At 70.4% G+C, this 57671-nt stretch carries 48 protein-coding genes and 1 tRNA gene (2 of these 49 cut by a window edge); 24 read left to right on the top strand and 25 right to left on the bottom strand.

What is annotated here, in order from left to right; all coding sequences use genetic code 11:
* The 5 genes from HB662_RS25475 to HB662_RS25495 form a co-directional block, all read left to right on the top strand.
* On the top strand, window positions 1–41 hold the 3' portion of the coding sequence (locus HB662_RS25475; RefSeq protein WP_168054255.1) for a MaoC/PaaZ C-terminal domain-containing protein. 397 nt of this gene lie to the left of the window's left edge; 41 of the gene's 438 nt are visible here — the last part of the coding sequence; its start codon lies off the left edge, out of view; the stop codon is at window positions 39–41.
* Window positions 42–125: 84 nt separating this feature from the next.
* Window positions 126–1124, top strand: a complete 999-nt coding sequence (locus HB662_RS25480; RefSeq protein WP_168054257.1) for a TRAP transporter substrate-binding protein — start codon at window positions 126–128, stop codon at window positions 1122–1124.
* An 86-nt stretch (window positions 1125–1210) separates the two neighbouring features.
* On the top strand, window positions 1211–1726 hold the full coding sequence (locus HB662_RS25485) for a TRAP transporter small permease (RefSeq protein ID WP_168054259.1): 516 nt from the start codon (window positions 1211–1213) through the stop codon (window positions 1724–1726).
* On the top strand, window positions 1726–3045 hold the full coding sequence (locus HB662_RS25490) for a TRAP transporter large permease (protein ID WP_168054261.1): 1320 nt from the start codon (window positions 1726–1728) through the stop codon (window positions 3043–3045). Before HB662_RS25485 ends, HB662_RS25490 begins: the two co-directional genes overlap by 1 nt.
* 72 nt (window positions 3046–3117) lie before the next feature.
* Window positions 3118–4893, top strand: coding sequence for an ABC transporter transmembrane domain-containing protein (locus HB662_RS25495; protein WP_342449585.1), 1776 nt, complete (start codon window positions 3118–3120; stop codon window positions 4891–4893).
* Window positions 4894–4954: 61 nt separating this feature from the next.
* Here the strand turns inward: HB662_RS25495 and cysK are convergent, their stop codons facing one another.
* Window positions 4955–5929: a cysteine synthase A gene (cysK, locus tag HB662_RS25500; protein WP_168054263.1), complete on the bottom strand. Its 975-nt coding sequence runs from the start codon at window positions 5927–5929 to the stop codon at window positions 4955–4957.
* Between the two features lie 143 nt (window positions 5930–6072).
* On the opposite strand from cysK, the gene HB662_RS25505 reads away from it, so the two are divergent.
* Window positions 6073–6516 carry an RrF2 family transcriptional regulator gene (locus tag HB662_RS25505; protein ID WP_168054265.1) on the top strand — a complete coding sequence of 148 codons (444 nt, stop codon included), beginning with the start codon at window positions 6073–6075 and terminating at the stop codon, window positions 6514–6516.
* A 39-nt stretch (window positions 6517–6555) separates the two neighbouring features.
* Here HB662_RS25505 and HB662_RS25510 read toward each other — a convergent pair whose 3' ends face one another.
* The 6 genes from HB662_RS25510 to HB662_RS25535 all read right to left on the bottom strand — a co-directional run bounded on the left by HB662_RS25510 (window position 6556) and on the right by HB662_RS25535 (window position 15840).
* On the bottom strand, window positions 6556–7674 hold the full coding sequence (locus tag HB662_RS25510; protein ID WP_168054267.1) for an OpgC domain-containing protein: 1119 nt from the start codon (window positions 7672–7674) through the stop codon (window positions 6556–6558).
* 3 nt (window positions 7675–7677) lie between these two features.
* Window positions 7678–8142, bottom strand: coding sequence for a DoxX family protein (locus HB662_RS25515; protein WP_168054269.1), 465 nt, complete (start codon window positions 8140–8142; stop codon window positions 7678–7680).
* A gap of 68 nt (window positions 8143–8210) precedes the next feature.
* Entirely contained in the window at window positions 8211–9089 is an 879-nt protein-coding gene (locus HB662_RS25520; RefSeq protein WP_168054271.1) for an endonuclease/exonuclease/phosphatase family protein, read from the bottom strand.
* Window positions 9090–9172: 83 nt separating this feature from the next.
* On the bottom strand, window positions 9173–10042 hold the full coding sequence (locus tag HB662_RS25525; RefSeq protein ID WP_168054273.1) for a transglutaminase family protein: 870 nt from the start codon (window positions 10040–10042) through the stop codon (window positions 9173–9175).
* The gene (locus HB662_RS25530; RefSeq protein WP_168054275.1) at window positions 10043–12505 is read right to left on the bottom strand and encodes a circularly permuted type 2 ATP-grasp protein; all 2463 of its coding nucleotides are present in this window, start codon (window positions 12503–12505) and stop codon (window positions 10043–10045) included. It abuts the gene before it with no gap.
* Window positions 12506–12552: 47 nt separating this feature from the next.
* Window positions 12553–15840: a transglutaminase family protein gene (locus tag HB662_RS25535; protein ID WP_168054277.1), complete on the bottom strand. Its 3288-nt coding sequence runs from the start codon at window positions 15838–15840 to the stop codon at window positions 12553–12555.
* 143 nt (window positions 15841–15983) lie between these two features.
* Between HB662_RS25535 and HB662_RS25540 the strand changes: the two genes are divergently transcribed.
* The 11 genes from HB662_RS25540 to HB662_RS25590 all read left to right on the top strand — a co-directional run bounded on the left by HB662_RS25540 (window position 15984) and on the right by HB662_RS25590 (window position 34370).
* Window positions 15984–16730, top strand: coding sequence for an SDR family oxidoreductase (locus tag HB662_RS25540; protein ID WP_168054279.1), 747 nt, complete (start codon window positions 15984–15986; stop codon window positions 16728–16730).
* Window positions 16731–16817: 87 nt separating this feature from the next.
* Window positions 16818–17570: an SDR family NAD(P)-dependent oxidoreductase gene (locus tag HB662_RS25545; protein WP_168054281.1), complete on the top strand. Its 753-nt coding sequence runs from the start codon at window positions 16818–16820 to the stop codon at window positions 17568–17570.
* Window positions 17567–18511, top strand: coding sequence for a glucokinase (locus tag HB662_RS25550; protein WP_168054283.1), 945 nt, complete (start codon window positions 17567–17569; stop codon window positions 18509–18511). Before HB662_RS25545 ends, HB662_RS25550 begins: the two co-directional genes overlap by 4 nt.
* Window positions 18512–18651: 140 nt before the next feature.
* On the top strand, window positions 18652–21144 hold the full coding sequence (locus HB662_RS25555) for a glycogen/starch/alpha-glucan phosphorylase (protein WP_168054285.1): 2493 nt from the start codon (window positions 18652–18654) through the stop codon (window positions 21142–21144).
* Window positions 21145–21157: 13 nt separating this feature from the next.
* On the top strand, window positions 21158–23395 hold the full coding sequence (gene glgB / locus HB662_RS25560) for a 1,4-alpha-glucan branching protein GlgB (protein ID WP_209443476.1): 2238 nt from the start codon (window positions 21158–21160) through the stop codon (window positions 23393–23395).
* A complete protein-coding gene (glgC, locus tag HB662_RS25565) occupies window positions 23379–24650 on the top strand; it encodes a glucose-1-phosphate adenylyltransferase (protein ID WP_168054287.1) in 1272 nt (423 codons plus the stop codon). Before glgB ends, glgC begins: the two co-directional genes overlap by 17 nt.
* A gap of 2 nt (window positions 24651–24652) precedes the next feature.
* A complete protein-coding gene (gene glgA, locus HB662_RS25570; protein ID WP_209443486.1) occupies window positions 24653–26095 on the top strand; it encodes a glycogen synthase GlgA in 1443 nt (480 codons plus the stop codon).
* On the top strand, window positions 26085–30167 hold the full coding sequence (gene glgX, locus HB662_RS25575) for a glycogen debranching protein GlgX (RefSeq protein ID WP_168054290.1): 4083 nt from the start codon (window positions 26085–26087) through the stop codon (window positions 30165–30167). The genes glgA and glgX overlap by 11 nt, the downstream gene beginning before the upstream one ends.
* Before the next feature lie 52 nt (window positions 30168–30219).
* Window positions 30220–31320, top strand: a complete 1101-nt coding sequence (locus HB662_RS25580; protein WP_168054292.1) for an alpha-hydroxy acid oxidase — start codon at window positions 30220–30222, stop codon at window positions 31318–31320.
* 127 nt (window positions 31321–31447) lie between these two features.
* Complete coding sequence (locus tag HB662_RS25585) at window positions 31448–33472, top strand: hypothetical protein (RefSeq protein ID WP_168054294.1); 2025 nt, start codon at window positions 31448–31450, stop codon at window positions 33470–33472.
* A 187-nt stretch (window positions 33473–33659) separates the two neighbouring features.
* On the top strand, window positions 33660–34370 hold the full coding sequence (locus tag HB662_RS25590; protein ID WP_168054296.1) for a hypothetical protein: 711 nt from the start codon (window positions 33660–33662) through the stop codon (window positions 34368–34370).
* Window positions 34371–34477: 107 nt separating this feature from the next.
* Here HB662_RS25590 and HB662_RS25595 read toward each other — a convergent pair.
* From HB662_RS25595 to thrS, 12 genes are all read right to left on the bottom strand, one after another.
* Window positions 34478–34554: transfer RNA gene (locus tag HB662_RS25595), tRNA-Arg, on the bottom strand.
* Window positions 34555–34613: 59 nt separating this feature from the next.
* Complete coding sequence (leuB, locus tag HB662_RS25600; protein ID WP_168054298.1) at window positions 34614–35726, bottom strand: 3-isopropylmalate dehydrogenase; 1113 nt, start codon at window positions 35724–35726, stop codon at window positions 34614–34616.
* A 135-nt stretch (window positions 35727–35861) separates the two neighbouring features.
* The gene (leuD, locus tag HB662_RS25605) at window positions 35862–36479 is read right to left on the bottom strand and encodes a 3-isopropylmalate dehydratase small subunit (protein ID WP_168054300.1); all 618 of its coding nucleotides are present in this window, start codon (window positions 36477–36479) and stop codon (window positions 35862–35864) included.
* 1 nt (window position 36480) lies between these two features.
* Window positions 36481–37899: a 3-isopropylmalate dehydratase large subunit gene (gene leuC / locus HB662_RS25610; RefSeq protein WP_168054302.1), complete on the bottom strand. Its 1419-nt coding sequence runs from the start codon at window positions 37897–37899 to the stop codon at window positions 36481–36483.
* Between the two features lie 68 nt (window positions 37900–37967).
* A complete protein-coding gene (gene rplS / locus HB662_RS25615) occupies window positions 37968–38354 on the bottom strand; it encodes a 50S ribosomal protein L19 (protein ID WP_168054304.1) in 387 nt (128 codons plus the stop codon).
* A 26-nt stretch (window positions 38355–38380) separates the two neighbouring features.
* On the bottom strand, window positions 38381–39139 hold the full coding sequence (gene trmD, locus HB662_RS25620) for a tRNA (guanosine(37)-N1)-methyltransferase TrmD (RefSeq protein WP_168054306.1): 759 nt from the start codon (window positions 39137–39139) through the stop codon (window positions 38381–38383).
* Window positions 39136–39651, bottom strand: coding sequence for a ribosome maturation factor RimM (rimM, locus tag HB662_RS25625; protein ID WP_168054518.1), 516 nt, complete (start codon window positions 39649–39651; stop codon window positions 39136–39138). The genes trmD and rimM overlap by 4 nt, the downstream gene beginning before the upstream one ends.
* A 26-nt stretch (window positions 39652–39677) precedes the next feature.
* Window positions 39678–40010, bottom strand: coding sequence for a 30S ribosomal protein S16 (rpsP, locus tag HB662_RS25630; protein WP_168054308.1), 333 nt, complete (start codon window positions 40008–40010; stop codon window positions 39678–39680).
* 14 nt (window positions 40011–40024) lie between these two features.
* Window positions 40025–41410 carry a signal recognition particle protein gene (gene ffh / locus HB662_RS25635; RefSeq protein WP_168054310.1) on the bottom strand — a complete coding sequence of 462 codons (1386 nt, stop codon included), beginning with the start codon at window positions 41408–41410 and terminating at the stop codon, window positions 40025–40027.
* Between the two features lie 163 nt (window positions 41411–41573).
* Window positions 41574–42497: a methyltransferase domain-containing protein gene (locus HB662_RS25640; protein ID WP_168054312.1), complete on the bottom strand. Its 924-nt coding sequence runs from the start codon at window positions 42495–42497 to the stop codon at window positions 41574–41576.
* 41 nt (window positions 42498–42538) lie between these two features.
* A complete protein-coding gene (gene infC, locus HB662_RS25645) occupies window positions 42539–43063 on the bottom strand; it encodes a translation initiation factor IF-3 (protein WP_168054314.1) in 525 nt (174 codons plus the stop codon).
* 126 nt (window positions 43064–43189) lie between these two features.
* The gene (thrS, locus tag HB662_RS25650; protein WP_168054316.1) at window positions 43190–45157 is read right to left on the bottom strand and encodes a threonine--tRNA ligase; all 1968 of its coding nucleotides are present in this window, start codon (window positions 45155–45157) and stop codon (window positions 43190–43192) included.
* Window positions 45158–45295: 138 nt separating this feature from the next.
* On the opposite strand from thrS, the gene HB662_RS25655 reads away from it, so the two are divergent.
* Window positions 45296–46888: an NYN domain-containing protein gene (locus HB662_RS25655; RefSeq protein ID WP_168054318.1), complete on the top strand. Its 1593-nt coding sequence runs from the start codon at window positions 45296–45298 to the stop codon at window positions 46886–46888.
* Window positions 46889–46890: 2 nt separating this feature from the next.
* Here HB662_RS25655 and HB662_RS25660 read toward each other — a convergent pair whose 3' ends face one another.
* Together HB662_RS25660 and HB662_RS25665 are read right to left on the bottom strand one after the other, a co-directional pair.
* Complete coding sequence (locus HB662_RS25660; protein WP_171970285.1) at window positions 46891–47814, bottom strand: glycosyltransferase family 9 protein; 924 nt, start codon at window positions 47812–47814, stop codon at window positions 46891–46893.
* The gene (locus tag HB662_RS25665) at window positions 47811–48935 is read right to left on the bottom strand and encodes a glycosyltransferase family 4 protein (protein ID WP_245185911.1); all 1125 of its coding nucleotides are present in this window, start codon (window positions 48933–48935) and stop codon (window positions 47811–47813) included. The genes HB662_RS25660 and HB662_RS25665 overlap by 4 nt, the downstream gene beginning before the upstream one ends.
* Window positions 48936–49057: 122 nt before the next feature.
* On the opposite strand from HB662_RS25665, the gene HB662_RS25670 reads away from it, so the two are divergent.
* Together HB662_RS25670 and HB662_RS25675 are read left to right on the top strand one after the other, a co-directional pair.
* Window positions 49058–50242 carry a fumarylacetoacetate hydrolase family protein gene (locus HB662_RS25670; protein ID WP_168054320.1) on the top strand — a complete coding sequence of 395 codons (1185 nt, stop codon included), beginning with the start codon at window positions 49058–49060 and terminating at the stop codon, window positions 50240–50242.
* Entirely contained in the window at window positions 50239–50982 is a 744-nt protein-coding gene (locus HB662_RS25675) for an alpha/beta hydrolase (RefSeq protein ID WP_168054322.1), read from the top strand. Before HB662_RS25670 ends, HB662_RS25675 begins: the two co-directional genes overlap by 4 nt.
* Here the strand turns inward: HB662_RS25675 and HB662_RS25680 are convergent.
* Window positions 50966–51805: a Rossmann-fold NAD(P)-binding domain-containing protein gene (locus HB662_RS25680; protein WP_342449589.1), complete on the bottom strand. Its 840-nt coding sequence runs from the start codon at window positions 51803–51805 to the stop codon at window positions 50966–50968. The two genes, HB662_RS25675 and HB662_RS25680, sit on opposite strands and share 17 nt — an antisense overlap.
* A gap of 65 nt (window positions 51806–51870) precedes the next feature.
* Between HB662_RS25680 and HB662_RS25685 the strand changes: the two genes are divergently transcribed.
* The 4 genes from HB662_RS25685 to HB662_RS25705 all read left to right on the top strand — a co-directional run bounded on the left by HB662_RS25685 (window position 51871) and on the right by HB662_RS25705 (window position 55441).
* The gene (locus tag HB662_RS25685; RefSeq protein WP_168054326.1) at window positions 51871–52704 is read left to right on the top strand and encodes a tetratricopeptide repeat protein; all 834 of its coding nucleotides are present in this window, start codon (window positions 51871–51873) and stop codon (window positions 52702–52704) included.
* Window positions 52705–52991: 287 nt separating this feature from the next.
* Window positions 52992–53981, top strand: coding sequence for a tripartite tricarboxylate transporter substrate-binding protein (locus HB662_RS25695; RefSeq protein ID WP_168054328.1), 990 nt, complete (start codon window positions 52992–52994; stop codon window positions 53979–53981).
* A gap of 12 nt (window positions 53982–53993) precedes the next feature.
* Window positions 53994–54668 (top strand): cyclase family protein, encoded by a 675-nt coding sequence (locus HB662_RS25700; protein WP_168054330.1) that lies wholly within the window; start codon window positions 53994–53996, stop codon window positions 54666–54668.
* The gene (locus tag HB662_RS25705; protein ID WP_168054332.1) at window positions 54665–55441 is read left to right on the top strand and encodes an SDR family NAD(P)-dependent oxidoreductase; all 777 of its coding nucleotides are present in this window, start codon (window positions 54665–54667) and stop codon (window positions 55439–55441) included. The genes HB662_RS25700 and HB662_RS25705 overlap by 4 nt, the downstream gene beginning before the upstream one ends.
* Here the strand turns inward: HB662_RS25705 and HB662_RS25710 are convergent.
* From HB662_RS25710 to gltB, 3 genes are all read right to left on the bottom strand, one after another.
* On the bottom strand, window positions 55438–56106 hold the full coding sequence (locus HB662_RS25710) for a glutathione S-transferase family protein (RefSeq protein ID WP_168054334.1): 669 nt from the start codon (window positions 56104–56106) through the stop codon (window positions 55438–55440). The two genes, HB662_RS25705 and HB662_RS25710, sit on opposite strands and share 4 nt — an antisense overlap.
* A gap of 79 nt (window positions 56107–56185) precedes the next feature.
* Window positions 56186–57298, bottom strand: a complete 1113-nt coding sequence (locus tag HB662_RS25715) for an endo-1,4-beta-xylanase (RefSeq protein ID WP_168054336.1) — start codon at window positions 57296–57298, stop codon at window positions 56186–56188.
* Window positions 57295–57671, bottom strand: partial view of a glutamate synthase large subunit gene (gene gltB, locus HB662_RS25720; RefSeq protein ID WP_168054338.1) — the 3' end only. 4147 nt of this gene lie beyond the right edge of the window; 377 of the gene's 4524 nt are visible here — the last part of the coding sequence; the start codon falls outside the window, past its right edge; it ends in the stop codon at window positions 57295–57297. Before gltB ends, HB662_RS25715 begins: the two co-directional genes overlap by 4 nt.

The raw sequence follows: 57671 nt of genomic DNA on the forward strand, positions 1-57671 counted from the left end.
TCGCCCGGCACATCATGAGATGGGTCACCACAACCAGGTAACTGGGCGGTTTCCAGCGCGGCGGGACCGGGTTAAACTGGGCGGGCAACCGGGCAAATGACCCGCAACCAAAGGGGAAGCTATCCATGGAACGTCGCGCACTGCTCGGCGGCATTGCCGCAGCAACCGGCCTTCTCGCCACGCCGCATGTGGTGCGGGCGCAGGCGCCGATCACGCTGAACGGCGCGAGCCAGTTCAACGAGGAACACGTCTTCACCCGCTCCATGAAGCACTTCGCGACCAAGGTGCAGGAATATTACGGGCGCCCGGTGAACTTCGTCTGGCACCTCAACAGCTCGCTCGGGCTTGAGAAGCAGTATTTCGAGTACATGTCGGCCGGCCGCGCCGTCGATTTCGGCATCGTCAGCCCGGCGCATATGTCCACCTTCAGCCGCGCCGCGCCGTTCATCGACGCGCCCTTCCTGTTCCGCGACATCGCGCATTGGAACAAGGTGCTGGACGGCGACATGCTGAAGCCCGTCTCGGACGAGGTGGAGCGCCGCGCCCGCGTCGCGCTGATCGGCTATGCAGGCGGCGGCACGCGCAACATCTTCGCCAACCGCCCGGCCACCAACATGGCGGAACTGCGCGGCCTGCGCGTGCGCGTCCAGGGCGCTCCGATCTGGTCGCGTACCTTCCAGGCGATCGGCATGGCGCCGCAGGTGATCGCCTACAACGAAGTGTACAACGCGATCCAGAACAACGTCATCGAGGCGGGCGAGAACGAGGCCGCGGGCGTCGAGCAGATGCGCTTCTACGAGGTCGGGCCGAACCTGATCATGACGCAGCACGCCATCACCGTTCGGCCGCTTTGCTTCTCCGCCCAGACCCTGTCCCGCCTGCCGCGTGAGCTGCAGGAAGCGGTCCGTCGCGCGGGCCGCGAGGCCGGCGTGTTCGGACGCAACGCCGAAAGCAGCGAGGACGCGCAGAAGATCACGGCGCTGGAGCAGGCAGGCCGCCTGAAGAAGATCACCTTCACGCAGCGCGCCGAGATGAACGCCGCGGTGAAGCCGGTGATGGAAGCCTATGCGAAGGAAATCGACGCCGATCGCATCTTCACCGCGATCAACGCGCTGACTTCGTAATCCGTCGGTTCTGATACCCGGCGGGGCGCCATGCGCGCCCCGCCACCCCTCACCAAACAGCCCACAGGCGAAGGATACCCACCCGCATGCCGCCCGAAGGCGCGCGCGGATTGTTCCGCCGCATCACCGCGATCTATGCGCGAATGCTTGACATACTGCTGGTCGCGACCGTGGTTGGCATCATCCTGCCCGTCACCATGCAGATCTTCGCCCGCTTCGTGGAATGGATCCCGCGATACATCTGGACCGAGGAACTGGCGCGCTTCCTGTTGGTCTGGATGATCATGATCGGCGCCATGCTCGGCGTGCGGGAAGCCACGCATTTCAACGTGGACCTGTTCAACAACCTGCGTGGCCGCACCAAGGCGGCAATGGACATCCTGTCCTCGCTCTTCGTGCTCGGCTTCGCCTATGTCTTCATCGTCTATGGCTGGGAATTCACCGATACCGCCTGGTTCCGGATCAGTGAGCTTGCCGAACTGCCGCTCTGGACCATCCACATCGCCTGGCCGATCGCCGGCGTCACCTGGGTGATCTTCGCCGGTGAACGTATCTGGGACGACCTGCAGATCCTGCTGCATGGCGAGAAGGCGGAATCCTGATGGGCGGCAACGTGTTGGCCACCGGCGATGCCGCGTGGATCATGTTCGGCATCTTCTTCACCCTGCTGGCGCTGCGCGTGCCGGTGGCGGTGTCGCTCGGCATCGCCTGCCTGCCGGCCTTCATCCTGGAAGACCGCCTCTGGCCGATGATCCTGGTGCAGGAGACCTTCAACTCCTACAACTCCTTCATCCTGCTGGCGGTGCCCTTCTTCCTGCTGGCGGCCAATCTGATGACCGCCGGCGGCATCACCGATAGGCTGGTCACGCTCTCGCGCTCCATGGTCGGGCACCTGCCGGGCGGGCTGGCGCAGATCAACGTGGTGCTGTCGGTGTTCTTCGCCGGCATCTCCGGCAGTTCCACCGCGGATGCCGCGAGCCAGGGCCGCGTCTTCATCGATGCGCAGATCAAGGAAGGCTACTCGCCGAGCTTCTCGGTCGCCATCACGGCGGTGTCCTCCGTGCTCGCCGTGGTCATCCCGCCCTCGATCCTGATGATCGTCTGGGGTGGCGTGCTCACCACCTCGATCGGCGCGCTGTTCCTGGCCGGCATCCTGCCCGGGCTGTTCCTGGCGCTGTCGCAGATGGGCACGGTCCACGTCTATTCGAAGATCCGCAACTACCCGACCTACCCCAAGGCGACCTGGGGTGAGCTGGCCTACGCGCTGTTCATCTCGATCCCGGCGCTGATGACGCCCTTCATCATCATCGGCGGCAAGATCTTCGGCTGGTTCACGCCCACCGAGGCCGCCTGCATCGCGGTGCTCTACGCGCTGGCACTGTCGCTGCTGGTCTATCGCAAGATGGACATGCGCGGGCTGTATGACGCCTTCAGCCGCACCGGCCGCTTCGCCGCCATCACGCTGTTCGCCGTCGGCACCGCCAGCGTGTTCGGCTGGCTGATGGCCTTCTACCAGATCCCGCAGGCGCTGCTGGCCAATGTCTCCTCCTGGGAGATGGGGCCGATCGCGGCGGGGTTCTTCATCGCCGCCACCTTCCTGGTGGTGGGCTGCTTCCTGGATGCGATCCCGGCCATCATCATCGTCGGCACCATCCTGCAGCCGATCGCGGCGGCGGCCGGCATCCACCCGGTCCACTTTGCCATGATCAGCATCGTCTCCCTCGCCTTCGGGCTGGTGACGCCACCCTATGGGCTGTGCCTGCTGATCTGCTGTTCCATCGCAAATCTGCGGCTGATCGACGTGCTGAAGGACGTGATGATCATGCTGGTGCCGATGTTCCTGGTGCTGGTGCTGCTCATCCTGTGGCCGGACATGGCGCTGCTTATCCCGCGCTTCCTTGAGCCGGGCTTCATGGAGTAGCCGCACGGAGTAACCCGGGGGGAGATTGGCGGGCCGGTTGCGGAACAGCGGGGCGGAGAGCATTTTGAGCGGGTGACCACCACCCCCTCCCCCCGCCCACCCGCCGCCGCACCCGTCGCTTCCCTGGGTCTGCTGCTGCCGCATCTGCGGCCCTACCTGCCCCGCGCGCTCGCCGCCGGCTTTGCGCTGATGGCCGCCGCAGGACTGACCCTGGCGCTCGGCCAGGGACTGCGGCAGTTGATCGACCGGGGCTTCACCGGCGGCGTCGCGGCGCTCGACAATGCCGCGATCTTCATGGGCAGCGTGGTAGCGCTGCTCGCGATCGCGACCTCTGCCCGCTATTACCTGGTGTCGTGGCTCGGCGAGCGGGTGGCGGCGGATCTGCGGCGGCGGGTCTTCGACCACGTGCTGTCGCTGTCCCCCAGCTTCTTCGAAACGGCGCGCACCGGCGACATCCTGTCCCGCATGACGGCAGATGTGGCGCTGCTGCAGGCGCTGATCGGCTCCGCGATCTCCATGGGGCTGCGCAACACGCTGACCGGCCTCGGCGCGCTGGCCATGCTGCTGGCGACCAGCGCCAAGCTGGCCGGCATCGTACTGGCGGTGCTGCCGCTGGTGATCGTGCCGCTGGTGGTCTTCGGAAGGCGGGAACGCCGCCTGTCCAAGGTGGCGCAGGAACGGGTGGCGGACCTGGCCGCGACGGCGGAGGAAGCGCTGAACGGCCTGCGCATCGTCCAGGCCTTCACCCATGAACCGGAAGACCGCAGGCGCTTCTCGGGCGAGGTCGAGCGTTCCGTCGCCGCCGCGCTGCGACGCATCGCCTCCCGCACCGCCCTGATCCTGGTGGTGATCCTGTGCGGCTTCGGCGCCATCACCTTCAGCCTGTGGGTCGGCGGGCATGACGTGGTGGCCGGGCGGATGACGGGCGGGGAGCTGACCGCCTTCGTCTTCTACGCCGTGCTGCTGGCCAGTTCGGGTGCGACGATGAGCGAGCTATGGGGCGAGATCCAGCGCGCCGGCGCGGCCGCCGACCGGCTGCTGGAACTGCTCTCCGCCCGGTCGGACATTCCCGTCCCGGCCAGCCCGGTGGCGCTGCCGCAACCGCCGCAGGGCCGCGTCGTCTTCGAGCATATCCACTTCGCCTACCCCACCCGCCCCGGCCAGGCATCGCTGGAGGATTTCTCCCTGGTGGTCGAGCCCGGGGAGACGGTGGCCCTGGTCGGCCCCTCCGGTGCCGGCAAGACCACGGTGTTCCAGCTGCTGCTGCGCTTCTACGATCCGCAATCCGGCCGGGTGCTGGTGGATGGGGTGGATGCGGCGCAGGCGGACCCGGCGGCACTGCGCGCCCGGCTCGGCCTGGTGCCGCAGGACCCGGCGATCTTCTCGACCAGCGTGGCGGAAAACATCCGCTACGGCCGGCTGGATGCGACGGATGCGGAGGTGGAGGCCGCCGCGGTGGCCGCCGCCGCCGATGACTTCATCCGCCGCCTGCCGCAGGGCTACGCCACCCATCTCGGCGCCCGCGGCGTGACGCTTTCGGGCGGCCAGCGCCAGCGCATCGCCATCGCGCGAGCCATCCTGCGCGACCCGCCCATCCTGCTGCTGGACGAAGCCACCAGCGCGCTGGACGCGGAATCGGAGCAATCGGTGCAAAGGGCGCTGGAGGCGCTGTCCCAGGGCCGCACCACACTGGTGGTGGCGCATCGCCTGGCCACGGTGCGAAACGCCGACCGGATCGTGGTGATGGAGGGCGGGCGCATCGTGGCCATGGGCACGCATGACGCGCTGGTGCGGGAGGGCGGCCTCTATGCCCGCCTCGCCGCGCTGCAATTCGCCGAGACGGGCTGAGGCATTATTGAAGCCAGAGCAATATCCGGCCTGACGAACAGTCAGACCGGATATTGCCCTATCAGATCCCCTCGAACAGTCGGGTCGAGAGGTAGCGTTCCGCCGAGGACGCCGCGATGCCCACCACCAGCCGCCCTTCCAGCGCCGGGTCCCGCGCCACGCCCAGCGCCGCATGCAGCACGGCGCCCGAGGAAATGCCGATGGCCAGCCCCTCCTCCCGCGCGCAGCGGCGGGCGGCCGCCATGGCTTCCCCCTCCGAGACGCGGATGATCTCGTCCAGCGCCTCGAAATCCAGCACGGCGGGGCGGAAGCCGGCGCCGAGGCCCTGGATGTCGTGCGGCCCCGCTTCCTCGCCGGACAGCACCGCGCTCTCGGCCGGCTCCACGGCGATGATGCGCAGCCCCGGGCGGCGCGGCTTCAGGGCGCGGGCGATGCCGGTCAGCGTGCCTCCGGTGCCGACTCCGCCGACCACCACATCGACCTGGCCCGCGGTATCGGCCCAGATCTCCTCCGCCGTCGTGGCGGCATGGATGGCCGGGTTGGCGGGGTTGTCGAATTGCCGCGGCATCCAGGCGCCTGGTGTCGCCGCCACCACCTGCTCCGCCCGCTTGATGGCGCCGGCCATGCCGCGCTTGGCCGGCGTCAGTTCCAGCTCCGCCCCCAGCAGCTTCATCATCTTCCGGCGTTCCAGGCTGGCGCCGTCCGGCATCACCACGATCAGCCGGTAGCCGCGGGCGGCGGCGACGAAGGCCAGCGCAATGCCGGTATTGCCGCTGGTCGGCTCCACCAGCGTGGAGCGGCCGGGTTCGATCAGCCCTTCCCGCTCCGCCGCATCCACCATCGCCAGGCCGATGCGGTCCTTCACCGAGCCAAGCGGGTTGAGGAATTCCAGCTTCAGGGCAAGCCGCGCGGCCAGCTTCTCCGCCGCCTCCAGCCGCGGCAGGCGCACCAGCGGCGTAGCGCCCACCACCTGCAGCACGCTGTCGAAGATGCGGCCATGCGCCCTGGGCGGGATGTTTGGGGTGCCATCATCCATGGCGGGGAACCCCTTCCGGGTTGATTGCCCGCGGTTTTGGCCGAGCCCGCGAGCGCTGGCAACGGGCGGCGAGGCCGCGTCTTGGCGAACCACACCGGCGGCGCGTACAATTGCACCAAACACGCCAGGGAAAAGCGCTCCGCATGCTGCTGCGCCAGGAACGTGCCATGACCGCCATCGCCGTCATGCTGGATGTCGCCTTCCACGCTGGCCGTGGCGAAGCCGTGACCGGCGGGGCGGAGGTCGCGGCGCGGCTCGGCGCGGCGCGGCGGGGGATCGAGCCGGTGTTCCAGGCGCTGTCCCGCGCCGGGCTGCTGGACAGTCTGCGCGGCCCGCATGGCGGCTACCGGCTTGGCCGGCGCCCGCGGGAGATCCGGCTGGCGGAGGTAGTGGCCGCCGTCACCGAGGAATCGGGGGCGGAATTGCAGGGCAGGCTGCAGGAAGCGGTGGTGGCGCCGCTGTGGCAGGAGATGTCGGCGATGCTGCGGGAGAAGCTGGCCGGGCTGACGCTGGAAGACCTGTTGCGCCGCGCCCAGGCCGCCGGCCTGAAGCGGCCGGCCAGCGAGCCGCTGAACTTCGCGATCTGACGGGAAAGCCGCCCCGCCGGCTTCCCGCAACCGGGCAGATCAGGCCCGCGCCACGCGCCGCGCCGGCTGCCGCCGTCGGTCGAGCACCGCGGCGAAGCCGGTCAGCGCCGCGACGCCGGCCGGGATCAGCGCCAGTTCCAGCCACCAGGCGCCGGCCGGATGCAGCGCCAGCGCGGTGGCCACGCCCCAGGACAGGAACAGGCCGAGGCAGAACACATGCAGGCTGTGCTGCCCGATCAGCGCCAGCACACGCGGCACCGCGCCATGCATCCAGGGCGCATCGCGCGGTACCAGCACCGCCACCAGCCAGGCCAGCGCCAGCGCATGCGCCAGCCGCAGCGGGCCGAGAACCGGCTTTTCCGCCGCATCCGCCAGCAGCGCCGGTGCCGGCTCCGCCCAGCCATAATGGCCGAGCTTCACCCAGAGCCCCGCCGCCACCACCGCCGCCGCCACCGCGAACAGCGCCGGATGCCGCGGCAGCGGCGCCACGCCGAGCAGCGCCCGCCGGCCGAACCAGGCGCCGAGCAGGAACAGCACCTGCCAGGCGAAGGGATCGAAGCCGATCTCGGTCCCGCCCAGGCCCGGCGGCGTCAGGCCGAAGATCTGCGTCGCCGCATACAGGCCGAAGGGCAGCGCCAGCGCCCGGTCGCCGATGCGTTCCTGCAGCCACAGGAAAGGCGCCAGCAGCAGCATGCAGAACACGAACAGCGGCAGGATATCCATGAAGGCCGGCTGGTACAGCAGCACCAGCGTGCCGGCGATGGCGCGCAGCGGGTGCTCCGCCAGCCAGCCCCAGCCCGCGGCCTCCGGCGGCACCGGGGAGGTCATCCGCGCCCAGAACACCATGGCGGCGAACAGCACGAAGACCACCAGATGCGTCAGGTACAGCCGGCGGATTCGCCCGCCCAGGTCGCGCAGCGCCGCAGCGAAGCCATCCCGCGCCCGCTTCAGCGTGAAGACGGAGCCGAGCGCCAGGCCGGACAGCAGCACGAACTGCTCCGAACTGTCGGAGACACCCCAGCTCGCATGGATGCCCCAGAAATAGATCGCGCCGAAGGCGTGCGCGATGAAGATGGAAACCTGCAACCAGCCGCGCAGGACATCCAGCCGGACATCGCGCGGCGGGCGCTGCAGCGCGAACCCCTTCGGCGCGGCCACCGCTCAGGCCGCCTGCGGCAGGAAGCGGGCGCGCAGCCAGGACAGCATCGCGAAGGCCTCGTCGCGATGCGCGAACAGCACGAACAGCGCCATGAACCAGGTAAACACCGCTTCCTTGAACAGCGTGCCGCCATCGCCGTAGGGATCGATGCCGAGCGGGCTGACCGTGTGGAAGAAGATGGCGCCCGACATGGTGCCGAGCGACAGCGCGGCGCCGATCATCCGCGTGCGCGGGATCAGCACGAAGACGGCGCAGAAGATCTCGAGGATGGCGACGAACAGCCGGAACGGCTTCTCGCCCCCCGGCGTGCCGAGCCAGTCGGACAGGATGGTGAAGAGGTGGACCGAGCCTTCATTCCCGGTCAGCTTGAACTGCTGGTACCAGGTCAGCTCATAGGCAATCCAGATCGCGGCCGGCCAGGCCAGCCATTTCAGCACGCGGTCGGTGCCGGGGGAGAGGGTCAGCATGGCGGGCGCTCCGTCGGGTGGATGCCCGCTGCTTCGCCGCTGCCCCCGTCGCCGGTTACGCGATGGTTTCAGCCCAGATCAAGATCGAGGAAGATCGGCAGGTGGTCGCTGCCCGCCGCCTCGGTGCCGATGCGGGCGGCGCGGAAGGCGGGCACCAGGGACGGGTGCAGCAGGGCGTAGTCGATCCGCGCGCCCTCCTGCCCCTTCCACTGCGCCATGGTGTAGCCGGACTGCTCGGCGTTGCCGGCCAGCACCCAGGAATCGACGAATTGGCCACGCACCGCCACCCGGCCCGGCCGGTGCGTCGCATCGCCCACGAGCATCGGGTATTCGGGGTCGGCCGGGCGCAGGTTGAAGTCGCCGAACAGGATGCAGGGCTCCGGCGGCACCGGCTCTGCCCAGCCCTCGGTCCAGTCGTCGTTGCGGCCATTGGCCCAGGCCATGCCGTCGCGCGGCGCGCTCGCCACCATCGCCTTCAGCGCCGCGATCTGCGGCATGCGCGTGCCGGGCGTCAGGTGCGACAGGTGGATGGAGTAGATGCGGAGCGGCCCGCCGGGCAGGTCGATCACCGCCTCCACCGCGCAGCGCTGCACATCCTGTTCCGCCGCCGGCGGCAGGAAGGGCAGCGGCAGGGTGCGGGTGGAGCGGATCGGGAAGCGGGAGAACACCGCATTGCCGAAGCGCCGCCGCCGGTTCACCAACCGGCCCGATTCGTCACGGAAGCTGGCATCCACATCGTAGGTGGCGCCATAGACCATGTGCCGGTCCAGGCGTTCCGCGAACCAGGCGGGCTGGTCGACGAAATCATTGCGCGCGAAGCCGGTGGCGACTTCCTGCATCGCGATCACGTCCGCTGACTCGACCTCCCGCGCGATGCGCTCCAGGTCGTAAAGGCCGTCCTGGCCCTTGCCGTATTGGATGTTGTAGCTGGCGAAACGGATCGTCACGGTTTCTGGCCCTCGGGGTTTGCCGGAAGCTGCCGCCGGAGGGCGCGCCGCGTCCAGAGTCCGAACCGTGACACTCGGCGCCGTTATTCCGCGATCAATTCCACGCCCACCGTCAGCTTCTGCCGCCCGCCGCCCAGCAGTATGCCGGTGACCGGGCTGACATCCGAGAAGTCGCGCCCCCATGCCAGCAGCAGATGCTCGTCGGAGACAACCAGGTCGTTGGTCGGGTCCAGATCCACCCAGCCATGCTGCGGGCCGAGCCAGCAGCCGACCCAGGCATGGCTCTGATCCGCCCCCTGCCTGCGCTTCTGCCCCGGCGGCGGCCGGGTGCGGACATAGCCGGAGCAGTAGCGTGCCGGCAGGCCGAGCGCGCGCAGCCCGGCGATCATCAGATGCGCGAAATCCTGGCAGACGCCGGCCCGCAGTTCCAACACCTGGGAGACAGGGGTGGAGATGGTGGTGACGCCCGCCTTGAAGGCGAAATCACGCCGGATGCGGGCGCAGAGTTCCCGCACCCCTTCCAGCACCGGCCGGCCCGGCGGGAAGGATTCGGCGGCATAGACGCCGGCGGCGCGCTCGGCCGGGGCGTGGTGGCTGGGCAGGGTGAATTCGGCGGCGTCCCAGCCTTCCGGGCTGCGCGCAGCCTCCCGCACCTGTTCCCAGGGCAGCGATTCCGCGGCCGGCGGCGGCGGCGGGAAATCCACCTCGACGCTGGCTTTCAGCGTCACCTCGAAGGCGTCATGGGTGGTGCCGATGAACAGCCAGGTGACGCCATTGCCGAAATGGTCCTGGCCATCCGTGCGATGCCCGCCTTCCGGCAGCACCTCGATCTCCGCCGCCCGCACCACCTGCCCCGGCAGCGGTCGCGGCGACAGGTGCAGAAGGTGGGAGGCAAGGTCCACCGAACGGCCATAGCGATAGGCGGTGCGGTGCCAAAGGGTGTAGCGCGTCATCTAGTCGGGCGTCCCCTCTGGCGTCCCCTCTGGCATCCCCTCTGGCATCCCGGCCTCGGCTTCGCCCAGCGAATGCGTGCGGACATGGCTGACATAGCGCCGCGCCACGGCATCCGACAGGGCCGCCGTCTCCGCTTCCAGCGCATGCAGCGCGGCCGGCAGGGCGGCGACGGCGGCATCCAGATCCGCGGCCACCAGCAGCGTATCGACCAGCGCCTGCGGCCGCGCGGCGAGCGAGGCTGCGGTGGCGGCCAGCATATCCTCTGCCCCCGCGATCTCCGCCAGCCGGTCCTTCACCGCGGCCAACTGGAAGCCCAGCGCGCGCGGGTTGCCCGGGTCCGCAAGCACCAGGTCCAGCACCGGTGCCGGCTGAACCGCCGCCAGGTAGCGGGCACGATAGGTCAGCGCGCTGTCGCACAGCTCCAGCGCCAGGCGCAGCCCGGCCTCCAGCCGCTGCGGCGGCTGGTCCAGCGCATGCGCCAGGTTGCGCGCGGTGGCCGTCGCGCGCTCGATGCGCCGGCCGAGGTCGAGGAACATCCAGGCGCCGCCGCGCACCATGTTCTCCGCCGCGATGCCGGACAGAGCGGTGCAGAAGCGGATGATGGCGGTCGCCGCCTGTGCCAGGGAATCGACGCCGCCGACGCCTGCCAGCAGCCGCGCCCGTCCCTCATGGATCAGATGCGCGAAGGCCGCCCACATGTCGTGCGTCAGCCGGTCCCGCACCGCGACCTGCGGTCGCTCCACCGCCTCCAGCAACCCGAGCAGCGCGCCGCCCGGCCCGGCGGCGGCACGCAGCGCGCGCGGCAGGGCGGTGCCATCCGCCGGGCTGGCCGCGGCCTCCGCGTCGATCAGCCCGGCGGCATGCAGGCAGCGGGCGAGCGCCTTGATCTCGGCGATCTCCCGCGGCATCGCCGCGCCGCGCAGCAGGCGCGACAGCAGCGCGCGCATCAGCCGCGCCGCGGCATCCAGCCGTTCGACATAGCGGCCGAGCCAATACAGATCATCCGCCACCCGGCTCGGCAGGTCGCCGGAGGCGCGCTGGATGGTCAGCGCCCCGACGCGCGGGGCGGAGGGGCCGACGATGTCGTGCGCATCCTCCGCCATCACCCAGACATCCTTGGCGGAGCCGCGCCGCGCCGGCGGACCCGCGATGGCGCCGCTGCCCTCCAGCACATGCGCCAGGCCGCCGGGCATGGCGCGCCATTCGCCGGCGGCGTCGCGCATCAGGAACATCCGCAGCACCACCGGGGCTGGCTCCAGCGCCTCGCCGGCCAGTTGCGGCGCGGCGGAGGGCGCCATCGGGCGGGTCGCGGCGAACATCCAGGGGGCCGCGCTGCCGCGCTCGGAGAACGCCTCCAGCGCACCCAGCGGCGGCACCTGGCCCTGTTCGAAGGCGGAGCGCAGGCGCCAGGATTCGGGCGCGGACTGCACCACATCCCGCGCCGCCGGGTCGCCCATCCACAGCGTCTCCAGCCCCTCCAGCGCCAGCGTCTCATCCAGCAGCAGCCGGGCGCAGGCGGGCAGATAGGGCGCGGCGCCGGGCATCTCGGCAAGCATGGAACCGGGCGCATTCACCAGCCGCACCGCGCCATCGCGCAGGGTCCGCATCAGGCCGGGTACGCCGGTGCCGGCGTCGAACTCCAGCGGGTCCGACATCTCGCCCTTGATGCGGCGCAGGATGACATCGACGCGCTTCAGGCCGCGCAGGGTCTTCAGGAAGACCTCGCCGTCGCGTACCGTCAGGTCGCCGGTCTCGACCAGTTCCAGGCCGAGCTCGCGGGACAGGAACAGGTGCTCCAGCCAGGTCTCCTGCTTGGCACCGGGCGTCAGCAAGGCGAGGCGCGGATTGTCAACGCCTTCCGGCGCCAGGGCCTGCAGCGCATCGCTCCAGCCATCGAAGAACGGCCGCAGGCTGCGGACCTGCACCGCGCGAAACGCCTCCGGCAGCACCCGGGCCAGCAGGTTGCGGTTCTCGGCGGCGAAGCCCACGCCATTGGCGCCGCCGGTACGGTCCGCCAGCACCCGCCAGGCGCCATCCGGCCCGCGCAGCAGGTCCGCGCCATAGAAGGTCAGCCGCGGGAACGGCACGCGGGCGGGCGCCCGGCAGGGGCGCAGGAAATGCGGATTGCCGAAGACCAGCGTCGCCGGCAGCGCGCCTACCGACAGCAGGCGTTGCGGGCCGTACAGGTCCTCCAGCATCGCCGCCATCAGCCGGGCGCGCTGCGCCAAGCCGGATTCGAGCGTGGCGAATTCCGCGGCGGACAGGATCAGCGGCACCGGGTCGCAGCGCCAGGGGCGGCGGGTGCGGGTGGCGGAATCCGCCAGCACGGTCGCCACCCCCTCCTCCTCGAAGGCGCGGTCGAGGCGGTGGGCGCGTTCCGATACAGCAGCGTAGCCGAGCGAGGAGAAGGCGCCGAGCAGCCCGCGCCAATGCGGCCGCACCTGGCCGCGGCCGTCCACCATCTCATCCAGTTGCGGTGGGGCGTGGTCCCCGTGGGCCGGTGCGTCGGTCAGGTGTGGCGCCTCAGGTCCAGGGTCCGCGGGGTGGCGCGGGAAGCTAGCACGCGCGGCGCCGGCATGGCGCCCGGCGTGTGGCCGAAGGCGAAGAACAGCGCGCGGCGTCGCGCCTCGGCCTCGTTCGCATTGACCGGGAAGCTCTGGTAGTTGCGGCCACCCGGATGCGCGACATGGTGCTGGCAGCCGCCCAGGCTGCGCCCGCTCCAGCTATCCCAGACATCGAAGGTCAAGGGCGGCTGGGCGCGCACCGTGGGATGCAGGGCGGAGGGCGGGTTCCACGCCTTGAAGCGGATGCCGGCGACGTATTCACCCTCCGTGCCCGTCGGCGTCAGCGGCACTGCCGCGCCGTTGCAGGCCAGCACGAAGCGCTCCTCCACCCAGCCGGTGACGCGCGCCTGCAGCCGTTCCACGCTGCTGTCGACGTAGCGCGTGGTGCCACCGGCAGCGGATTCCTCGCCCAGCACATGCCAGGGCTCCAGCGCGTTGCGGAGTTCCAGTTCCATGCCGCGCACCGCGACGGCGCCGACCTTGGGGAAGCGGAACTCGAAATGCGGCTCGAACCATTCGGCCTGGACCGGGAAGCCGAGTGCCTGCACCTCCTCGATGACCTCAGAAAAGTCCTGGCGGGCGTGGTGGTGCAGCATGAAGTCGTCATGCAGCCGCGTGCCCCACTTGATCAGGCGCCGTTCATAGGGCCGCTGCCAGAAGCCGGCGACCAAAGCGCGCAGCAGCAATTGCTGGGCGAGCGACATGCGCCAATGCGGCTGCATCTCGAAGCCGCGGAATTCCACCAGGCCGAGCCGTCCGCCGGCGCGGCCCGGGTCGTACATCTTGTCGATGCAGAATTCGGTGCGGTGGGTGTTGCCCGTCATGTCCACCAGCAGGTTGCGGAAGATGCGATCGGTCAGCCAGGGCGGAACCTGGGTGCCGCCAAGGGGATCGAATTTGGGAACCTGCGCCAAGGCGGTTTCCAACTCGTGAACCGCATCGCCACGCGCCTCATCCACCCGCGGATGCTGGCTGGTCGGGCCGATGAACAGCCCGCTGAACAGGTAGGAGAGCGAGGGGTGGTTGTGCCAGAAGCCGACCAGCGACTTCAGCAGGTCCGGCCGCCGCAGGAAGGGGCTGTCCGTCGGCGTTGCCGCGCCCATCACCATGTGGTTGCCGCCGCCGGTGCCGACATGGCGGCCGTCCAGCATGAATTTCTCGGCTGCCAGCCCGATCTGGCGGGCTTCCTCATACAGCGTCTCGGTCCGCGCGCCGGTCTCGGCCCAGCTTGCGGAGGGGTGGATGTTGACCTCGATCACGCCCGGGTCGGGGGTGACGGAGAAATTCAGCAGGCGCGGATCGTGCGGCGGCAGGTAGCCTTCCAGGAACACGCGGCGCCCGGTCTCCCGCGCCGTGGCCTCGATGGCGGCGACCAGGTCGAGCCAGTCCTGCACTACGGCCAGCGGCGGCAGGAAGATGTGCAGCAGGCCGCCGCGCGGTTCGACGCAGAGCGCGGTGCGGACCACGCCCGGTTCCTCCCTGCCCGGCTCCGGCACCGGCTGCTCCACCACGCGGCCGCGCGCGGGGCCTTCGCGGCGGGGTTGCAGCGGTTCGCGGCGGGCAAAGGGGTCGGGCTCCGGCTCGGCCTCGATGCTGTCCTCGGAGGCCCAGGGCAGGCTGTCCAGCGGCAGCCGGAAGCCGATCGGGCTGTCGCCCGGCACCAGCAGCAATTCGCCGTCGCGGAACGACCAGCGGCCGGATTCCCAGGCGCGATCCGCCCCCACCCCGGCGCGGCGCAGCGGCAGCACGCTTCCCACCTCTGCCGCCAGCCCCTGGCCGAACAGCCGCGCCAGGCGGGCGCGTTCCAGCGGGTCCTTCAGCTTGGCATCCTCGGCCACGACATTGGCCGGGAGCATCTTTTCCTTCCACAGATAGTAGTGGACATCCTCCCGCGCCGGCATCCGCAGCGCGGCGTCGATGCCCAGCCGCGCGGCCAGTGCGGCCGCGAAGGCGGCGGCATCGGCGGGCGTCGCGTCGCCGGTATCGTCATCCGAGGCGAGCAGCGCGGGGTCCGTCCAGACCGGCTCGCCATCCGCGCGCCAGTGGCAATGCAGGCCCCAGCGCGGCAGCGGCTCGCCCGGGTACCATTTGCCCTGGGCGTAGGTCAGCGCGGCACCCGGCGCCCAGAGCGGCTGCAGGCGGCGCAACAACCGGCCGGCCAGCTTGCGCTTGGTCGGGCCGAGCGCGTCGGTGTTCCACTCCGCCGCGTCGCGATCCGCCTCCGCCACGAAGGTCGGCTCGCCGCCCACGGTCAGCCGCACGTCGCCGGCGGTCAGCGCCTGGTCCACGGTGGACCCCAGCGCCATGATCCGCGCCCAATCCTCCTCGGTGTACGGCTTGGTGACGCGCGGGGATTGCGCGACGCGGCGGACTTCCATGTGGAAGCCGAATTCCGTCTCCGCCTCATCCACCCCGCCGGTGATCGCCGCGGCGGAAGCCGGTTCCGGCGTCGCCGCCAGCGGGATGTGCCCCTCGCCCGCCAGCAGGCCGGAGGTGGGGTCGAGGCCGATCCAGCCGGCGCCGGGCACATAGACCTCGCACCAGGCGTGCAGGTCGGTGAAATCGGACGAGGCGCCGACCGGGCCGGTGACCGACTTCACATCCGGCACCAGCTGGATCAGGTAGCCCGAGACGAAGCGCGCGGCGAAGCCCAGGTGCCGCAGGATCTGCACCAGCAGCCAGCCCGAGTCGCGGCAGGAGCCCTTGCGGTTCGCCAGCACTTCCTCCGGCGTCCAGACGCCGGGCTCCATCCGGACGATGTAGCCGATCTCGGTGGAGAGCTTCTGGTTGAGGTCCACCACGTAGTTCACCGTGCTCGGTGCCTCGCGGGGGATATCCTTCAGATAGGCCTCGAGCAGCGGGCCGGGCGCCGAGACGCGGCGGAACGGGGCGAGTTCCTGGGCCAGCACCGGGTCGTAGGTGAAGGGGAAGCTCTCCGCCTCCGGCTCCACGAAGAAGTCGAAGGGGTTGATCGTGGCCATGTCGGCCAGCAGGTCCACCGTGACGACGAACTCGCGGACCCGTTCGGGGAACACCACGCGGGCGATGAAATTGCCCTGCGGGTCCTGCACCCAGTTGAGGAAATGCGGCTTCGGCGAGATGTCCAGCGAATAGGACAGGATCGGCGTGCGGCAATGCGGCGCCGGCCGCAACCTGATCAACTGCGGCGACATGCCGACCAGGCGATCGTAGCTGTAGCTGGTGCGATGGGTGAGCGCGGCGTGGATGCTCATGGGGCGTGGGGGTCCGGCCGGGATTTCGTTAAATGCTATCCCATCGGAATGGAGGGCGCCGCAAGGCCGAGGATGCCCTCGGGTGGACAGGACCGGCCCTGCCGCTCCAACCTGCCGTACAGATCGGCTTTGAGGGAACGAGAATGGCACAAAAATATGCACTGGTGACGGGGGCCGGGTCCGGCGTCGGCCGCGCCGCCTCCCTCGCACTGGCCGAGGATGGCTGGACCGTCGCCCTGCTCGGCCGCCGCCGCGACGCGCTGGAGGAAACGGCGGGTCTGTGCCAGGGCGGCCAGACCCTGGTGGTGCCGGCCGATGTGACGGACCCGGCGCAGATCGACGCCGCCTTCGCGACGCTCGCAAAAGAGTTCGGCCGGCTGGACCTGCTGTTCAACAATGCCGGCAACAACGTCCCCGGCACGCCGTTCGAGGAGCTGACGGCGGAACAGTGGTTCAAGGTGGTGAACGTCAACCTGAACGGCGTGTTCCTCTGCGCCCATGCCGCCTTCCGCATGATGGCGAAGCAGGACCCGATGGGCGGTCGCATCATCAACAATGGCTCGATCAGCGCGCATGCGCCGCGGCCGGGCAGCGCGCCCTATACCGCCACCAAGCACGCCGTCACCGGGCTGACCAAATCGATGAACCTCGATGGCCGCCGCTTCGATATCGCGGTCGGCCAGATCGACATCGGCAATGCCGCGACGCCGATGGCCGAACGCATGGCGAAGGGCGTGCCGCAGGCGGATTGGTCGATCAAGGCGGAGCCGCTGATGAAAGTGGACCATGTCGGCCGCGCCGTGGCGCAGATGGCCGCCTGGCCGTTGGAGACCAATGTGCTGACCATGACCATCATGGCCAGCAAGATGCCCTTCGTCGGTCGTGGTTAGAGGGGGCAGGCCCATGCGATCGCTGGAGGGCGCAGGCGCCCGCAGGGCAACGAGCACCGGAAGCGTGAATCGCATGGGAGAAAACGCATGAACAAGCTCGACCTGCATGGCCGCGTCGCCGTCGTCACCGGCGGCGCACGCGGCATCGGCCTGGCCGTCGCACGCCGCATGATCCAGTCCGGCGCCGCCGTCTCGATCTGGGACGCGGACCCGGCCAAGGCGGAGGAAAGCCGCGCGGCGCTCGCCGCCGACGGCACCGTCACGGCGGAGGTGCTGGACCTGACCGATGAACTCGCGGTGGCCGAGGCCACGGCGAAGACGATCAAGGCCCATGGCAAGGTGGATATCCTGGTCAACAACGCGGGCATCACCGGCGGCAACATGCCGGTGGCGGAAATCCCCGTCGCGCAGTGGCGCCGCGTGGTGGAGGTGAACCTGACGGCGCCGTTCCTGGTCTGCCAGGCGCTGGTGCCGCATCTGGTGGCGAATGGCTGGGGCCGCGTGGTGAATGTCGCCTCGGTCGCGGGGAAGGAGGGCAATCCCAACGCCGCGCACTACTCCGCCAGCAAGGCCGGCTTGATCGGGCTGACCAAGTCGCTGGCGAAGGAGCTGGCGACGAAGAACGTGCTCGTGAACTGCGTCACCCCCGCCGCGGCCAAGACCGATATTTTCAATCAGATGACGGAGGCCCATATCGCCTTCATGCTTTCCAAGATCCCCATGGGCCGTTTCGTCGAGGTGGAGGAGATCGCCGCCCTGATCTGCTGGCTCTCGACGCCCGATTGTTCCTTCTCCACCGGCGGCGTGTTCGATATCAGCGGCGGGCGCGCCACCTATTGAGCGCGTTGCTGGCTGATATCGGCGGCACCAATGCGCGCTTCGCATTGTGGCAGAATGGGCAGGTCACCGATCCGGTGATCCTGCCAGTGGCGGGCCATGCCACCGCCGAGGACGCGATTGCGGAGGCGCTGCGGCGCCTCGCGCCCGCCACGCCACCGGACAGCGCCGTATTGGCGCTCGCCGGGCCGGTGCTGGTGGAGCCGGTGCGGCTGACCAATGCCGATTGGGCGCTGTCCAGCACCGCCATCGCGGAGCGCTTCGGCATGCGGCGCGTACGGCTGGTCAATGATTTCCTCGCGCTGGCGCATTCGCTGCCGCATCTCGGGCAGGATGACCTGCACCGCATCGGTGGCGGCAAGGCGGTGGCGGAGGCGCCGATGCTGGTGGTCGGCCCTGGCACCGGCCTCGGCGCCGCCGGCCTGGTGCCGGCACCCTCCGGCCCGGTCGCGGTGCCGACCGAGGGTGGCCATATCGGCCTGGCCGGCGAGACGGCGCGGGAGGATGCGGTGATCGGCGCATTGCGCGCCCGCTGCGGCCGGGCGGGGGCGGAGGAAGCGCTCTCCGGCCGCGGGCTGGTCAATTTGCACGCCATCGTCGCCGATCTGCAGGGCGTGGCGGCGCCGCCACGCGATGCCGCCGCCATCGTCGCGGCCGCCGGGAAATGCCCGGTGGCGGATGAGGCGCTGGCGCATTTCCTGGCCTTCCTGGCGGGCTATGCCGGCGACATGGCGCTGGCCTGGGGCGCGCGCGGCGGCGTCTTCATCGCCGGCGGCATCCTGCCGCGGCTGCTGCCGATGCTCGACGCAACCCGCTTCCGTGAACAATTCGAGGCCAAGCCGCCAATGCGGCACTGGATGGCCGATGTTCCGCTGGCGGTGGTGACGCACCCTGCCCCGGCCTTCCTGGGCCTGGCCGCCATCGCGCGGTTCAGCGCGGATTAACACCCGCCGTCTGCAACTGGCAGGCGAAAGCGGGTGCTCGTTTTTCATTTGGCGGCTCCCGCGAATTGCTGCAAAGCAGCGTCGTTGACGCGATCGTGCCAACGCCGCGCGATCACGCCTGCTCAAGGAGCCGAGACCCGATGGATACCCCGACGACGCCAAGCCTCGCCGCCGCGCCACCTCGGTTGCCGGCCGACGATGCCGCCGCGCTGCGCGAGACCATCCTGCACAAGCTGACCTACGACCTGGGCAAGAGCCGGCTCGGCGCGCGGGACCGCGACTGGTTCATCGCCACGGCCCTGGCGGTGCGGGACCGGATCGTCGATCGCTGGATCGACCTGACGCGGGCCACCTACCAGTCCGGCGCGAAGCAGGTGTACTACCTGAGCCTGGAATTCCTCATCGGCCGGCTGCTGCGTGACAATGTCTGCAACCTGGGCCTGGTCGGCGCCATCCGCGATGCGCTGGAACCGCTTGGCGTGGACCCGGAGAAGCTGCGGATCGCGGAGCCCGACGCGGCGCTCGGCAATGGTGGCCTCGGCCGGCTCGCGGCCTGCTTCATGGAGAGCATGGCCTCGCTCGGCATTCCCGCCTTCGGATACGGCATCCGCTATGACCATGGCCTGTTCCGGCAGATCATCCGCGATGGCTGGCAGCATGAATTCCCCGAGGACTGGCTGAATTTCGGCAACCCCTGGGAGTTCGCCCGGCCCGAAATCTCCCACACCATCGGCTTCGGCGGCGTGGTGGAGGCGGTGACCGTCTCCGAGGCGCGGGTGAAGCATGTCTGGAAGCCGGGCGAGACCGTGCAGGCGGTGGCCTACGACACCCCCATAGTCGGCTGGCGCGGCGCGCATGTGAACACGCTGCGGCTCTGGTCGGCGCGCGCCACGGATGCGCTGAAGCTGGAGGCGTTCAACTCCGGCGACCATGTCGGCGCCTTGAGCGAGAAGGTGCGGGCGGAGAGCATCTCCAAGCTGCTCTATCCCTCGGATGAAAGTCCCGCGGGGCAGGAATTACGGCTGCGGCAGGAATACTTCTTCTCCTCCGCCGCGCTGCAGGATCTGGTCCGCCGCCACATGCGCGTCTACGGCGACATCCGGTCCCTGCCCGATCGCGTGGCGATCCAGCTGAATGACACGCACCCGGCCATCGTCGTTGCGGAACTTTTGCGTATCCTGGTCGATCTGCATGACATCGCATGGGACGAGGCCTGGGACATCACGCGCCGCACGATCAGCTACACCAACCACACCTTGCTGCCCGAGGCGCTGGAAAGCTGGCCGGTTCCCCTGATGGAGCGGCTGCTGCCGCGCCACATGCAGTTGATCTACCTGATCAACGCCTTCCACCTGGATGAGGTGCGCGGCAAGAATCCGGATGACGGGCGGCTGCTTTCCTCTGTCTCCCTGATCGAGGAAGGGCATGGGCGGCGCGTGCGCATGGGGCATCTGGCGGTGGTCGGCTCGCACAAGGTCAACGGCGTCTCCGCGCTGCATTCGGACCTGCTGAAGCAGACCGTCTTCGCCGATTTCCACCACCTGTTCCCCGGGCGGCTGACCAACAAGACCAATGGAATAACCTTCCGGCGCTGGCTGCAGCAGTGCAATCCGGGCCTGACCGGCCTGCTGGTGGAAGCCTGCGGGGCGGAAGTGCTGGACAACCCGGCGGCGCTGGAGAAGCTGCGGCCGCTGGCCGCCGATGCCGGCTTCCAGCAGAAATTCGCCGCCGTGAAGCGCGCCAACAAGCAGGCGCTGGCCGCCCTGGTGCGGGACCAGTACCAGCTCAAGATCGACCCGGACGCGCTGTTCGACGTGCAGATCAAGCGCATTCACGAATACAAGCGGCAGCTGCTGAACGTTATCGAGGCGGTCGCGTTGTATGACGAGATCCGCAGCCAGCCGACCAAGAACTGGACCCCCCGAGTCAAGATCTTCGCCGGCAAGGCGGCGAGCAGCTACCATCGGGCGAAGCTGATCATCAAGCTGGCACATGACGTGGCCCGCGTGGTGAACAGCGACCCGACGGTGCGCAACCTTCTGAAGGTGGTGTTCCTGCCGAACTACAATGTTTCCCTGGCCGAGATCATCGTGCCCGCCGCCGACCTGTCCGAGCAGATCAGCACCGCGGGCATGGAGGCATCCGGCACCGGCAACATGAAGCTGGCCCTGAACGGCGCGCTGACCATCGGCACGCTGGACGGCGCCAATGTCGAGATCAAGGAACATGTCGGCGACGACAACATCTTCATCTTCGGCCTGACGACGGAGCAGGTGGCGAAGCACCGCGCCGAGGGTATCCAGGGCGCGGCCGCCATCGCGAAGTCGCGCCGGCTGCAGGAAGCGCTGGAGCAGATCGAGGCCGGCGTCTTCTCGCCGGACGACCCGACCCGCTACCGCGACCTGGTCGCGTCGCTGCGTGCCTCCGACTACTTCCTGGTGACCGCCGATTTCGACAGCTACTTCGACGCGCAGCGCAGCGTCGATGAGCGCTGGCGCAATCCGGCCGCATGGTGGAAATCCGCCGTGCTCAACACCGCCAATGTCGGCTGGTTCTCCTCCGACCGCACCATCGCGGAGTATGCGGAGGAGATCTGGAACGTCCCCGTCAAACGAAGCCCTGCCCACGGATGAAGGTGAAGCGCCGATGATGGAAGCCTGGCAGATGCCGACGGCCGAGCTTGAGGCGCTGCGAAACGCCCGCCATGGCGACCCCTTCGCCTGGCTGGGGCCGCATGAGGTGGCGGGTGGGCTTGTCCTGCGCGCCTTCGTGCCGGATGCGGCGCGGCTGTTCGTGCTGCCGGCGGATGGCGGGCCGCCCATCCGCCTCGACCAGCGCGACAGCGCCGGCATCTTCGAGGGGCTGCTGCCGAAGCGCCGCCTGCCCTTCGGCTATCGCCTGCGGGCCGAGAATGATGGCGGCACCTGGGAGCTGGAGGACCCGTTCCGCTTCGGCGCCACGCTGGGGCCGCTGGACGACCACCTGTTGGTCGAGGGTACGCATCGGCGCCTGCATGAACGCCTCGGCGCGCATGTGGTGGTGCATGAGGCTGTGCACGGCACGCGCTTCGCCGTCTGGGCGCCGAATGCGAAGCGGGTTTCCGTGGTCGGCGATTTCAACGCCTGGGACGGCCGCCGCCACCCAATGCGCAAGCGCGTCGATAGCGGCTTGTGGGAGATCTTCATCCCCGGCCTCGGCGCCGGCGCCGCCTATAAATACGAGATCCTCGGCGCGGACGGCGAGGTGCAGCCGCTGAAGGCGGACCCCTTCGGCCGCGCTGCGCAGCTTCGCCCGGCCACCGCATCCGTGGTGCAGGATGACGCCGCTTTCCCCTGGCAGGATTCCGATTTCCTGGCGCGCCGGGAAGACCGGCAATCGGCCCGCGCGCCGATCACGATTTACGAAGTCCACGCCCCGTCCTGGCGCCGCCACCCGGATGGCCGCTTCTATTCCTGGGACGATCTGATCGTCGCCATGGTGCCCTATGTCGCCTGGATGGGTTTTTCCCACATCGAGCTGATGCCGGTGATGGAGCATCCGCTGGATGAAAGCTGGGGCTACCAGCCGATCGGGCTGCATGCCCCCACCGCCCGCATGGGCGACCCGGCGGGCCTCAAGCGCTTCATCGCGGCCTGCCACGCGCATGACCTTGGCGTGATCCTGGACTGGGTGCCGGCGCATTTCCCGCAGGACAAGCACGGGCTGATCCGCTTCGACGGCCACGCGCTGTATGAACACCCCGATCCGAAGCGCGGCTTCCACAAGGGCTGGGGCACGGCGACCTTCGATTTCGGACGTCGTGAGGTGGCCGGCTTCCTCGCCTCCAACGCGCTATACTGGACACAGGAATTCCACGCCGACGGGCTGCGCGTGGATGCCGTCTCCACCATGGTGCATCTCGACCACGGCCGCGCCGCCGGCGACTGGATTCCGAACGAGGAGGGCGGCACCGAGAACCACGAGGCCGTTGCGTTCTTGCGCCAGGTCAATGCGCTGGTTGCGGAAGAAGCGCCCGGTGCCGCCGTGTTCGCGGAAGAAGCGACCTCCTGGCCCGGTGTCACGCATGCAGCCGATGAAGGCGGGCTCGGCTTCCAGTTCAAGTGGAACATGGGCTGGATGAACGACACGCTGCGCTACATCGCGCTCGACCCGCTGCACCGCCGCTGGCACCATAATCTGGTGACCTTCGGCATGGTGTATGCCTTCTCCGAAAATTTCGTCCTGCCGCTGAGCCATGACGAGGTGGTGCATGGCAAGGGCTCGCTGCTCGGCCGGCTGCCGGGCGATGACTGGCAGCGCTTCGCGACGCTGCGCGCGTATTACGGTTTCATGTACGGGCACCCCGGCAAGAAGCTGCTGTTCATGGGCGACGAGCTCGCACAGTGGCGCGAATGGTCCGAGGCGCGTGAGCTGGATTGGTGGCTGCTGCAATTCGCCCCCCACCAGGGCGTGCAGAACCTGGTGCGCGAGCTCAACCAGCTTTACCGCGAGACGCCGGCCCTGCACGCAAGGGATGCGGAGCCGGAGGGATTCCGCTGGATCGACGCCGATGACGCGGAGCATTCCGTGTTCAGCTGGCTGCGAATGGATGGCGAAGGTGGAAAACCCGTTGCGGTGTTGTGCAACCTGACGCCCGTTCCGCGGTTTCATCTTCGCTTCGGTCTGCCGCAGGCAGGCGTGTGGCGCGAGATTCTGAATACCGATGCGACCGGTTTCGGCGGTTCGGGCATGGGTAATCTGGGTCGCGTGGTGGCGGAAAAGCTGCCCGCGCACGGGTTTCCCGCGTCCGCCGTGGTGGTGTTGCCTCCGCTGGCCACCATCTATCTGATGCCGGAGAGTATCGAGAACGAAATAGAGGGAGAAGACCATGACGAACAGCCGTAGCCAGGCCTCTGCGCCCCTGGCCCGTACTGCCATGGCCTTCGTCCTGGCAGGCGGCCGGGGTAGCCGCCTGATGGAATTGACGGATCGCCGTGCCAAGCCCGCCGTGTTCTTCGGCGGCAAGTCGCGCATCATCGACTTCGCCCTGTCGAATGCGATCAATTCCGGTATCCGCCGCGTCGCGGTGGCGACCCAGTACAAGGCCCACAGCCTGATCCGCCACCTGCAGCGGGGCTGGAACTTCCTGCGTCCGGAGCGCAACGAGACCTTCGACATCCTGCCGGCCAGCCAGCGCGGCGACGGGCAGAACTGGTACCTCGGCACCGCGGACGCGGTGTACCAGAACATAGATATCATCGAGGATCTGGCGCCGCGCCACATGGTCATCCTGGCGGGAGACCACGTCTACAAGCAGGATTACGAGCACATGCTGCAGCAGCATGTCGAATCCGGCGCCGACGTGACGGTGGGCTGCATCGCCGTGCCGCGCATGGAAGCGACCGCCTTCGGCGTGATGCATGTGGACACCAACGCCAACATCGTGGCCTTCCTGGAGAAGCCGAAGGATCCGCCCGGCATTCCCGGGCGGGAAGACCTGGCGCTGGCCTCCATGGGCATCTACGTGTTCGAGACGAAGTTCCTGTTCGAACAGCTTCGCCGCGATGCCGCGGACCCGGACAGCCAGCGTGACTTCGGCCACAACATCATCCCCTACCTGGTCAAGCACGGTAAGGCGGTGGCGCATCGCTTCGAACGCTCCTGCGTCCGATCCAGCCAGGAAGCCGTGCCGTATTGGCGCGACGCAGGCACCATCGACGCCTATTGGGAAGCCAATATCGACCTGACGGACGTGGTCCCGGGCCTCGACCTGTTCGATCGCGACTGGCCGATCTGGACCTACGCCGAAGTCGTGCCGCCGGCGAAGTTCGTGCATGACACGGAAGGCCGTCGTGGCGAGGCGATCGCCTCCCTCGTCTCGGGCGGCTGTATCGTCTCCGGCGGCAGCGCGCGGCGTTCCTTGCTCTGCACCGGGGTGCATCTGCATTCCTACACCAAGGTCGATGGCGGCGTGCTGCTGCCTTACGTGGACGTCGCCCGCGGGGCACGGCTGACCAATGTCGTGGTCGATCGCGGCGTGCGGATCCCGGAAGGCATGGTGATCGGCGAGGACCCGATCGAGGACGCGAAGCGCTTCAGGCGTACGGAGAAGGGCATCTGCCTGGTCACCCAGGCAATGCTCGACAAGATCGAGGCATGAGCCTGCGCGTCCTCTCCGTCGCCTCCGAATGCGTGCCGCTGGTGAAGACCGGGGGGCTGGCGGATGTGGTGGGCGCATTGCCCTCCGCCCTCGGCGCGCTGGGTGTGCGCGTCACCACCTTGCTGCCGGGCTATCCGGCGGTGATGGCGGCGATGGGCGGCGGGCGGGCGCTGCGGAGGATCGACGACCTGTTCGGCGGCCCCGCCCGGCTGCAGCGTGGCGAGGTGGCGGGGATGGACATCATCGCCATCGACGCGCCGCACCTGTTCGGCCGCACCGGCAACCCGTATCTGTCGCCGCAGGGCGGCGAATGGGCGGATAACGGCGTGCGCTTCGCGGCGCTCGGCGCCATGGCATCCCTGGTCGCCACCGGCGGCATCCGCAGCCTGAACTTCGACGTGGTGCATGCGCACGACTGGCAGGCGGGCCTGGCGCCCGCCTATCTGCGCTACGCGCCGAAGCGCGTGCCCTCCGTGTTCACGGTGCACAACCTGGCCTTCCAGGGGAAATTCCCGCTCGCCCTGTTCCCGCTGCTCGGCCTGCCGGCGCAGGCGCTGGCGGTGGAGGGGGTTGAGTATTTCGGCACCACCGGCTTCCTGAAGGCGGGGCTCTGGTACGCAGACCGCATCACCACCGTCTCCCCAACCTATGCGGCGGAAATCCGCACGCCGGAGATGGGCATGGGGCTGGACGGGCTGCTGCGCGGCCGGGCCGGCGCTGTCTCCGGCATCCTCAACGGGATCGACCAGGCCGCCTGGGACCCGTCCAAGGACAAGCTGCTGCCGGCCAATTTCAGCGCCACCCAGCCGAAGCCCCGCGCCATCAACAAGGCGGCGCTGCAACGCCGGCTGGGCCTGGATGAGGACCCGGACGCGCTGCTGTTCGGCTTCGTCGGCCGGCTGACCTGGCAGAAGGGCGTCGACCTGATCCTCGGCGCGCTCGGCACCATGCTGGGTCAGGGCGCGCAGCTTGCCGTGCTCGGCACCGGCGACCCGGAACTGGAAGCCGCCTGCCGTGCCGCTGCCTGGGCCAATCCGGGCCGCGTCGGTCACGAGATCGGCTATGACGAGGCCCTCGCCCGGCAGATATATGCCGGCTCCGACGTGATCCTGGTGCCGAGCCGCTTCGAGCCCTGCGGCCTCGCCCAGCTTTGCGCGCTGCGCTACGGCGCCCTGCCGCTGGTCGCGCATGTCGGGGGATTGTCGGACAGCGTGATCGACGCGAATGAGATGGCGCTGGCGGAAGGTCAGGGCACCGGGCTGCATTTCTCCCCGGTGACGCGGGAGATGCTGGAGGCCGCGGTGCTGCGGACGGCCGGCCTGTGGCGGGACAAGCGCGTCTTCGCCAAGCTGCAGGCCAATGCCTTGCGCTGCGACGTGTCCTGGACCCGATCCGCCGCGCGCTATGCGGCGCTCTACAAGGATGCGGTTGCGCATGCGCGCTAGCGCGGCGACGGGGTCTCCCGAGCCGCTGGGCGCCAGGCTCGACAGCCAGGGCGCCAACTTCGCCTTCCCGGCACCGGATGCCGTGGCGCTGTCCGTCTGCATCTTCGACGCGCAGGACCGGGAAGTTGCACGCATCCGCCTGCCCGGCCGCACCGGCGATGTGCATCATGGCCATGTCGGCGGCCTCGCCCCCGGCACGCGCTACGGGCTGCGGGCGGAGGGGCCCTGGCAGCCCTGGCGCGGCCACCGCTTCAACCCGCACAAGCTGCTGGTGGACCCCTGGGCCACGGCGCTCGACCGGCCCTTCGCGCTGCACCCCAGCCTGTTCGACACGGGCGAATCGCCGGATGCGGCGGACAGCGCGCCGCATCTGCCGAAGGCGATCCTGACGGCGTTGCTGCCTGCACGGCCCGGCCGCGCGCCAACTGGCCCGCAGGTGATCTACGAGCTGCATGTGAAGGGCTTCTCCCAGGCAAACCAGGCGGTGCCCGAGGCGCTGCGCGGTACCTTCGCCGGCCTCGGTCATGCCGCCAGCGTGGCGCATCTGAAGCGCCTTGGCGTGACCATGGTGGAACTGCTGCCGGCCGCTGCCTGGGTGGATGAACGCCATCTGCCGCCGCTCGGCCTGACCAACTACTGGGGCTACAACCCGGTGGCGCTGCTGGCGCCCGATCCGCGGCTTGCGCCTGGCGGCATGGCGGAGGTGCGGGCAGCGATCGATGCGCTGCACGAGGCCGGCATCGCCGTGGTGCAGGATGTGGTGTTCAACCACACTGGAGAGGGCGATGAGCTTGGCCCGACCCTGTCGCTGCGCGGCCTCGGCAACGCCGCCTTCCATCGCCTGCTGCCGGATGATGGCCGCCGCTACGCCAACGATGCCGGCTGCGGCAACACGCTCGCCCTGGATCGCCCCTGGCCGCTGCGGCTGGTGATGGACGGCTTCCGCCATTGGGCGGAACAGGCCGGGCTGGACGGCTTCCGGCTGGATCTCGCGACCACGCTCGGCCGGCGCGAAGCCGGCTTCGACCCGCATGCGCCGCTGCTGCAGGCGATGCGCCAGGACCCCGTGCTGCGCAACCTGACCATCATTGCAGAGCCCTGGGACATCGGCGCGGAAGGCTACCAGCTCGGTCGCTTCCCCGCCGGCTGGGGCGAGTGGAACGACCGCTTCCGCGACGACATCCGCCGTTTCTGGCGCGGCGACACCGGGCGCGTTGGCGCGCTGGCAACCAGGCTGGCCGGGTCGGCCGATATCTTCGTGGCCCGCCCGCTGTCGGACAGCGTGAACTTCGTCACGGCGCATGACGGCTTCACCCTCGCCGATCTGGTCAGCTACGCCCACAAGGCCAACCACGCCAACGGCGAGGACAACCGCGACGGCACCGGGGACAACACCTCCTGGAACTGCGGCGCGGAGGGGCCGACGGACGACCCGGCGATCCTGGCCCGCCGCCAGCGGGACATGCGCGCACTGCTGGCCACGCTGCTGCTGGCGCGCGGCACGCCGATGCTGGCGATGGGCGACGAGGCCGGGCGCAGCCAGGGCGGCAACAACAACGCCTACGCGCAGGACACGGCGCAAAGCTGGATGGACTGGGCCGGACTGGATACCGGCCTTTGCGACTTCACCGCCCGGCTCGTGGCCGCCCGCCTGGCGCATCCGGCGCTGCACGCGACAGCCAAGCTGACCGGCCTGCCGGATGCGGAGGGCCTGGCCGATGTGGTGTGGCTCCGCCCGGATGGCGCGCCGATGCAGCCGGAGGATTGGCACGACCATGCCCGCCAATCCCTCGGTGCCCTGCTGCATGCGGCGGGGGATCGCTGCCTGCTGCTGCTGAATGCCGGCGCGGCGCAGCCCCTGGCGCTGCCGGAACCACGCCCGAACCACCGCTGGCGCCTGCTGGCCGACAGCGCCAACCCTGCCGCGACAATTCTGCCGGAAGCCCTGCCCGAGCGCGCCGTCCTGCTGCTGGCCGAGGAACGTTTGGCGCGTGGCGCGGTTGAGATGGGCATGGAAGACCAATCACTTGCACGGCTGGCGCGTGCCGCCGGCATCGACACCGAATGGCACCCGATCTCCGGCCCGCGCAGCATGGTGCCAGCCAGCACGCTGCGCGCCCTGCTCGGCGCGCTCGGGCTGCCGGCGGAGAATGCGGCGGCGATCCGCGGCAGCCTGGATGCGCTCTCGGCGCCGCCCGCCTTGCCCACCTCCCTCACCCATCGCGGCTCCACGCCGCCGCTGGTGCCGCTGCCCCTGTCCGACCGGCCGGTGATGCTGCGTCTCGAAGCCGAGGATGGCAGCACGCAGCGCATCCCCGTCCCGCCGGAGGCGGGCAGTACGCAGCGCCTGGCGCTGCCGGATGGCCGCGCCGCGGCGCAGCGGATGGTGGCGCTGCCGAAGCTGCCGCCCGGTCGCCACCGCCTGTTCGACGAGGCAGCGCCCGACCGCGCCTGCCTGCTGACCGTCGCGCCGGCCCGCTGCCATCTGCCGCCAGCGCTGGAAGGCGGCGGCCGGGGCTTCGGGCTTTCGGCGCAGATCTACGGGCTGCGCGGCGCGCGCGACCAGGGCATCGGCGATTTCTCAGCCGTCGCGGAATTCGCCCGCATGGCGCAGGCCGAAGGGGCGATTGTGGCGGGGCTGAGCCCGCCACATGCGCTGTTCCCTACGGATCGCACCCGCGCCAGCCCCTACCACCCCTCCGACCGCCGCTTCCTCGACCCGATCTTCATCGACGTGACGGCGCTGCCGGGCGTGGGCGACCTGTCCGCCCTGAGGGAGGCGGCGCCGGTCTTCGAGGCGCTGGCGGCCCGCGAATCGGTGGACCATGCGGCTGTCTGGCAGGCCAAGCGCGCCGTGCTGCTGGCGGCTTGGCGCGCCCTGGGCGCGGAGCCGCCAGGCCTCGCCGCGTTCCGCCAGGCGGGCGGCGCGGCGCTGGAGCATTTCTGCACTTTCATCGCCATCGCCGACCGCATCGGCCACAGCGATTCCCGCGCCTGGCCGCAAGGCTTGCGCCATGGCGAGGATGCCGGGCTGGCCGCCTTCCGCACCGAACATGCGGATGCCATCGGCTTCGCCGCCTTCCAGCAATGGGTGGCGGATACCCAGCTTGCCGAGGCCGGCCGCGCCGGGGCGGGGCTGTATCGCGACCTCGCCGTGGGCGCCGCGCCGGATGGGGCGGAGATCTGGTCCGGCGACAGCCGCTTCCTACCCGGCTTCTCCGTGGGTGCGCCGCCCGATCCCTTCGCGCTGGACGGCCAGGTCTGGGGCCTGCCACCGCCCGACCCGCGGCACGGCGCCGCCCACGGCCACGCCCCCTTCGCCCGGCTGATCCGCGCCAACATGCGCCACGCGGCGGCGCTGCGGGTGGACCATGTGCTGGGTCTGAAGCGCCTGTTCCTGGTGCCGGACGGTGCCAAGGGCTCCGAGGGCACCTACCTCGCCCAGCCCTTCGAGGATCTGCTGGGCCAGCTCGCCCTGGAGAGCCTGCAGGCGAAATGCCTGGTGGTCGGGGAGGATCTGGGCACGGTGCCGGAGGGCATCGGCGAGGCGCTGCGATCGGCCGATGTGCTGTCGTACCGCGTGCTGTGGTTCGAGCGGCATGGCCCCCGCTTCACCGCACCCGACCACTGGCCCGCCCGCGCCGCCGCCTGCGTCTCCACGCATGACCTGGCGACGCTGGAAGGCTTCTGGACCGGCGCCGACATCGCCGAACGCGCCGAACTTGGCCTGCTGCCGGATGTGGCGGCGGCAAGGGCGGAGCGTGCGGCGGACCGCGCGGCGCTGCTGGACGCGCTGCTGGAACAGGGGCTGCTGCCGCCCGATTGCACGGCGGATGGCCCGATGACGGATGAACTGGCCGCCGCGATCCACGGCTTCGTGGCGAGCACGCCCTCCGCCCTGCTGCTGGCCCAGGCGGAGGATCTGGCCGGCGAGACCCAGGCGGTGAACCTGCCGGGCACGGACCGGGAGCGTCCGAACTGGCGCCGCCGCCTGCCGGTGTCGGTCGCCGCGCTGGCCGCCCTGCCGCGCGCGCAGGCGATCCTCGCCAATCTGAGGCAGGCCCGGGGGTAGGAAGCGCCCGCCCGGCGGGGCACACTGCACCGCCAATACCAAGGGGTGGGATATGTCGACGGAAGCACAGGAACAGTTCCAGACGCTGCATGAGCTGGTGAAGGCGGCCAAGATCCGCCTCAACGCCAATATCTGGGACTACCTGGTCGGCGCGACCGAGACCGAGACCACCATGCTGCGCAACCGCGCCGCGCTGGATGCCTGGGCCTTCCGGCCGCGCGTGCTGCGCGATGTCAGCGCGGTGGACAGCAGCGGCGATTTCCTCGGCAAGCGGCGCATCCGGCTGCCGGTGGCCCTCGCCCCGGTCGGATCGCTGGACAGTTTCGATCCAGGCGGCGCCGCCACCGCGGGCCGCGCGGCGGCGGAATTCGGCGTGCCGATCATCGTCAGCAGCGTGACGGAGCCGGGGCTGGAAGGCTCGGCGCAGGCGAATCCGGATGGCGCCAAGGTCTTTCAGCTTTACGTCCGCGGCGGCTTCGACTTCATCGACGAACACATCCGCCGCGCCATGGATGCGGGCTACGACGCCTTCGCCATCACCGTGGACACCGCCCATTACAGCCGCCGCGAACGGGACATCGCCAAGCGTTTCGTGAAGCACTGGCGCGCCCGATCCTCCGGCATGAACTACCAGGCCGCCCTGTCCTGGGCCGATATCGCCAAGGTGCGGGAGGCGCATCCGAAGGTGACGCTCATCCTGAAGGGCATCGGCACCGGGGAGGATGCGGAGATCGCGGTCCAGCACGGGATCGAGGTGGTCTATGTCTCGAACCATGGCGGCCGCCAGCTCGACCACGGCCGCGGTTCGCTCGCCGTGCTGCCGGAGGTGGTGCAGGCCGTCTCCGGCCGTGCCCGGGTCTGGATGGATGGCGGCATCAGCCGCGGCTCAGACCTGGTGAAGGCGGTGGCGCTGGGCGCGGAGGTGGTGGGCCTCGGGCGGCTGTACTGCTACGGCCTGGCCGCGGCGGGGCAGGATGGCGTGCGGCGCGTGCTGCAATTGCTGGAGGATGAGGTGCAGACCTGCCTCGGCCTGCTCGGCGCCAACAGCTTCGCGGCGGTGGAGAAATCCATGCTGCACCAGGTCGCCCCGGTAGTGCCGCCGCATGTCCATTCCGCCTTCCCGCTGCTCGCGCATCCCGAACGCGGCTACTGAATCGGTGCGCGCAGCGGATGGCTTGCCCGCTGCGCGAGGTGGGTGGAATATCCACCCACCCTGGCCCGCCGCAGCGGCGCCACCGTCTGCGCCGGGGGCCTCGCAGCATCCGAACCACCGAGGACCCGTGCGAGCCAAACTCCCCCTCCTGCGCCACGCCAGCCGCGCCGCCCTGGCCATCGCCCTGATCGCGGGCGGGGTGGAGGCAGCGGCGCAGCCGCGCGGACGAGCGCCCGCCGCCGAACCCATCCCCCTGCCGCCGCCGCCGGCGCCGGTGGAGCCGCAGTTGCAGGCCCCCGCGCCAGCGACCCCGCCGGTCGCCGCACCCGCCCCGGCCATCGCAGCACCGCGCGCCGCCACGGAGGCGCCGCCGCTGGAGCGACGCATCGCCCTGGCCGAGATCGACCTGCCGACCGGCCTGGGCTTCGATGCCGCCGGCGCCGAGGCGACCTTCCCACTACCACGCGGCGTTGCCGACCTGGCGGGCCGGCTGGCGCTGGAATTCGAGCTTTCCGCCCCCTTCCCCGGCCGCCATGCCATCGAGCTGCGCGCCAATGGCCGGCTGCTGGCCAGCCAGCCCTTCCCGCCCGGCAGCACCCGGCTGACGGTCGACCTGCCGCTGCCCGAGGCAGCGCTCGCAGGGCCCGACGGGCAGCTCCGGCTCGGACTGCGCCTGCTGGGCGACACCGGCTCGGCCAGCGCCACGCTGCTGCCCGAAAGCCACCTGGCATTGCTGCTGCCGGAACCGGGGCAGCTTTCCGTCGCCGCCCTGTTCGGATTGCTGCCGCACACCACCCAGGTTCTGCTGCGCCCCGGCCCGATCAGCGCGGCAGAGGCCGCGGCGGCGCTGCGCATCGGCCTCGCCCTGGCCGCGACGGGGCGGCAGGCGAGCATCGCCAGCGCCCCGCCCGGCCAGGCCCTGCCAGGCCCCGGCGGCGCCCGCCTGTGGGAAACCGGCGCCGTGCTGGTCGGCCAGGGGGCGGAGGCCGCGCAGGTGCGGCTGATGAACGGGCTGCCGGTGCTGAGCCTCGGCGGCGCGGCGCCGGAACGCCTGGCGCGGCTGCTGGACAGCCCCTGGCGCGGCCTGGCGCTGGCGGAGAGCCTGAGCGGCGGCGCGACCGGCCCCACAGCCTCCGAGGCCCCGCCGCCACCCGGCTCCCTGCCCTTCGCCGCCCTGCGCGGCAGCCTGGCGCCGCAGGAGACGGCGCGCGCCGCCTGGAGCCTGGGCTTCACCACCCGCGACCTGCCGCTCGGCGCGCGGGTCGAGGCGCTGGAGGTACTGCTGCGCGCCGCGCCTGACCCTGCCGGGGTACGGGGCGTGGCCACGCTGCTGCTGAACGAGGTCATCCTCGGCACCACCACCCTGACCGCCGAGGGCCAGGGCCGCATCATGGTGCCGGTCCCGCCCCGGGCGCTGGCCGCTGAGAACCGCATCGAGGTGGTGCTGCAGCGCGCCGCGGCCAGTGGCCCGGCGCAGCTGCTGCCCGGCAGCCAGCTCCGCCTCGCCCCCGCCGGCGGCCAGCCCCGCGACTTCCTCGGCCTGCCGGCGGCCTTCGGCGCGGGGCTGGAGGTGCTGGTGGATGCGCCGGGGGGCGTACTGGTGGCGGAAGGCCTGAACCCGTTGCTGTGGGTGCTGCGGGCCGTGGTGCCCGCGGCAGCGCCGCTGCGCGTGACCCTGGCCGAACCCGGCACCCCCGCCACCCCCGGCGGCCCCTTCGTCGCCGCCACCTTCGAGCCGCCTGCCGACAGCGACCCGGTGCTGCGCTTCGATGCCGGGCGCATCCTGCTGTCCAACCGCGCCGGCCGGCCGGTGCTGGACCTGGGCGGCGTGGAACGGGCGGTCGCGGTGCAGATCCTGACCGCCGGCGGGCAACCTGGCCTGTGGCTGCGGCCGATCGGCCCCCCGCCCCTGCTGCCGGCGGCGGCGCCGCGGCTGGACCAGGGCGATGTCGCATTGCTGGATGGGCAGGGCGTGGCGCTGGCCTGGTCCAGCGGGCCCGGTCCGCAATTGCGGGTGGATTACCCCGATGCGGCGGCCCCGGTGGCCTGGATGCCGCTTCTGATGGCCTGGCGGCCCTGGCTGGTCGGGGTCCTGTGGCTGTGCGGCTTCATCCTCGTGGTCTACGCCTTCCTGCGGCCACGGCGGAGCTGACGCGGCCGCCTATCACATCCCCGAGAGCCCGATGCCCCGGCGGGCCGCGCTGCCTGCGCCGGCCTGCCACTGCGCCACGCCGTGACGCTTCAGCAACATAGGGCGGGCAGCATGCCCGCTGCGGGGCCCGCCATGGCATCATGGCTGCGTCCGGCGGCCATGCCGGTTGAGGGAGTTGCGTCGATCCATGCTGAATGACCAGGCGCCGGACCAACAGGTTCCGGTGCAGCTCATCTTTGTTCACCTGCCCAAGACCGGCGGCTTCGCCCTGCACGCGGCGCTGGAACGCGCCCTGCCGGCGGATGGCGTGCTGCGGGTCGGCGATTCCGCGGCGCAACAGGCCTTCGTGGGGATGAGCCCGGAGCAGGTGGCCCCCTATGCCATGGTCAGCGGCCATTTCACCTTCGAGGAAGCACTGGCCCGCGCTCGCCCCGGCGCCCGCTTCGCGACCCTGCTGCGGGACCCGGTGGCGCGGCTGCTGTCCGCGTTCAACTACATGTCCACCTGGGTGGACCACCCGCTGCACGCCAGCTTCCGCGACCGGGGCTTCGCCGAGTTCATCGCCGATTCCGGAAAGGAACTGGCCGCCGAGGCCTGCCGCCAGCTGACCGGCCGCGACAATGCGGCGGAGGCGATTCCGATCCTGGAAGGCTATTACGGCCTGGTCGGCACCACGGCCCGCGTGCCCGACGTATCCCGGCATCTGCACCGCTGGCTGGGCCTGCCGCCGCAGGTTCCTGGGCGGGAGAACGTGACCGCAGGTCAGGGCCGCGTGACGCTGACCAGCGAGACCTGCGAGCAGCTTCTGGAGCTGACGCGGGAGGACCGGAAGCTGTTCCAGCACATCGCGAACCGTCATGACGGTCTGTACATTCATCGCGCCTGCTCGGGCGCGTAAAGAACCCCGGGCGCGCCTGTCCAGGCGCGCCAAGGACTGCAGAAACGCAGAAAGGCCGGATCAGAAGATCCGGCCTTTTCTATCGCGTATTGTCTCAGAAGAACCCGTGGCGGACCCGAAGAGATTCGAACTCCTAACCCCCAGATCCGTAGTCTGGTGCTCTATCCAATTGAGCTACGGGTCCGCACGGGAGGCGCTAGATAGCGGGGGAGATCGGATCGCGCAACCCCGCTATCAGCATTTCTATGCAGAGAGTTTTTCGAGCTCCCGCAGCACTGCCTCGCCCATCACGGTGGTGCCGACGCGGGCCATGCCGGGGGCCATGATGTCGGCCGTGCGTAGCCCGCCGCCGAGCACCTTCTCCACCGCCTGCTCGATCAGCGCCGCATCCTCGTCCATGCCGAAGGACAGCCGCAGCAGCATGGCGAAGGACAGGATCTGGGCGCTGGGATTGGCGATGCCCTTGCCGGCGATATCCGGCGCCGAGCCGTGGATCGGCTCGTACAGCGCATTGCGGCGGCCATCCGATTGCAGCGCGCCGATGGTGGCCGAGGGCAGCATGCCGAGCGAGCCCGTCAGCGCCGCTGCAAGGTCGGACAGCACGTCGCCGAACAGGTTGCCACCCAGCACCACGTCGAACTGCTTCGGCCGGCTGGCGAGCTGCATGGCGCAGTTATCCGCGTACATGTGTTCAAGCTCGACATCCGGGTATTCGGCCGCGCCGACTTCCCCCACCACGGCGCGCCACAGGCGGCCGGATTGCATGACGTTGGCCTTCTCGACGCTGGTCACCTTGTTGCGGCGCTTGCGCGCCAGGTCGAAGGCTACGCGGGCGACGCGGGCGATCTCGTCCTCGGAATAGATCTCGGTGTCGATGCCGACACGCTTGCCCTGCTCATTCACATGAATGCCGCGCGGCTCGCCGAAATAGATGCCGCCGGTGGTCTCGCGCACGATCATGATGTCGAGCCCGCGCACCAGCTCCGGTCGCAACGCGGAGGCATCGATCAGCGCATCCAGCACCACGGCGGGGCGGAGGTTGGCGAACAGGCCGAGATCCTTGCGCAGCCGCAGGATGCCGAGCTCCGGCCGCTTGTCGAAGGGCAGCTTGTCCCATTTCGGGCCGCCAACGGAGCCGAACAGCACCGCATCCGCCGCCGCCGCCGCGGCCACGGTCTGATCCGGGCAGGGCGAACCGGTCGCGTCCAGCGCGGCGCCGCCGACCAGGCCCTCGGTGATCTCGAAGGTGACGCTGCGGCGGCGGTCCATCCAGTCGATGATCCGGCGCACCTCGCGCATCACCTCCGGCCCGATGCCGTCGCCGGGCAGGATGAGGAGCTTCTTGTTGGCGGGCATCTTGGCGTTCGTCCTGTTCAGGTCATGTGGCTGCGGCCCGCCCCCACCCGGAACCCGGGCGATGGCAGGCCGCGTCGATGTCCCGCTCCCGGCAACCGGGGTCGGGCTGGGGGCCAGGACGGCCCCCGGGGGTCTTCAGGCCTCGGCGTAGAGCCAGGGCTGAGCGGCGCGCTGCTTCGCCTCGAAGCCGTCGATCGCCGGGGCGTGCTGCAGGGTCTGGCCGATATCGTCCAGGCCGTTCAGCAGCAGGTGGCGGCGGAAGGGGTCGATCTGGAAGGGAATCTCCTCCCCGTTCGGCCGCACCACCACCTGGCGCTCCAGATCCACCGTCAGCCGCGCATTGCCGCCCATGCGGGCGTCTTCCATCAGTTGCTCGCAGACCGCGCGCGGCAGCGCCACGGGCAGCACGCCGTTCTTGAAGCTGTTGGAATGGAAGATATCCGCGAAGTCCGGCGCGATGACACAGCGGATGCCGAAATCCAGCAGCGCCCAGGGCGCATGTTCCCGCGACGAGCCGCAGCCGAAATTGTCGAAGGCGATCAGGATTTCCGCGCGGCGATACGGCTCCTGGTTCAGCACGAAGTCGGGGTTCTCCGTGCCGTCCTCATTGTAGCGCATATTGGCGAACAGGCTCTTGCCGAGGCCGGTTCGGGCAATGGTCTTGAGGAAGCGCGCCGGAATGATCTTGTCGGTGTCGATATTGGCGGCGGGCATCGGCGCCGCGACGCCGGTCAGCGTGGTGAAGGCCTTCATCTCACACACCCTCCTGCAGCTTGCGGACATCGACCAGCTGGCCGTGGATCGCCGCCGCCGCGGCCATGGCCGGGGAGACGAGGTGGGTGCGCCCGCCCGGGCCCTGGCGCCCCTCGAAGTTACGGTTGCTGGTGCTGGCGCTGCGCTGGCCGGGCTTCAGCTTGTCCGGGTTCATGCCGAGGCACATGGAGCAGCCCGCCTCGCGCCATTCGAAGCCGGCCTCCTTCAGCACGATGTCGAGGCCCTCATCCTCCGCCTGCTTCTTCACCAGGCCGGAGCCGGGCACGACCAGGGCACGGACGCCATCGGCCACCTTCTTGCCGCGGGCGATGGCGGCGGCGGCGCGGATGTCCTCGATGCGGGAATTGGTGCAGGAGCCGATGAAGGCGACGTCGATCTTCAGCCCTTCCAGCTTCTGGCCCGGCTGCAGGTCCATGTATTGCAGCATGCGCGTCATCTGCGCGCGGCGATCCTCATCCTCGACTAGCGAGGGGTCGGGCACCACGCCGGTGATCGGCAGCACGGCCTCGGGGTTGGTGCCCCAGGTCACCTGCGGCGCGATCTCAGCGGCGTCCAGCACCACTTCCTTGTCGAAATGCGCGCCTTCGTCGGAGGGCAGCGTCTTCCACCAGGCCACGGCCTTGTCGAAATCCACGCCCTTCGGCGCAAAGGGGCGGCCCTTCACATAGTCGAAGGTCACCTGGTCCGGCGCCACCATGCCGGCGCGGGCGCCAGCCTCGATGGTCATGTTGCAGAGCGTCATGCGCCCGGCCATGTCCAGCGCGCGGATCGCCTCGCCGGCATATTCGATGACGAAGCCGGTGCCGCCGCCAGTGCCGATCTGGCCGATGATCGCCAGCACGATGTCCTTCGCCGTGCAGCCCGCCGGCAGCGTGCCGTCCACCGTCACCCGCATGTTCTTCGCCGGCTTCTGCAGCAGCGTCTGGGTGGCCATCACATGCTCCACCTCCGACGTGCCGATGCCGAAGGCGAGCGCGCCGAGCGCGCCATGGGTCGAGGTGTGGCTGTCGCCGCAGACCAGCGTCATGCCCGGCAGAGACAGGCCCAGCTCCGGCCCGATGACGTGGACGATGCCCTGGCGGATATCGGTCAGCGGGATGTAGGGCACGCCGAATTCGGCGACGTTCTTCTCCAGCGTCTCGACCTGCATCCGGCTTTCCGGATCCTCGATCCGGCCGTAGCGGGAACTGTCGGTGGCGATGTTGTGGTCGACCACGGCGATGGTCGCGTCCGGCCGGCGCAGGCGCCGGCCGGCGAGGCGAAGGCCTTCGAAGGCCTGGGGGCTGGTGACTTCGTGGGTGAGGTGCTTGTCGATGTAGAGGACCGCGGTGCCATCCGGCAGCGTGTCCACCACATGGGCGTCCCAGATCTTGTCGAACAGCGTGCGTGGCTTGGCCATCGCTTTCCCCTTTGCCTTCTTGTCCCCCCAACCCGATGGCCCCGCCATTGTGGCGGGGCCAAGCCGGATCAGGCGGTGGCGGGCACTTCGCGCTTGTCGCGCGCCCGCTCGACGATGCGCGCGGACTTGCCGGTCCGGCCGCGCAGGTAATACAGCTTCGCGCGCCGCACCTTGCCGCGGCGGACCACGATGATCTCCGCCACGTTCGGCGAGTACAGCGGGAAGATGCGCTCCACGCCCTCGCCGTAGGACAGCTTGCGGACGGTGAAGTTGCTGTTCAGGCCACGGTTGCTGCGCGCGATGCAGACGCCTTCATAGGCCTGCACGCGGGTGCGCTCGCCTTCCACGACCTTCACCATGACGCGGAGCGTGTCGCCCGCATCGAAGGCCGGCGTCGGCCGGGTGGCGGAGAGACGCGCCTGCTGGGCGGCCTCGAACTGCTGGAGCAGGTTCATCGGGTGGTTCCTTCCAATCTGTGCATCTAGGCGGCGGCCGGGTGGCCGTCCAGCCGCCCCGCCTTGGCCGTGTTCGGTTGTTCCGCCATGCGGCGGGTGAATTGGTCCCAGAGGTCCGGGCGCCGCGCGCGGGTCGCGGCCTCCGCCTCGGCGCGGCGCCAGCGTGCAACCTCGGCATGGTGGCCGGAGAGCAGCACATCGGGCACGCGATGGCCCTGCCATTCGGCCGGGCGGGTGTAGTGCGGATATTCCAGCAGGCCGTCGGTGCCGTGGCTTTCCTCCGCCGCGCTGGCCGCCCCGCCCATCACGCCCGGCAGCAGCCGGATGCAGGCATCGAGCAGCAACAGCGCCGCGGGCTCGCCGCCCGACAGCACGAAGTCGCCCGCCGAGACCTCGACCATGTTCCGGGCCTCGATCACCCGCTGGTCGACGCCTTCGTAGCGGCCACACAGCACCACCACGCCCGGCCCGGCTGAAAGCTCCCGCACCAGCGCCTGGTCCAGCAGCCGCCCGCGGGGCGTCAGATAGACCAGCGGCGCGCCGGGATTGGCGGCGGTGGCCGCCTCGCAGGCCGCATCCAGCACATCCGGCCGCATCACCATGCCGGCGCCACCACCGAAGGGCGTGTCGTCCACGGTGCGATGCCGGTCCGTGGCGAAGCCGCGGATGTCCATCGCCTCGATCGCCCAGCGCCCTTCCCGCAACGCCTTGCCGGCGAGCGACAGGCCGAGCGGCCCCGGAAACATCTCCGGGAACAGCGTCAGGATGGTGGCCTGCCAGGTCACGCCGCTTCCTCGCCCGGTTGGGGAGGAACGACGACCTCGGCCGGCGGCACCACCACCACGCGGCCGCCGGCGACATCCACCACCGGCACCACGGCCTTGGTGAAGGGCAACAGCAATTCGCCGGCAGCGGCGTCGATCACCAGGAAGGCACCGGCACCATGGTCCTGCACGGCCCGCACCACGCCGAGCTTCGCCCCGTCCTCGCTGAAGGCCGGCAGGCCCTCCAGGTCGCACAGGAAGAACTCGTCCGGGTCCACGGGCGGCGGCAGGCGGTCGCGCTCGGCATAGAGCTTCACGCCCGTCAGCTTCGCGGCCTGCTCGCGGTCCGTCACACCCTCGATGCGGGCGATGCCGTCCGGCATGGCGGTCACGGCGAAGCGGCGCGTGCCGGCCTCATCCGTCAGCGGGCCGTAGTCGCCGATCGCGCGTGGGTCGGCGGTGAAGGCGCGCAGGCGCACGAGTCCGCGCACGCCATGCGGCCTGCCGATCTCACCCACGATCACCCGCTTCACCGACGCCACCGATCAGCCCCTGTCGCTCAGCCCGCGTTCGCGGCGGCGCGTTCCTGCGCCTTCTTCTTCGGCAGGGACTGCTTGGGCTGCTCCGGGTACACCGGCATCGGCGCCAGGCCGGCATGGCCGAGGAACTTGGCCACGCGCTCCGTCGGCAGCGCGCCGACGGACTTCCAATGGGTGATGCGCTCGGCGAACAGCCGCACGCGATCGGGGTGGTCCGACGGCAGCATCGGGTTGTAGCTGCCCAGCTTCTCGATGAAGCGGCCGTCACGCGGGCTGCGGCTGTCCGCCACCACGATGTGGTAGTACGGACGCTTCTTGGCGCCGGCGCGTGCGAGGCGGATCTTGAGGCCCATCTGTATGCTTGCTCCTAGAAAGGTCGTTTGTTGCCAAGGCCGGGCATGAGCGAGGCGAGACCACCGCGCATCAGCCCTTTCTGGCCCATCTTGTTCATCCGCTTCATCATGTCCGACATGTCGTCGAACTGCTTCAGCAGGCGATTGACTTCCTGCACCGTGGTGCCGGAACCGGCGGCGATGCGCTTCTTGCGAGAGGCCTTGATCAGATCCGGCTTGCGCCGTTCCTTCACCGTCATCGAGGAGATGATGGCGGCCTGACGCTTCAGCATGGACTGGTCGAGATTCGCGTTCTCGATCTGCGCCTTCATCTTGCCCACGCCGGGCAGCATGCCGAGGATGCCGGACAACGAGCCCATCTTGCCGATCTGCTTGATCTGCTGGGCATAGTCCTCGAGGTCGAACGACCCCTTCTGCATCTTCTTGGCAAGCTTCTCGGCTTCCGCCTGGTCGATCGTCTCGGCCGCACGCTCGACCAGGGAGACGATGTCGCCCATGCCGAGGATGCGGTTGGCGATGCGATCCGGGTGGAAATCCTCCAGCGCATCCAGCTTCTCACCGGCGCCGAGCAGCTTGATCGGCGCCCCGGTGACGGCCCGCATGGACAGCGCCGCGCCGCCGCGCGCATCGCCATCGACGCGGGTCATGACGATGCCGGTGACGCCGACCTGTTCATTGAAGGCGCGCGCCGTCTGAACCGCGTCCTGGCCGGTCATGGCATCAACCACCAGCAGCGTCTCATGCGGCTTGGCGAAGGCCTTCACCGCGGCGACTTCCGCCATCAGCTCGGCATCGATGGAAAGGCGGCCGGCGGTGTCCAGGATGACGACGTCGAACAGCTCGCGCCGCGCCACATCCAGCGCCCGCGCCGCGATCTCCAGCGGCTTCTGGCCGGCGACGATCGGCAGGCAGGTCACCTCCGCGCGGTCCGCCAGCTGCTGCAACTGCAACTGCGCCGCCGGGCGGTGCACGTCGAGGGACGCGAGCAGGACCTTCTTGCGGTCCCGCGTGCGCAGCCGCAGCGCGATCTTGCCGGAGGTGGTGGTCTTGCCCGAGCCCTGCAGGCCGACCATCAGGATCGGCAGCGGCGCCGGCGCGTTGAGGTCGATGCCCCGCTTGCCGTCGTCGCCTTCGCCACCGCCCAGCGCCTCGACCAGCGCGTCGTTGACGATCTTGATGACCTGCTGCGCCGGGGAAACGCTGCGGATGACCTCCTGCCCCACGGCGCGGTCGCGCACGCGGTTCACCAGGTCCTTCACCACCGGCAGGGCGACATCGGCCTCCAGCAGCGCAATGCGGACTTCCCGCAGCGCCTCCTGGACATCGGCATCGGACAGCGCGCCACGGCGGCGCAGCTTGTCGAAAACCCCTGTCAGCCTGTTGCCGAGCGCCTCGAACATCCTGGCGGATAAACCCCTTGCAGCCGTTGCGACGCCCCCAAACGAAATCGCGCCGCTGCGCGAGTCTTCGCGGAGCGACGGAGCCGACCCACCTCAGGCGGGGCGACCAAGACATCAGGGGGTGCCTGATGCCGCGTTCCCTACCGCCTGGCGGGGGCCGCGGTCAAGCACCAGCCGCCGGATCGCGCGGTTTCCGCCCCACCACCACCAGGTTCCGCAACGCGTCGGCCGGCAGGCGGGCCGCATCCTCCGCGGTATCCCAGCAGGCGGAGTACTGCGCCACCTCCAGCTCCAGCCCCGCCGCCAGCATCGCCTCCAGCAGTTCCGCCATGGTGTACTCGCGGACATGGTGGTGGAAGCGGTCTTCCGGCCGGTACTCCGGGCGGAACAGCGGCTGCGGGTTGCGCCCAGCGAGGATCAGGCCGCGGCAGCCCTGGCGCAGGAAATTCGGCGTCGTCACATACAATACGCCGCCCGGCCGCAGCGTGCCGGCCAGCGCCCGGAACAGATTGGCCGGATTGACCAGCAGGTGCTCCAACACCTCGCACAGCATGACCATGTCGAGGTCCCACAGCGGCGGGCCGGGCAGCGCCAGGCCGGCATCGGCGCGGAGGTCCAGCTTCTCCAGATCCACCTGCACCGCCCGCTCGACGATGCCGTCCAGCTGCTTGTGCCGGAACAGGCAGGCGGCGGTCAGGCGCAGTTCGGGAAAGGCCGCGTGGAACAGCATCGGCGTGATCGAGGAGCCAACCTCCATCACCCGGCAACGTGGCCAGGCCGGCTCCGCGGCCAGCAGGGTCTCGATGGCATACAGCGCCTCGGCGAAGCGCAGCCGGTGGTCGCGGGCGTAGACCAGCTGGTCCGGTCGCAGGCTCCCTGCCGCGACCAGCCCCGCCAGGGCCTCCTCGAACACCGCAACATGGGATCGGCAGGCGGCACCGAAGGCCGCGGAACGGTCCCGCAGCGCCGCATCATCGGCCAGCGCGGCCGGGATGGGCACCGGGAAGGGCGAAACCGGCGCCGGAGGCTCCGGCTTTGGCTCGGCGATGGCCGGGCGGGCCAGCCGGTTCCGGAACATGCCGAACATGCCGGCCAGGCCCCCTACGATGCGGCGCGCCGGCGCGGCGGTTACTTGGGCGCCAGCACCATGATCATCTGGCGGTTTTCCAGGCGCGGCATGGATTCCACCTTGGTGGCCTCCGCCAGTTCCGTCCGGATCCGGTCCAGCACCTTCAGGCCGAGATCCTGGTGCGCCATCTCGCGGCCGCGGAAGCGGAGCGTGACCTTCACCTTGTCGCCCTCGGCGATGAAGTCCTTCATCTGCCGCATCTTCACGCCGTAATCGTGGTCGTCGATGTTCGGACGGACCTTGATTTCCTTGAGCTCGACGACCTTCTGGCGCTTGCGCGCCTCATTGGCCTTCTTCTGCTGCTCGTACTTGTACTTCCCGTAATCCGTGATCTTGCAGACCGGCGGGACGGCGTTCGGGCTGATCTCGAGCAGGTCGAGGCCGACCTCATACGCCCGCAGCAACGCATCGCGCGCCGTCATCACCCCGATCATTTCACCGTCCTGATCGATCAGGCGGACCTGGGGGACACGGATGTCTTCGTTGACCCGCGGGCCGTCGCGCGTCGGCAACTGGGCGGGCATCGGACCTCGGGCTATAGCGCTCTCCTATCGTTGTTCAAGGTAAATCGCGCCTGTTATGGCGATGCGATCCCGCCGAAGCAAGCGGCCGAGGGCGCTTCCGCCCGCGCACCGCCGCGAAATGTGGCATTATTGCGCCAGTGCGGAGACAGCCGGCTCAGCGTCCCGGCTAAGATCGGGTGCCGTGGCCTCCGACACAAGACGGGCGACTGCCTCCGAAAGCGGCAGGCTCTCCTGCTCCCGCCCGGGAAGGCGGCGCAGCACCAGCATGCCTTCCTCCGCCTCCCGCCGCCCCACCACCGCCAGCACCGGCACGCGCTGGGCGATGTGGTCGGGCACCTTGCGGTTGATCTTCTCGTTCCGCAGATCGAGTTCCACGCGCAGCCCGGCCTTGGCCAGCGCCGCGGCGGCCTGGCGGGCATAGTCGTCGGCGTCGGAGACGATGGTCGCCACCACCACCTGCACCGGCGCCAGCCAAAGCGGGAAGCGCCCCGCATGCTGCTCAATCAGGATGCCGAGGAACCGCTCGAAGCTGCCGAGGATCGCCCGGTGCAGCATGACCGGCCGCTTGCGGGTTCCGTCCTCCGCCGCATAGGTCGCGTCCAGCCGTTCCGGCAGCACGAAATCCACCTGCAGCGTGCCGCATTGCCAGTCCCGGCCGATGGCGTCCCGCAGCACGAATTCCAGCTTCGGGCCGTAGAAGGCGCCCTCCCCCGGGTTCAGCTCGTACTCCACCCCGGCCACGGCGCAGGCTTCCTTCAGCGCGCCCTCCGCCCGGTCCCAGGTGGCGTCGTCGCCGGCGCGGACTTCCGGCCGGTCGGAGAACTTCACCCGGAAATCGGTGAAGCCGAGGTCGCGGTAGATGCCCGACAGCAGCGCCACGAAATGCACCGTCTCATCCGCGATCTGGTGCTCCTCGCAGAAGATATGCGCGTCGTCCTGGGTGAAGGCGCGCACGCGCATGATGCCGTGCAGGGCGCCGGACGGCTCGAAGCGGTGGCAGGCACCGAATTCGGCCATGCGCAGCGGCAGCTCGCGGTAGCTGCGGACGCCCTGGTTGAAGATCTGCACATGGCAGGGGCAGTTCATCGGCTTCAGCGCATAGGTGCGGTCCGCCTCGTCCTTGTCCTCGACCTTGGCGAGGAACATGGCGTGGCGGAATTTCTCCCAGTGGCCGGATTCCTCCCACAGGCGGCGATCCACCAGCTGCGGGGTCTTCACCTCCTGGTAGTCGGCCTGGTCCAGGCGGCGGCGCATGTAGTCTTCGACCGTGCGGTACAGCTTCCAGCCCTTCGGGTGCCAGAACACGCTGCCGGTCGCTTCCTCCTGCAGATGGAACAGGCCCATTTCCTTGCCGATGCGGCGGTGGTCGCGCTTCTCCGCCTCCTCGATCTGCAGCAGATGGGCGTCGAGCTCCTTCTGGTCGCGCCAGGCGGTGCCGTAGATGCGCGACAGCACCGGATTTTCCGACTTCCCGCGCCAATAGGCGCCGGCCACCTTCATCAGCTTGAAGGCGGTGCCGACATCGCCGGTCCCGCGCATATGCGGCCCGCGGCAGAGGTCGATCCACTCGCCCTGGCTGTACAGGCTGATGTCCACGCCATCCGGCAGGTCGCGGATCAGCTCGACCTTGAAGGCCTCGCCCTTCTTCTCGAACAGGGAAGTCGCCTCGGCGCGGGACACCACGCTGCGGCGGAACGGGGCATTGCGCGCCACGATCTCCCGCATCCGCGCCTCGATCGCGGCAAAATCCTCGATGCTGAAGGGCTGGTTGCGGAAGAAGTCGTAGTAGAAGCCGTTCTCGATCACCGGGCCGATGGTCACCTGGGTGCCGGGGAACAGATCCTGCACCGCCTCCGCCAGCACATGGGCGGTGTCGTGGCGGATCATCTCCAGCGCCTCCGGGTCGCGGCGGGTGATGAAGCGCAGGCTGGCATCGGCCGAGATCTCGTCCGACAGGTCGCGCAGCACGCCGTCCACCTGCATGGCGAGCGCGGCCTTGGCGAGGCCGGGGCCGATGCTGGCCGCGACCGTCGTGCCGGTGACGGGCCCGACAAAGTCGCGGACGGAACCGTCTGGCAGGGTGATCGCGGGCATGGTGATACAAGGCTCCTGGGCTGTGCCATAAAGGGCGCGGACCATGGCCAGCCCGCTGCCCTGCCGTCAAGGCGTGGCGCGACATGCCTGGGCCTTATCACTGATTTGACCTTCGCGTTTTCCTGCCTGGAAGCCTGAATGACCAACCAAGACCCGTTGCCGCGTGCCGCCCTCTATGTCGATTTCGACAATGTCTTCATGGCTCTGCTCCGCTGGGATGAGCGCGCGGCCTACGCCTTCGGTGAACGCCCCGATGCCTGGCTCGCCTGGCTGGAAGGGCGGGAGGAGGATGGCAAGCCGGCCATCCGCCGCACGCTGGTGCGCCGCTGCTACCTGAATCCGGGCGGATACTGGGACTTCCAGCCGGGCCGCCCGGTGGCGCGCTACCGCGCCACGAAGGACCTGCGGAACCGCACCTACTTCTCCGAATTCCGCGCCGCCTTCGTGCAGGCCGGCTTCGACGTGGTGGATTGCCCGCCCGTCGCCTGGCTGAAGAACAGCGCCGACATGAAGATGGCGCTCGATATCCGGGAGGCGCTGGACCACCGCACCCGCTTCGAGGAATTCGTCCTGCTGTCCGGCGACAGCGACTTCCTGCCGGCGCTCGCCCGGCTGCGTGCGCATGACCGGCGCATCACCATCCTGGCGCAGGATACGGCGAAGGCGGCCTATCTGGCGGCGGCCGACCAGGTGGTGGGGCTGGATGAGTTCGCGCATGAGGGCATGGGCAACCTGCCCATCGCCCAGTTTTCCGCCACCGCAGTTGCCGCCGCGCCTGCCGCGCGCGCCGAATTGCCGCGCGGCGAATCCTCCCGCGCGGATCTGCCGGCGCTGCGGACCCAGGCCCTGGAATGGGTGCGGGAGGCGCTGGCGCGCAGCCCCGCCGGTGCGCTGCGCCTGACCGATATCGGCCAGGCCCTGCCGCGCGCCTTCCCGGCGCTACGGCACACCGATTATGCAGGCGCCGGATCGCTCGGCGCATTGATCGAGGAGGCGCAGGATCGCCGCCTGTCGCTCTCCGGCCCGCCGGCGCGGCGCTGGGTGTTCGATGCGGAACGCGGCACCGCGCCCGAGGATTCCCCCGCCGAGGACAAGGCGCCCGAGGAGAAGGCGCCCGAGGAGAAGCTGGGCGAGGACAAGTCCTGTGCGGAAAAGCCCGATGCGGACAAGCCGGGTGAGGAACAGCCGGGTGAGGAAAGGCCGGGTGTGAAGGCCGGCGAGGCCGAGCTCCCCGAGCCGATGCTGGCCGAAACCGCGGCATCCCCGGATGCGGTGGCGCCCGAGGCCGAGGCGGCGCCGCCCGAGACGGGCGCCGTCAGCGAGGTCGCGCTGCTGGAGGCACCGCAATTGCTGCGTGACCTGCTCTGGGGCTCGCGCGATCCGAAGGGCCTGCCGCATGACCTGCCGGCCTTCGCCCCGGCGGAGCTCGGCTTCCTGCTGCGGACGATCGCCGCAACCCTGCCGCTGGAGCCGGCCACCGCCGCCCCCGAAATCGCCCGCGCCGCCGCCGCCGAGGGGCTGCATGTCTCGGCGCGGGAAGTCACGGCTCTGCTGCGCTGGCTGATGCGCGGCTACGTCAAGCTGCATGAGCCGCCGACGCCGGAAGGCGCCGCCCGCCTGTCCCGCGTGCTGTTCGCCACCCTGGTCAACACCGCCCGCGCGGCTGGCGAGAAGCTGAGCGAGACGGAGACGGAGGCGCTGCGGGCCTGGACCCAGTCGGGCCTGGGGTAGCCTCAGTCCGGCGGCAGGATGCCGGCCAGCGCGGCATTCACCGCCTCCAGCCCGAGGCCGGATAGCGGCACATGCCGCAGCACCGCCACCGCCGGGCCGCGCGGGGCGCACAGCGCCGGGTCGCTGTCGCCGCCGAACAGTGCCAGCGTCGGGCAGCCGGCAGCGGCGATCAGATGCGTCGGGCCGGTGTCGTTGCCCAGCGCGAAACGGGCCTGACGGGCCAGTGCCGCAATTTCCGCGAAGCCGGTGCGACCGGCCAGGTTGATGGCGCCGGGCGCGGCGGCGGTGATGCGCTCGGCCAGCGCTGCCTCCGCCGGGCCGCCCAGCACCACGCAGGGAACCCGGCTGGTGGCCGCGAAGGCGGCGAAGCGCGCTTCCGGCCAGCGCTTGCCGGGCCGCTGCGGCGATGCCCCCGGCACGAGCAGGGCGAAATCCGGCGGCAGGCCGAAGCCGCCCAGGTCGGCCGAGAGCCAATCCAGCGCCGGCGGCGGAAAATGCGTGATCCCCGCGCGTTCGAGCTGTTCGCGCTGACGCTCGATGGTGTGCAGCGAATCGCGGTCCGGATTGTCATGCGGGTGGGAGGCGCCGCGCGCCACGCCGGACCACTCCACCCCCAGCCCGACCAGCCAACGGTAGCGGGAGGACCGGCCGGAGGTCTGCAGATCATACACCCGCCCGAACCGCGCCTGGCGCAGCCGCCGGCGCAGGCCGAGCACGGCGCGCGGGTCGTGCCAAGCCGGGCGGCCCTCGGACCAGACCTCGTCGAACCAGGGGCTGCGGCGGGCGAGATCGGCGAAGGGGGGCGTTGTCAGCAGCACGATGCGCGCGCCGGGGTGGTGCGCGCGGATCGCGGCAAAGGGCCCGAAGGACTGCACGAAATCGCCCAGCGCGCCGAGCCGGATCACCAGGATGGCGGGCACGGTCATGCCAGGAACTCCCGATAGACGGCCAGCGTCGCCGCCTGCATCGCGGCGGTGCTGTAGCGTGCCAGCACGGCCTGCCGCGCCGCATCCCCCACCGCCTGCCGCGCTTCCGCCGGCATCGCCAGCACCTGCGCCAGCAGCGCCGCCAGCGCCGCCGGGTCGCCCGGCGTCACGCGCCAGCCGATGACGCCGTGGTCCACCGTCTCCCGCGGCCCGCCGAGATCGGCGGCGATCACGGGCCGCGCCATGGCCTGGGCCTCGATGACGGTGCGGCCGAAGGCCTCGGCATCCGTGCTGGCATGCACCACCACATCGGCGGCGGCGAGTGCCAGCGCCAGTTCCGGCACATGGCCGAGGATGCGCAGCCGCCCGGCCACGCCGAGCTGCGCGGCCAGCGCCTGCAATTCGCGCAGATAGCCGTCACGCCCGCCGCCGGCCAGCACCACGCGGGTATTGGCAGGTAGCAGCGGCAAGGCGCGCAGCAGCACCGCCTGGCCCTTCCAGCGCGTCAGCCGCGCCGGCAGCAGCAGCACCGCATCGCCAGGCTCTGCGCCCCATGCGGCGCGCTGGGCCGCGATCGCCGCCGCATCCACCAGCGCCGGGTCGAAGCGCCGCGGATCGACGCCGCGCGGGATCAGGCGGATGCGCTCGGCCGGCACGCCGTGCCGCGCCTGCACCAGGTCCGCGATGAAGCGGCTGATCGCGATCACCCGGTCGCCACGCGCCATGACGGAATTGTACAGCCGCTTGCCCGGCAGGCCTTCATTGTAGGCGCCGTGATAGGTGGTGACGAAGGCCGCCCCGCTGCGTCGCGCCGCCAGCAGCGCCGACCAGGCCGGGGCGCGCGACCGGGCGTGGATGATCCGCACGCCCTCCGCCCGCGCCAGCGCCGTCAGCGCCGCCGCGTTGCGCCAGATGCCGACCGGCGATTTGGTGGCCAGCGGCAGCGCCACATGGCGCACGCCCAGCCGTTCCAGATCCGCCACCAGCGCACCCCCGGCCGAGGCCACCAGCGGCCGAAAGCCGGCATCGCGGATCGCCTCGGCGATCTCGATGGTGCCGCGCTCCACCCCGCCCGAGGCCAGAGCGGGCAGCACCTGGAGCACGGCGGGGGGCATTATCATGGCGCGACGTTCCTAGCCCCGCCGCCGTGGCACGTCCATCTGCCCGCCCCGGCGGGAGTTCACGGAACCCGCGCCTTGGCCCTACTGTGCCGCGGACGCCAAGAAGGGAAACACGGCCCGCCATGACCCAGACCGAGCCGACCGCCGGCCTGCCCCAGGCCCATCTGCCCCAGGATTTGGACTCCGGCCATTTCGCGCTGCGCCTGATGACGCCGGACGGACCCTCCGTCTTCGCGCTGCGCCAGGGCGCGGCCTTCGACATGACGCCCGCCTTCGGCACCGCCAGCGCCTGGCTGAACAGCGAGGACCCCATCGCCGCCATCACCGCGCGCGGCGTGCAGGCTGCGCTCGACCTGCCGGCGGCGCTGGCCAATGCGCACCACGCGGCGCGCGACCCGGCGCGGCCCTGGCTGCTGGCGCCGATCGACCTGCAGGTCATCAAGGCCGCCGGCGTGACCTATGTGCGCTCCATGCTGGAGCGCGTGATCGAGGAACGCTGCCGCGGCGATGCCAGCCAGGCGGAGGCGATCCGCGCCGAGGTGCGCGGCATGATCGGCGACGACCTGGCGAACCTGGTGCCCGGCAGCGCGGAAGCCGCGCGGGTGAAGGCGGCGCTGGTCGCCAAGGGCTGGTGGAGCCAGTACCTGGAGGTCGGCATCGGCCCGGATGCGGAGATCTTCACCAAGGGCCCCGTGCTGTCCGCCGTCGGCACCGGCGCCAAGGTCGGCGTCCACCCCTCCAGCCAATGGTCGAACCCGGAGCCGGAGGCCGTGATGGTGGTGAATGCGCGCGGGAAAATCGTCGGCGCGACGCTGGGCAATGACGTGAACCTGCGCGACGTGGAGGGCCGCAGCGCCCTGCTGCTCGGCCGCGCCAAGGACAACAACGCCGCCTGCGCCCTCGGCCCGCTTGTGCGGCTGTTCGATGAGGGCTTCACGCTGGAGGATGTGCGCCAGGCGGAGCTGACCCTGACCATCACCGGCCGGGACGGCTTCGCGCTGCAGGATAGCGGCCGCATCGGCGCCATCTCCCGCGACCCGACGGAGGTGGTGGGCCAGATGATCGGTGCGCATCACCAATATCCGGATGGCGCGGTGCTGTTCCTCGGCACGCCCTTCTCGCCCTCCAAGGATCGCGGCGCGCCGGGGATGGGCTTCACGCATCACCCGGGCGATGTGGTCCGCATCGCCACCCCGCGCCTGGGCGCGCTGGAGAATGAGGTGGACCGCACCGATTCCTGCCCGCCCTGGAGTTTTGGCATTGGCGCGCTGATGACGAACCTGGCGCAGCGCGGCGTCCCCGCATGAGGGAGGAGACCGGCCGGCTGGATGGCCGCCTGGCCTGGGCGCGGCTGCCGGGCCGTGGCCCCGGCGTGGTGTTCCTGCCCGGCTTCCGCAGCGACATGCAGGGCTCCAAGGCGCTGGCGCTGCGCGAGCATTGCGCCGCGACGGGGCGCGCCTTCCTGCGGCTGGACTATTCGGGCCACGGCGAATCGGCCGGGCGCTTCGAGGATGGCACCATCGGCCAATGGGCCGCCGATGCGCTGGCGCTGTTCGATGCGCTGACGGAGGGGCCCCAGATCCTGGTCGGCTCCTCCATGGGCGGCTGGATCGGGCTGCTGCTGGCCCGCCAGCGCCCGGCGCGGCTGGCCGGCTTCATCGGCCTGGCCCCCGCCCCCGACTTCACCGCCGAGCTGATGTGGCCGTCCTTCTCGGAGGCGCAGCGGCAGGCGCTGATGCGGGATGGCGTGATCCACCTGCCGAGCCAGTATGGCGAACCGACGCCGGTCACCCGCGCGCTGATCGAGGAGGGCCGCACCCAATCCGTGCTCGGCGGCCCGCTCGCCCTGCCCTGCCCGGTCCGCATCCTGCAGGGCATGGCCGACCCCGACGTGCCCTGGCAGCACGCGCTGCGGCTGGTGCAGGCGCTGGAGGGCGGCGATGTCCGCCTGCACCTGATCAAGGATGGCGACCACCGCCTGTCCCGCCCGGAGGATCTGCGCCTGCTGGCGGAGACGCTGGAAAGCCTGGTCAGCCCCCCGCCATGATGCGCGCCAGCCCCTCCCGGTAGGTCGGGCAGCGCCAGGCGATGCCGAGCGCCGCCTTGGTCGCGGCATTGGCGACGCGGCGGTTCTCCGCCCAGAAGGACAACGCCATCGGCGACATGGCCTGGCTGGCCTGTTCGAAGGGCACCTCCGGCGGCGGCGCCACGCCCAGCAACCGCGCGGCTTCCGCCACCACATCCGCATTGGGCGCGGGCTCGTCATCCACCAGGTGCAGCACCCGCGCGCCGTGGCTTTGCTGGCGCGCCGCGGTGACCACGGCCAGTGCGATGTCGTCCCGGTGGATCCGGCTGAAGGCATGGCCGGGCTTCACCACGCGCCGCGCCGTGCCGCGCCGCACATCGTCCAGCGCGCTACGGCCGGGGCCATAGATGCCCCCCGTGCGGAACAGGTCCAGCGCCGCGCCGCGCGCCGCCGCCGCAGCCCGCCACGCCTCCTCCACCCGCAGGCGATGGACGGAGCGGGCCTGGCCGGGGGCGGGCGGCGTCGTCTCATCCACCTCCGCCCCGCCGCGGTCGCCATAGACCCCGGTGGTGGAGAGGTAGCCGATCCAGCGCAGCCCGGGGGCGCGGGCGATGGCCGCCGCATGCGCCAGCAGCACCGGGCAGCCGGCTTCCTCCGGCCCGGCGGTGACGACCAGATGCGTCGCGGCCTCGATCGCCGGCCCGGCTTCGGCGAATCGCACCACCGATACGGCCGCGGCGGCGCCGGGCTCGCGCGCCGTGCCGGTCACCGTGAAGCCGGCGGCAGCCGCTTCCGCCGCGATCGCCGCCCCGGAATAGCCAAGACCCGCCACCACCATTCGCATTGCCAACACTTCTCCACCACCGGACAACTGGCGCCTTGCCGCGCCCATGCGTAGGATCGCAGGCCATGCGACGCCAGACCCGCACTGTCCTTCTCGGCGCCTTTGCCGCCGCCGCGTTTACGGCGCTGGGGGCGGTTGGCTGGGTGGCCCTCACGCCGACGCCGGCCCAGACGGCCGAGGACAGAATGCCGACGCCGCCGGAGCCGCCGCGCCTGGCCAATGGCCCGGAGTTCGAGCGCTGCCTGCTGCTGCTGCGCAGCGACCCGGAGGCCGCACGCAGCTTTGCCGAGACCTGGGGACGCGAAGGCGGCGGAGAAGGTGCGCGGCAGTGCCAGGCGCTGGCGCTGCTGGCGCTCGGCGAGCCGGCCGCGGCGGCGCAGCGGCTGGAGACGCTGGCCACCCAATCCGCAGCCAGCGGCCCGGCGCGCGCCGCGGTATACGCCCAGGCAACGCAGGCCTGGCTGATGGCCGGCGACGCCAACCGCGCCTATGGCGCAGCCACCCTGGCGCTGACCCTGTCGCCGGAGGATGTGGACCTGCTGGTCGACCGCGCGGTGACGCTCGGCAGCCTGTCCCGCTACAACGAGGCGATCGAGGATCTCGACCGCGCCCTGGCGCTGGACCCGGAACGGGCAGAGGCGCTGGTATTCCGCGCCGCCGCCTACCGGCACCAGGACCAGGTGGAACTGGCCGCGCGCGATATCGAGCGGGCGCTTGCCGCCGATCCGTCCAATGCCGAGGCACGGCTGGAGCGCGGAATCATCCGCCAGCTGCGCGGTGACGCCGCCGGGGCGCGGGAGGATTGGGAACACGCCATCGCGCTGTCCCCCAATTCGGCCACGGCCGACCTCGCGGCGCAGAACCTGGCGCTGAACGAGGCCGGGCCGGCGCGGCGCTGACCGGACGGATCGGCGCCGGGTCCCCCGCCGCAGGCGGGAGAGGGTCCCGCGCCGCAGGCGGGAAAGGGTCCCGCGCCGCAGGCGGGAAAGGGTCCCGCGCCCCAGGCGGGAAAGGGTCCCGCGCCCCAGGCGGGAAAGGGTCCCGCGCCCCAGGCGGGAAAGGGTCCCGCGCCCCAGGCGGGAAAGGGTCCCGCGCGCGGGTTGCGGCCCCCGCCCCATCTGCCTAGGATTTCCCGCAACCCGGGATTTGTTCCAATACCCGGGGTCAATGAGGGAAGGAAAAAGCCGTGATAAAGGCATCGCGACGCAGGCTGCTCGGCCTTGGGGCCTCGCTGGCAGGGGGCGCGTTGGCCGCGCCCCGCCTCGCTCGGGCGCAGGATGGCTGGCCCGGGGATCGGCCGATCCAAATCATCGTGCCCTTCCCGCCCGGCGGCGGCACGGACATCAACCTGCGCGCCATCACCGCGCATTTCCAGCGCCACCTGCCCGGCTCGCGCTTCGTCATCGTCAATCGCGGCGGCGCGGGCGGGGAGATCGGCTACACCGCCATGGCCAGCGCCGCGCCGGATGGGCTGACGCTGGGCACCGTCATCACCCCCAGCCTGCAGACCATCACCATCGAGCGCCAGCCCCGCTACAAGCTGGAGGATTTCGCCTTCCTCGGCACCATCGTGGAGGATCCGGGCGGGCTGCATGTGGCGGCCAACAGCCCGCTGCGCAGCGTCGCGGATCTGGTGGCGCATGCGAAGGCCAATCCCGGCGCCGTTGCGGTCGGCACCGCGGGCATCGGCTCCGACGACCACCTGCTGATGATCGGCCTGGCCCGCGCCGCGGATATCCGCCTGAACCACATCCCCTATGCCGGCCAGGCGCCGACCGTGACCGCGTTGCTCGCCGGCCACATCCAGGTCGCCTCGATGAATATGGGGGAGAGCGTGGCGCTGATCCAGGAAGGCCAGATCCGGCCGCTGGCCTCCGCCGGGCCGCGGCGCTTCGGCATGACCCCGAATGTGCCGACCTTCCGCGAGGCCGGCTATGCGCTGGATACCGGCGTGGTCCGCAGCCTGGTGGTGCCCGCCGCGACGCCGGATTCAATCCGCCGGCGGCTGGAGCAGACCATCGCGGCGACAATGCGCGACCCGGCCTGGATCGCGGAGGCGCAGCGCCTGTACATCCCGCTGCAATACCGCAGCGCGGAGGAAACCCGCGCCATCGTCTTCCGCGAGGCAGCCTCGCTGCGCCAGCTCTGGCAGCAGCAGCCCTGGCGCGATGCCTGAAGGAGCCAGACGATGCAGCGCCTGATCGACCTGTCCACCCCGGTGAAGACCGGCCATTTCCGCTGGGAGGTCGATCGGCGCCTGGCAAAAAGCCACGATACCGGCGCCGGCCAGGCGACCTGGGCCGGCTGGAACCTGCACGCCTTCACCCATATGGACAGCCCGCGCCATGTAGACCCGAAGGGCTTCACCACGGATGCCATCACGCTGGAGATGACGGTGGGGCCCGGCGCGGTGCTCGATGTTTCCGACGTGCCGGCCAATACGCCGATTGAGGCAGCGCGGCTGGAAGCCGCCGGGGCGCATCTGCAGCCTGGCGACTTCGCGCTGATCCGCACGCGCTGGGATGAGCGCGCCAGCATCGACACGCCGGAGTTCTGGCTCAACGCGCCCTGGATGACGGCGGAAGGCTCCATCTGGCTGCGCGAGCGCGGCATCAAGGCGGTTGGCTTCGATTTCCCGCAGGACCATTGCATCCGCTTCTTCCTGACCGGGGAGAAGCGGCCGCCGCTGCCGGAGCACGTCACGCATTACCACCTGCTGGCGCGCGGCGTGATCATGTTCGAATACCTCTGCAACATGGGCGCGCTGGAGCAGAAGCGAAACCAGGTGATCGGCCTGCCGGTGAAGGTGCCGGATTCGGATGGCGCGCCGGCGCGCGTCATCGCCATCGAGGACGCGGCATGACGCTGGCTGGGCAGGTCGCACTGGTCACCGGCGGCGGGTCCGGCATCGGCGCGGGCATCGCGCAGCGCCTGGCGCGGGACGGGGCCGCGGTGCTGGTCGCCGACATCAATCTGGCGGCGGCCGAGCAGGTGGCGGCCGGGATCGTCGCGGCCGGCGGGCAGGCCCTGGCGCAGCGGATGGATGCGGCGGAGCCGGCGGATGCCGCGGCGGCCGTGGCTGCGGCGGAGGCACGCTTCGGCCGGCTGCGGATCGCCATCTGCAACGCCGGCATCACCGACCGCGTGCCGGTGCTGGAGCTGGAGTTGGCGGCCTTCGAGAAGGTGGTGCGGACCAACCTGACCGGCTGCTTCGTCTCCGCCCAGGCGGCCGGGCGGGCGATGGCGCGCGGGCCGGATAGCGGCGGGCGGATCGTCACCGTCTCCTCCGTCTCCGGCCAGTTCGGCGGCACCGGGCGCGCGGCCTATGGCGCCAGCAAGGGCGGGATCGAGACGCTGACCAAGGTGCTGGCGGTGGAGCTCGCGCCGCTCGGCATCCTGGTGAACGGCGTGGCGCCGGGGCCGACGCAGATCGCGCGCACCGCGCATGGCCCACGCCAGCGCGCCGCCTTCCTCGACCGCATGGCGATCAAGCGCTACGCGACGCCGGAGGATATTGCCGGCGCGGTGGCCTTCCTGTGCGGCCCGGACGCCGCCTTCCTGGCCGGGCACATCCTGAACGTGGATGGCGGCTTTGCGGCGGCGGGGGTGATGTATGACCCGGCCGAGGGTGCCTAGAAATCCAGATCGTCGTAGTGCGGCGGCGGCACCACGCCGGTGACGCGGTCGCCCAGCAGCGCGCGGAAGCTCGGGCGGGATTTTACCCGCGCATACCAATCCTTCGCCGCGTCGCAGATCGACCAATCCACGTCGCCGATATAGTCCAGCGTCGAAAGCTGCGCCGCCGCCGCCAGGTCCGCCAGCCCGATCTGAGGCCCGCCGAGCCAGGCCCGCGTCTCCGCCAGCCAGCCGATGTATTCCAGATGCGGCTTCAGGTTCGCATAGCCGGCGCGGATCGCCGTGGCATCCGGGTTGCCGCGGCCGAGCAGCCGCTTCATCTGCTTCTCGAACACCAGGTTGCGGGTGACCTCGGCGTAGAATTTATGGTCGAACCAGGCGACCAGCCGCCGCATCTCCGCCCTTTCGCCCAGCGTGCGGCCGAGCAGCGGCATGTCCGGATAGGCCTCGTCCAGATATTCGCAGATCGCATAGGAATCGGCGATCGACAGGCCGTTCGACTCCTGCAGCACCGGCACGGTGCCGGCCGGATTCACCGCGAGGAATTCCTCGCGCCGCTCCCACACCCGCTCGATCCTCAGATCGAAGGGCAGGCGCTTCTCGGCCAGGGCAAGGCGGACCTTACGGGCGAAGGGGGACAGGGGAAGGTGAAAAAGGATCCGCATGCGTGCCGATATTTGAGACGGCGGGAATATTGCACGCGGCGCCCCGGCGGCCAACCCGCAGCCGCGGGTCGATGACCCGCTAGCCCCGCGGCGGCGCCGCATCCAGCGCGGCGGCGATGGCGGCCCAGATGGGTTTGCGGCGCATCGCGTCGTCATAGGGCAGCGGGCGGGCCCTGGCCGTGTCGCGGCGGCGGTGTTCCGGCAGGCGGCCTTCGCGGATCCAGGAATGGCGATCCGTCAGCCCCCAGGTGACCACGGCGCGCACCGCCGGTTCCTCCAGCGTCGCATCCAGGAAGCGCCGCACCAGATCCGCCGCGGCGGCATCGCGCGGGCCGGCGGCGGCCGGCAGGGCGCGGCAATTCACATCCAGCTCCGTCACCTCGATGGTCAAGCCCAGCGCCGCGACATCCGCCAGGAAGGCGCGCCATTCGGAGGCCTCGAAGGGCTGCCCCGCCTGCAGATGCGCCTGCATGCCCAGAACCTGCACCGGCGCGCCAGCCTGGCGCAGCCCGCGCAGCAGGCCGAGCACGCCAAGCCGGCGGCGGCGCGACCAGGCGGTGGCGTGCTCGCAGCCGAAATCATTGTAGGCGAGGCGTGCATTGGGGTCGGCCGCGCGGGCGATATGGAAGGCCTGCGGCAGGTAGTCCGGGCCGATCCGGTTCAACAGCCAGGTGCGGCGCAGGAAATCCGGGCGGCCATCCTCCGGCGCCACTGCCTCATTCACCACGTCCCAGGTGGTGACCTGGCCCCGCCAGCACAGCACGGTGGCATCCACATGCTGCGCCATGGCGGCGGCGGTGCCGCGGGCAGAGAGGTCCGACAGCCAGCGCGGCTCGCTCTCATGCCACAGCAGCGTGTGGCCGCGCACGGCCATGCCGTTGCGGCGCGCGAAATCGAAAAGCTGGTCGGCACGGCGGGTGCGGCGATTGCCGGGCTGCGGCTCCAGCTCCGCCCATTTCATCTCGTATTCGGCGACCAGTAGCCCGCAATCGGCGAGGAAGGCGGCCATCAGATCCGGCTCCGCCATCTGCCGGGTGCTGGTGGCGGCGCCGAAGGCCAGGCCCTTGGCGGCGGCGCGGGCATGCAGGCCGCCACCCGGCGCGGCGGGCGGCGTCACCATCCCCGGCTGCGCCGTGGCACAGCCGGGAATGGCAAGCGCCAGCAGCCCGCGCCGCGTGGCGGCGCCGATCACTCGGCGGCGACGGCCAGCGCGTCTTCCATCGGCTGCGGCAGGTAGCGGGCATAGTCCTTCGGCACGACATGCCAGAAGTTCAGCCGCTCCGTCGCCCAGTCGTTCAGCAGGCGCGCGGCGAAGGGGCTGTTCGTCTCCTCCACATGACGGGCGATGTGTTCGCGCAGCGCCGCATCCCAATGGGCCGAGCCGCCAACGCGGCACCAGCGCAGCGATTCCGGATTCACCCGCTGCTCGAAGCTGCCATCCGCGTCGTAGATGAAGGCCATGCCGCCGGTGAAGCCGGCGCCGAAATTGTCACCGACCGGGCCGAGGATCACGACGGTGCCGCCCGTCATGTATTCGCAGCCATTGGCGCCGACGCCTTCCACCA

Origin of the sequence: Falsiroseomonas frigidaquae (genome assembly GCF_012163145.1) — a bacterium.
In the GTDB taxonomy this organism is placed as follows: domain Bacteria; phylum Pseudomonadota; class Alphaproteobacteria; order Acetobacterales; family Acetobacteraceae; genus Falsiroseomonas; species Falsiroseomonas frigidaquae.

Excerpts from the sequence above, each read along its gene's own strand:
- HB662_RS25675 (WP_168054322.1), top strand. The coding sequence starts at position 50,239 with ATGAGGGAGGAGACCGGCCGGCTGGATGGCCGCCTGGCCTGGGCGCGG.
- HB662_RS25640 (WP_168054312.1), bottom strand. The coding sequence starts at position 42,497 with ATGTTCGGCATGTTCCGGAACCGGCTGGCCCGCCCGGCCATCGCCGAG.
- HB662_RS25580 (WP_168054292.1), top strand. The coding sequence starts at position 30,220 with ATGTCGACGGAAGCACAGGAACAGTTCCAGACGCTGCATGAGCTGGTG.
- infC (WP_168054314.1), bottom strand. The coding sequence starts at position 43,063 with ATGCCCGCCCAGTTGCCGACGCGCGACGGCCCGCGGGTCAACGAAGAC.
- HB662_RS25555 (WP_168054285.1), top strand. The coding sequence starts at position 18,652 with ATGGATACCCCGACGACGCCAAGCCTCGCCGCCGCGCCACCTCGGTTG.
- HB662_RS25705 (WP_168054332.1), top strand. The coding sequence starts at position 54,665 with ATGACGCTGGCTGGGCAGGTCGCACTGGTCACCGGCGGCGGGTCCGGC.
- glgB (WP_209443476.1), top strand. The coding sequence starts at position 21,158 with ATGATGGAAGCCTGGCAGATGCCGACGGCCGAGCTTGAGGCGCTGCGA.
- thrS (WP_168054316.1), bottom strand. The coding sequence starts at position 45,157 with ATGCCCGCGATCACCCTGCCAGACGGTTCCGTCCGCGACTTTGTCGGG.
- cysK (WP_168054263.1), bottom strand. The coding sequence starts at position 5,929 with ATGGATGATGGCACCCCAAACATCCCGCCCAGGGCGCATGGCCGCATC.
- HB662_RS25505 (WP_168054265.1), top strand. The coding sequence starts at position 6,073 with ATGCTGCTGCGCCAGGAACGTGCCATGACCGCCATCGCCGTCATGCTG.
- glgX (WP_168054290.1), top strand. The coding sequence starts at position 26,085 with ATGCGCGCTAGCGCGGCGACGGGGTCTCCCGAGCCGCTGGGCGCCAGG.
- HB662_RS25655 (WP_168054318.1), top strand. The coding sequence starts at position 45,296 with ATGACCAACCAAGACCCGTTGCCGCGTGCCGCCCTCTATGTCGATTTC.
- HB662_RS25490 (WP_168054261.1), top strand. The coding sequence starts at position 1,726 with ATGGGCGGCAACGTGTTGGCCACCGGCGATGCCGCGTGGATCATGTTC.
- rpsP (WP_168054308.1), bottom strand. The coding sequence starts at position 40,010 with ATGGGCCTCAAGATCCGCCTCGCACGCGCCGGCGCCAAGAAGCGTCCG.
- HB662_RS25710 (WP_168054334.1), bottom strand. The coding sequence starts at position 56,106 with ATGCGGATCCTTTTTCACCTTCCCCTGTCCCCCTTCGCCCGTAAGGTC.
- HB662_RS25540 (WP_168054279.1), top strand. The coding sequence starts at position 15,984 with ATGGCACAAAAATATGCACTGGTGACGGGGGCCGGGTCCGGCGTCGGC.
- leuC (WP_168054302.1), bottom strand. The coding sequence starts at position 37,899 with ATGGCCAAGCCACGCACGCTGTTCGACAAGATCTGGGACGCCCATGTG.
- HB662_RS25480 (WP_168054257.1), top strand. The coding sequence starts at position 126 with ATGGAACGTCGCGCACTGCTCGGCGGCATTGCCGCAGCAACCGGCCTT.
- HB662_RS25670 (WP_168054320.1), top strand. The coding sequence starts at position 49,058 with ATGACCCAGACCGAGCCGACCGCCGGCCTGCCCCAGGCCCATCTGCCC.
- HB662_RS25485 (WP_168054259.1), top strand. The coding sequence starts at position 1,211 with ATGCCGCCCGAAGGCGCGCGCGGATTGTTCCGCCGCATCACCGCGATC.
- HB662_RS25685 (WP_168054326.1), top strand. The coding sequence starts at position 51,871 with ATGCGACGCCAGACCCGCACTGTCCTTCTCGGCGCCTTTGCCGCCGCC.
- HB662_RS25660 (WP_171970285.1), bottom strand. The coding sequence starts at position 47,814 with ATGACCGTGCCCGCCATCCTGGTGATCCGGCTCGGCGCGCTGGGCGAT.
- HB662_RS25700 (WP_168054330.1), top strand. The coding sequence starts at position 53,994 with ATGCAGCGCCTGATCGACCTGTCCACCCCGGTGAAGACCGGCCATTTC.
- HB662_RS25515 (WP_168054269.1), bottom strand. The coding sequence starts at position 8,142 with ATGCTGACCCTCTCCCCCGGCACCGACCGCGTGCTGAAATGGCTGGCC.
- leuD (WP_168054300.1), bottom strand. The coding sequence starts at position 36,479 with ATGAAGGCCTTCACCACGCTGACCGGCGTCGCGGCGCCGATGCCCGCC.
- HB662_RS25665 (WP_245185911.1), bottom strand. The coding sequence starts at position 48,935 with ATGATAATGCCCCCCGCCGTGCTCCAGGTGCTGCCCGCTCTGGCCTCG.
- HB662_RS25590 (WP_168054296.1), top strand. The coding sequence starts at position 33,660 with ATGCTGAATGACCAGGCGCCGGACCAACAGGTTCCGGTGCAGCTCATC.
- leuB (WP_168054298.1), bottom strand. The coding sequence starts at position 35,726 with ATGCCCGCCAACAAGAAGCTCCTCATCCTGCCCGGCGACGGCATCGGG.
- rplS (WP_168054304.1), bottom strand. The coding sequence starts at position 38,354 with ATGAACCTGCTCCAGCAGTTCGAGGCCGCCCAGCAGGCGCGTCTCTCC.
- HB662_RS25545 (WP_168054281.1), top strand. The coding sequence starts at position 16,818 with ATGAACAAGCTCGACCTGCATGGCCGCGTCGCCGTCGTCACCGGCGGC.
- ffh (WP_168054310.1), bottom strand. The coding sequence starts at position 41,410 with ATGTTCGAGGCGCTCGGCAACAGGCTGACAGGGGTTTTCGACAAGCTG.
- HB662_RS25525 (WP_168054273.1), bottom strand. The coding sequence starts at position 10,042 with ATGACGCGCTACACCCTTTGGCACCGCACCGCCTATCGCTATGGCCGT.
- HB662_RS25530 (WP_168054275.1), bottom strand. The coding sequence starts at position 12,505 with ATGGTGGACGGCCGCGGCCAGGTGCGGCCGCATTGGCGCGGGCTGCTC.
- glgC (WP_168054287.1), top strand. The coding sequence starts at position 23,379 with ATGACGAACAGCCGTAGCCAGGCCTCTGCGCCCCTGGCCCGTACTGCC.
- HB662_RS25535 (WP_168054277.1), bottom strand. The coding sequence starts at position 15,840 with ATGAGCATCCACGCCGCGCTCACCCATCGCACCAGCTACAGCTACGAT.
- HB662_RS25680 (WP_342449589.1), bottom strand. The coding sequence starts at position 51,805 with ATGCGAATGGTGGTGGCGGGTCTTGGCTATTCCGGGGCGGCGATCGCG.